Annotated in this window: 40 protein-coding genes and 2 rRNA genes; 16 read left to right on the top strand and 26 right to left on the bottom strand. The window is 62.5% G+C overall.

The window, feature by feature from the left end; all coding sequences use genetic code 11:
• Positions 1-270 precede the first annotated feature (270 nt).
• Entirely contained in the window at positions 271-828 is a 558-nt protein-coding gene (locus PVZ78_RS12695; protein WP_273828758.1) for a hypothetical protein, read from the bottom strand.
• A 243-nt stretch (positions 829-1,071) separates the two neighbouring features.
• On the opposite strand from PVZ78_RS12695, the gene gliR reads away from it, so the two are divergent.
• Positions 1,072-2,100 (top strand): AraC family transcriptional regulator GliR, encoded by a 1,029-nt coding sequence (gene gliR, locus PVZ78_RS12700; protein ID WP_273828759.1) that lies wholly within the window; start codon positions 1,072-1,074, stop codon positions 2,098-2,100.
• A gap of 137 nt (positions 2,101-2,237) precedes the next feature.
• Here the strand turns inward: gliR and PVZ78_RS12705 are convergent, their stop codons facing one another.
• The 8 genes from PVZ78_RS12705 to PVZ78_RS12740 all read right to left on the bottom strand — a co-directional run bounded on the left by PVZ78_RS12705 (position 2,238) and on the right by PVZ78_RS12740 (position 11,683).
• Positions 2,238-2,606, bottom strand: coding sequence for a glyoxalase superfamily protein (locus tag PVZ78_RS12705; RefSeq protein WP_009046877.1), 369 nt, complete (start codon positions 2,604-2,606; stop codon positions 2,238-2,240).
• 131 nt (positions 2,607-2,737) lie between these two features.
• Positions 2,738-4,198: an N-acyl-D-amino-acid deacylase family protein gene (locus tag PVZ78_RS12710; RefSeq protein WP_009046876.1), complete on the bottom strand. Its 1,461-nt coding sequence runs from the start codon at positions 4,196-4,198 to the stop codon at positions 2,738-2,740.
• A 1-nt stretch (position 4,199) separates the two neighbouring features.
• On the bottom strand, positions 4,200-5,060 hold the full coding sequence (locus PVZ78_RS12715) for a MurR/RpiR family transcriptional regulator (protein WP_009046875.1): 861 nt from the start codon (positions 5,058-5,060) through the stop codon (positions 4,200-4,202).
• 15 nt (positions 5,061-5,075) lie between these two features.
• Positions 5,076-6,425 carry a GntT/GntP/DsdX family permease gene (locus PVZ78_RS12720; protein WP_096373020.1) on the bottom strand — a complete coding sequence of 450 codons (1,350 nt, stop codon included), beginning with the start codon at positions 6,423-6,425 and terminating at the stop codon, positions 5,076-5,078.
• A 436-nt stretch (positions 6,426-6,861) separates the two neighbouring features.
• Positions 6,862-8,529 carry a gamma-glutamyltransferase gene (ggt, locus tag PVZ78_RS12725; RefSeq protein WP_009046872.1) on the bottom strand — a complete coding sequence of 556 codons (1,668 nt, stop codon included), beginning with the start codon at positions 8,527-8,529 and terminating at the stop codon, positions 6,862-6,864.
• A gap of 370 nt (positions 8,530-8,899) precedes the next feature.
• Positions 8,900-9,793, bottom strand: coding sequence for an NAD-dependent epimerase/dehydratase family protein (locus PVZ78_RS12730; protein WP_009046871.1), 894 nt, complete (start codon positions 9,791-9,793; stop codon positions 8,900-8,902).
• Between the two features lie 214 nt (positions 9,794-10,007).
• Complete coding sequence (locus PVZ78_RS12735; protein ID WP_009046870.1) at positions 10,008-10,919, bottom strand: LysR family transcriptional regulator; 912 nt, start codon at positions 10,917-10,919, stop codon at positions 10,008-10,010.
• 173 nt (positions 10,920-11,092) lie between these two features.
• Complete coding sequence (locus tag PVZ78_RS12740) at positions 11,093-11,683, bottom strand: NAD(P)H-dependent oxidoreductase (RefSeq protein WP_009046869.1); 591 nt, start codon at positions 11,681-11,683, stop codon at positions 11,093-11,095.
• Between the two features lie 203 nt (positions 11,684-11,886).
• Here PVZ78_RS12740 and PVZ78_RS12745 point away from each other — a divergent pair, with 203 nt between their 5' ends.
• A complete protein-coding gene (locus PVZ78_RS12745) occupies positions 11,887-12,201 on the top strand; it encodes a putative quinol monooxygenase (RefSeq protein ID WP_009046868.1) in 315 nt (104 codons plus the stop codon).
• On the opposite strand, the gene PVZ78_RS12750 is transcribed toward PVZ78_RS12745, so the two are convergent.
• On the bottom strand, positions 12,191-12,955 hold the full coding sequence (locus PVZ78_RS12750) for a sulfite exporter TauE/SafE family protein (protein ID WP_009046867.1): 765 nt from the start codon (positions 12,953-12,955) through the stop codon (positions 12,191-12,193). The two genes, PVZ78_RS12745 and PVZ78_RS12750, sit on opposite strands and share 11 nt — an antisense overlap.
• A gap of 204 nt (positions 12,956-13,159) precedes the next feature.
• On the opposite strand from PVZ78_RS12750, the gene PVZ78_RS12755 reads away from it, so the two are divergent.
• Positions 13,160-14,044, top strand: coding sequence for a LysR substrate-binding domain-containing protein (locus PVZ78_RS12755; RefSeq protein WP_009046866.1), 885 nt, complete (start codon positions 13,160-13,162; stop codon positions 14,042-14,044).
• A gap of 106 nt (positions 14,045-14,150) precedes the next feature.
• Here PVZ78_RS12755 and PVZ78_RS12760 read toward each other — a convergent pair whose 3' ends face one another.
• On the bottom strand, positions 14,151-15,563 hold the full coding sequence (locus PVZ78_RS12760; protein ID WP_198286578.1) for an amino acid permease: 1,413 nt from the start codon (positions 15,561-15,563) through the stop codon (positions 14,151-14,153).
• A 215-nt stretch (positions 15,564-15,778) separates the two neighbouring features.
• Entirely contained in the window at positions 15,779-17,029 is a 1,251-nt protein-coding gene (kynU, locus tag PVZ78_RS12765) for a kynureninase (RefSeq protein ID WP_009046864.1), read from the bottom strand.
• 186 nt (positions 17,030-17,215) lie between these two features.
• On the opposite strand from kynU, the gene PVZ78_RS12770 reads away from it, so the two are divergent.
• Positions 17,216-17,689 carry an Lrp/AsnC family transcriptional regulator gene (locus tag PVZ78_RS12770; protein WP_009046863.1) on the top strand — a complete coding sequence of 158 codons (474 nt, stop codon included), beginning with the start codon at positions 17,216-17,218 and terminating at the stop codon, positions 17,687-17,689.
• 27 nt (positions 17,690-17,716) lie between these two features.
• On the opposite strand, the gene PVZ78_RS12775 is transcribed toward PVZ78_RS12770, so the two are convergent.
• The gene (locus PVZ78_RS12775; RefSeq protein ID WP_273828760.1) at positions 17,717-18,730 is read right to left on the bottom strand and encodes an AraC family transcriptional regulator; all 1,014 of its coding nucleotides are present in this window, start codon (positions 18,728-18,730) and stop codon (positions 17,717-17,719) included.
• A gap of 499 nt (positions 18,731-19,229) precedes the next feature.
• Here PVZ78_RS12775 and antA point away from each other — a divergent pair, with 499 nt between their 5' ends.
• From antA to PVZ78_RS12795, 4 genes are all read left to right on the top strand, one after another.
• Entirely contained in the window at positions 19,230-20,615 is a 1,386-nt protein-coding gene (antA, locus tag PVZ78_RS12780) for an anthranilate 1,2-dioxygenase large subunit (RefSeq protein WP_009046861.1), read from the top strand.
• Between the two features lie 2 nt (positions 20,616-20,617).
• Positions 20,618-21,109 carry an anthranilate 1,2-dioxygenase small subunit gene (gene antB / locus PVZ78_RS12785; protein ID WP_028681606.1) on the top strand — a complete coding sequence of 164 codons (492 nt, stop codon included), beginning with the start codon at positions 20,618-20,620 and terminating at the stop codon, positions 21,107-21,109.
• Between the two features lie 12 nt (positions 21,110-21,121).
• The gene (antC, locus tag PVZ78_RS12790) at positions 21,122-22,141 is read left to right on the top strand and encodes an anthranilate 1,2-dioxygenase electron transfer component AntC (RefSeq protein ID WP_273828761.1); all 1,020 of its coding nucleotides are present in this window, start codon (positions 21,122-21,124) and stop codon (positions 22,139-22,141) included.
• 73 nt (positions 22,142-22,214) lie between these two features.
• A complete protein-coding gene (locus PVZ78_RS12795; protein ID WP_009046858.1) occupies positions 22,215-23,612 on the top strand; it encodes an amino acid permease in 1,398 nt (465 codons plus the stop codon).
• Between the two features lie 197 nt (positions 23,613-23,809).
• Here PVZ78_RS12795 and kynA read toward each other — a convergent pair whose 3' ends face one another.
• Positions 23,810-24,664, bottom strand: coding sequence for a tryptophan 2,3-dioxygenase (gene kynA, locus PVZ78_RS12800; RefSeq protein ID WP_273828762.1), 855 nt, complete (start codon positions 24,662-24,664; stop codon positions 23,810-23,812).
• 107 nt (positions 24,665-24,771) lie between these two features.
• Entirely contained in the window at positions 24,772-25,413 is a 642-nt protein-coding gene (gene kynB / locus PVZ78_RS12805) for an arylformamidase (RefSeq protein ID WP_009046856.1), read from the bottom strand.
• A gap of 266 nt (positions 25,414-25,679) precedes the next feature.
• Between kynB and PVZ78_RS12810 the strand changes: the two genes are divergently transcribed.
• Positions 25,680-26,030, top strand: a complete 351-nt coding sequence (locus PVZ78_RS12810) for a cupin domain-containing protein (RefSeq protein ID WP_007922165.1) — start codon at positions 25,680-25,682, stop codon at positions 26,028-26,030.
• Between the two features lie 366 nt (positions 26,031-26,396).
• Here the strand turns inward: PVZ78_RS12810 and PVZ78_RS12815 are convergent, their stop codons facing one another.
• From PVZ78_RS12815 to PVZ78_RS12825, 3 genes are all read right to left on the bottom strand, one after another.
• On the bottom strand, positions 26,397-26,963 hold the full coding sequence (locus tag PVZ78_RS12815) for a hypothetical protein (protein WP_028681603.1): 567 nt from the start codon (positions 26,961-26,963) through the stop codon (positions 26,397-26,399).
• Positions 26,964-27,330: 367 nt separating this feature from the next.
• Positions 27,331-28,218 carry a 3-hydroxyisobutyrate dehydrogenase gene (gene mmsB, locus PVZ78_RS12820; protein WP_009046854.1) on the bottom strand — a complete coding sequence of 296 codons (888 nt, stop codon included), beginning with the start codon at positions 28,216-28,218 and terminating at the stop codon, positions 27,331-27,333.
• A gap of 11 nt (positions 28,219-28,229) precedes the next feature.
• Complete coding sequence (locus tag PVZ78_RS12825) at positions 28,230-29,756, bottom strand: CoA-acylating methylmalonate-semialdehyde dehydrogenase (protein WP_009046853.1); 1,527 nt, start codon at positions 29,754-29,756, stop codon at positions 28,230-28,232.
• Positions 29,757-29,909: 153 nt separating this feature from the next.
• Between PVZ78_RS12825 and PVZ78_RS12830 the strand changes: the two genes are divergently transcribed.
• The 3 genes from PVZ78_RS12830 to PVZ78_RS12840 all read left to right on the top strand — a co-directional run bounded on the left by PVZ78_RS12830 (position 29,910) and on the right by PVZ78_RS12840 (position 32,595).
• Entirely contained in the window at positions 29,910-30,860 is a 951-nt protein-coding gene (locus PVZ78_RS12830; protein ID WP_009046852.1) for a LysR family transcriptional regulator, read from the top strand.
• A 180-nt stretch (positions 30,861-31,040) separates the two neighbouring features.
• Positions 31,041-32,204, top strand: a complete 1,164-nt coding sequence (locus tag PVZ78_RS12835) for a polymorphic toxin type 44 domain-containing protein (RefSeq protein WP_273828763.1) — start codon at positions 31,041-31,043, stop codon at positions 32,202-32,204.
• The gene (locus tag PVZ78_RS12840) at positions 32,185-32,595 is read left to right on the top strand and encodes a hypothetical protein (protein ID WP_273828764.1); all 411 of its coding nucleotides are present in this window, start codon (positions 32,185-32,187) and stop codon (positions 32,593-32,595) included. Before PVZ78_RS12835 ends, PVZ78_RS12840 begins: the two co-directional genes overlap by 20 nt.
• Positions 32,596-32,695: 100 nt before the next feature.
• Here the strand turns inward: PVZ78_RS12840 and PVZ78_RS12845 are convergent, their stop codons facing one another.
• Genes PVZ78_RS12845 through PVZ78_RS12855 form a run of 3 tightly spaced genes read right to left on the bottom strand, consistent with a single transcriptional unit; the run spans position 32,696 to position 35,047 of the window.
• The gene (locus PVZ78_RS12845) at positions 32,696-33,175 is read right to left on the bottom strand and encodes an OmpA family protein (RefSeq protein WP_151263569.1); all 480 of its coding nucleotides are present in this window, start codon (positions 33,173-33,175) and stop codon (positions 32,696-32,698) included.
• Positions 33,176-33,203: 28 nt separating this feature from the next.
• On the bottom strand, positions 33,204-34,472 hold the full coding sequence (locus tag PVZ78_RS12850) for a diguanylate cyclase domain-containing protein (protein WP_009046849.1): 1,269 nt from the start codon (positions 34,470-34,472) through the stop codon (positions 33,204-33,206).
• Positions 34,469-35,047, bottom strand: coding sequence for a YfiR family protein (locus PVZ78_RS12855; protein ID WP_028681599.1), 579 nt, complete (start codon positions 35,045-35,047; stop codon positions 34,469-34,471). The genes PVZ78_RS12850 and PVZ78_RS12855 overlap by 4 nt, the downstream gene beginning before the upstream one ends.
• 321 nt (positions 35,048-35,368) lie before the next feature.
• On the opposite strand from PVZ78_RS12855, the gene PVZ78_RS12860 reads away from it, so the two are divergent.
• The 4 genes from PVZ78_RS12860 (at position 35,369) to PVZ78_RS12875 (ending at position 39,772) form a co-directional block, all read left to right on the top strand.
• Positions 35,369-36,220, top strand: a complete 852-nt coding sequence (locus tag PVZ78_RS12860; RefSeq protein WP_016704197.1) for a sugar phosphate isomerase/epimerase family protein — start codon at positions 35,369-35,371, stop codon at positions 36,218-36,220.
• A 12-nt stretch (positions 36,221-36,232) separates the two neighbouring features.
• Positions 36,233-37,291, top strand: coding sequence for an isopenicillin N synthase family dioxygenase (locus tag PVZ78_RS12865; protein WP_273828765.1), 1,059 nt, complete (start codon positions 36,233-36,235; stop codon positions 37,289-37,291).
• 43 nt (positions 37,292-37,334) lie between these two features.
• On the top strand, positions 37,335-38,132 hold the full coding sequence (locus PVZ78_RS12870) for an ABC transporter substrate-binding protein (protein ID WP_273828766.1): 798 nt from the start codon (positions 37,335-37,337) through the stop codon (positions 38,130-38,132).
• A 98-nt stretch (positions 38,133-38,230) separates the two neighbouring features.
• Complete coding sequence (locus tag PVZ78_RS12875; protein ID WP_273828767.1) at positions 38,231-39,772, top strand: amino acid ABC transporter permease/ATP-binding protein; 1,542 nt, start codon at positions 38,231-38,233, stop codon at positions 39,770-39,772.
• Between the two features lie 29 nt (positions 39,773-39,801).
• Here the strand turns inward: PVZ78_RS12875 and recD are convergent, their stop codons facing one another.
• The 5 genes from recD to PVZ78_RS12900 form a co-directional block, all read right to left on the bottom strand.
• Positions 39,802-41,877 carry an exodeoxyribonuclease V subunit alpha gene (gene recD, locus PVZ78_RS12880; RefSeq protein WP_150085012.1) on the bottom strand — a complete coding sequence of 692 codons (2,076 nt, stop codon included), beginning with the start codon at positions 41,875-41,877 and terminating at the stop codon, positions 39,802-39,804.
• Entirely contained in the window at positions 41,874-45,566 is a 3,693-nt protein-coding gene (recB, locus tag PVZ78_RS12885; RefSeq protein WP_273828768.1) for an exodeoxyribonuclease V subunit beta, read from the bottom strand. The genes recD and recB overlap by 4 nt, the downstream gene beginning before the upstream one ends.
• A complete protein-coding gene (gene recC, locus PVZ78_RS12890; protein WP_273828769.1) occupies positions 45,563-49,015 on the bottom strand; it encodes an exodeoxyribonuclease V subunit gamma in 3,453 nt (1,150 codons plus the stop codon). Before recC ends, recB begins: the two co-directional genes overlap by 4 nt.
• Before the next feature lie 163 nt (positions 49,016-49,178).
• Positions 49,179-49,294, bottom strand: a 5S ribosomal RNA gene (gene rrf, locus PVZ78_RS12895).
• A 147-nt stretch (positions 49,295-49,441) separates the two neighbouring features.
• Positions 49,442-52,333 (bottom strand): 23S ribosomal RNA (locus tag PVZ78_RS12900).
• Positions 52,334-52,500: the final 167 nt, after the last annotated feature.

Below are 52,500 nucleotides of genomic sequence, written 5' to 3' on the forward strand. Positions count from 1 at the left end.
CGTATGGAGGTCGAAGCGAAGCCGACCGGAGTCGATGCCCCCTGATGGACGCCGGAGCGAGGGAACCTGAGCGCAGCGAAGGCCGTACGCTAGGGGCAAGCGTTTTTGCTTACTTTTTTGGCGTTTGAAAAAAGTGAGTCGCCGTAAGGGCGAAACCATAAGCCGCCGTGACCGCAGGAATGGATATGTACACCGTCCAAAATCAGCAGCGAGGCCACCACCGAAATCGCGGGCAAGCCTCGCTCCTACAGAAGCACGCTGTACCCCGAGCTACTCGATCCGCCAGATCCGCACCGTGGCGCTCTTCAACTCCAAGGACCACTCCTCTTCCGACAAACGAAGCCGCCGCAGCACCTCCCCCATCTCCGTCTCAGCCACGTAGTCCTTGGCAATCACCAGAATGAGAAACTTGTTCCGAGCCATCTCCATCCGTTGCAGCCGACGCAGATCCGCAAACACCGACCAGACCAAAGACTCACCCCGGTCAACCTGCGGAAACCAGAGCCGCCCATCCCCATCCTCTCGAAGAACGGCTCGAGTCTCGCCCATCCCCTTGCCCATCAGGCACTTGGCAAAAGACACATCCCCCAGGCATTTCACCTCGGCCGCCATGTCGAGATCTTCCGTGTACAAGTCGACTTTCGTGCGTCCACCGGCCTTACCGCTGGTCCAGATATCCGGATAACCATGCTGCCAGGCATACAGGCTGAGCTCCGCCTGAATCCAGTGCTCCCGGCAATCGCTCAGTTGCAGGACTTGCCCCAGGCGCTCGCGGATCGCATAGAAAGCCCCGAGAAAAACCTCCGGCCATACAGGTGTCGTATTCATCTTTGGATTCCGTTCCTGGGGTTGTTGGGGAGCACTTTTCAGGCCCCCGTAAATTTTCCTACCTCTCGCAGATCGGCCGGCACCCCACAGTCTTGAGTTACCGTGTACACCGCCCAATATTCCCTGCGAGGCTACCACCGTCATCGCGGGCAAGCCTCGCTCCTACAAGACCAGCGTTGCACCCGGGATCACAGGCATTTACCTTTACCCTCAAAAAGCGCGCCCACCGCCAGGAACCCCACCATGCAGCCCCTTGGTTACACCTCGGTCCCACCGCTGCTCAAATACCTGCGCCACGCTGAACACCTCGGCCTGCCCACCGCTCCCGCGCTGCACGCCGCGGGCCTTGCCGCCGAACAACTGAACGACAACAGCCTGCGCCTGCCCGTCGAGGTCCACGAACGCCTGCTGGGGTATTTCTGCCAGCACTCCGGCGACCCGCTGTTCGGCCTCAACGCCGCCCGCTATGTGTTGCCCAACTCCTGGAGCGTGCTCGGCTACATCACCATGAACTGCGCGACCCTGGGCGAAGCCATGAGCCGGATCATGCCGTTCGAAAAACTGGTGGGCGACATGGGGGTGAGTCGCATCGAGATGATCGAGGAGCAGGTCCGCCTGATCTGGAACTGCCGCCTGCCGACCTCCGACACCCGCCGCCAGCTGGTGGAAAATGTGCTCGCCTCCTGGCTGCTCTACGCCCGCTGGATTGCCGATACCCAGCTCTCACCGAGCGCCGTGTGGTTCGAGCACCCGCTGCCGGACGGCACCACGCTGGCGCAATACGAAGCGTTTTTTGCTTGCCCGGTGCTGTTCGAACAGAGCTGCTCGGCCTTGCTGGCACCGCTGAGCTACCTGCAACTGCCGTTGCGCCAGGCCGACGCCCAACTGCTGCGAACCCTGGAAGAACACGCCATGAGCCTGATGGCGTCGCTGGAAGAGGCACCGTTGGCGCTGCAGGTGAAAAACGCCCTGCGCCAGTTGCTCAAGGAAGGTTTGCCGCGCAAGGAACAGGTGGCCGATCTGCTGGCGATGTCGCCGCGCACCATGCAGCGCCAACTGCAACAGGCCGGCACCTCCTACCAGCAGATCCTCGACGACCTGCGCCAGGAACTGGCCGAGCATTACCTGCTGCACAGCGACCTGCCGATCCAGGACATTTCCTATTACCTGGGCTTTACCGAACCACGCTCGTTTCACCGCACGTTCAAGGGGCGGACCGGGATGACGCCGGGGGAGTTTCGGCAGACCCAGCGAACACGCCCATCCCTGTAGCCGCTGCCGAGCACAGCGAGGCTGCGACAGGACCGAAGGTCCTCCAGCGATTCCAGGATCCCTGCGCCCCCTGCGGGGTCGATCGCAGCCTCGCTGCGCTCGGCAGCGGCTACAAGATGCAGGATGCAGGGCGCAGGTCAGACGCAGATGGCGTTGGTGAACACCAGCCGGTTACCGAACGGATCGAGCACTGTCATGTCCTGGCTACCCCAGGGCATGGCCTGGATCTGCGGGTGGGCGAAGCGGTAATCCTTGGCCAGCAACTGCTGCTGGAAGGCTTCCAGCTCGTCGGTCTCGATGCGTAACGCGGAGCCCGGCGTGCTGTCGCCGTGGTGCTCCGACAGGTGCAGCACGCACTCCCCGCGCGACACCTGCATATACAGCGGGAAGTTGTCTTCGAAGCGGTGCTGCCAGTCGAGCGTGAAGCCCAGGAAGTCGATATAAAACTCCCGCGCCTTGGCCTCGTCGAAGATCCGCAGGATGGGGGTGGTTTTGCCAAAGCTCATTGCGCGACTCCCTGATGAAAGATGTCCACGGTATAGCAGGTGGATGTCAGCACTTCGGCTAGGCCAAGGCTTTCTTTAATATCATCAGGCCATCACTGTGACGGCGCTCACCTATTCGGCGCCGCGCGCCTTCAGCCGTTGAACCCTTCACGCAAATCCCCTTCCCGCGCCAGGAAGCGTCCGTGCCTGCGGCCATTGGCCTGGCCTTCGGCATAGCTGCGCACGCCGTTGACCCACACGCCCTCGATTCCCTCGGCGGCCTGTTGCGGGCTTTTGAAGTCGGCGACATCGCGGATCCGCGCCGGGTCGAACAGCACCAGGTCGGCCCAATGCCCTTCGCGGATTTCGCCACGCAGCTTGAGGCCGAAGCGCGCCGCCGACAGACCGGTCATCTTATGCACGGCGGTGTGCAGCGGGAACAGGCCGAGGTCGCGGCTGAAGTGCCCGAGCACCCGCGGGAAGGCGCCCCACAACCGTGGATGGGGGAACGGGTCTTCCGGCAGGCCGTCGGAACCGATCATCGACAAGGGGTGGGAAAGGATGCGCCGCACATCGGCCTCGTCCATGCCGTAGTACACCGCGCCAGCCGGTTGCAGGCGCCGTGCGGCGTCCAGCAGGGTCGTGCCCCACTCGGCGGCGATGTCCATCAGGTCGCGGCCGCCCAGTTCCGGGTGCGGGGTGGACCAGGTGATGGTGATGCGAAAAGCATCGGTGACCTGCTTGAGGTCGAGGGTCGAGGAACTGGCCGCGTAGGGATAGCAATCGCAGCCCACCGGATGGTCTTTCGCCGCTTGCTCCAGGGAGGCCAGCAACTGCGGACTGCGCCCCCAGTTACCCGCCCCCGCGCATTTGAGGTGGGAAATGATCACCGGTGCCTTGGCGTGGCGGCCAATCAGGAACGCCTCGTCCATGGCCTCCAGCACCGGCTCGAATTCACTGCGCAGGTGGGTGGTGTACACCGCGCCGAAGGCGCTCAGTTCCTCGGCCAGTTGCAGCACCTCGTCGGTCTCGGCCGAGAAGGCGCTGGCGTAGGCCAGGCCGGTGGATAAACCCAGGGCACCGTCTTCCAGGCTGGCCCGCAGTTGCTCGCGCATGGCGGCGATTTCCTCCGCCGTGGCGGTGCGATACAGGTCGTCCAGATGATTGCTGCGCAGCGCCGTGTGGCCGATCAGTGCCGCCACATTGACCGCCGGCTGCGCGGCATCCACCGCGTCGCGGTAGTCGCGAAATCGCGGGTAGACGAAGGCCGCCTGGCTGCCCAGCAGGTTCATCGGGTCGGGTGGATCGGCGCGCAAACTCACCGGCGAGGCGCTGATGCCGCAGTTGCCGACGATCACTGTGGTCACGCCCTGGCTGAGCTTGGGCAGCATCTGCGGCTGGCGGATCACCACGGTGTCGTCGTGGGTGTGCACGTCGATAAAACCGGGGGCCAGCACCTGCCCGGCGGCGTCGATTTCTTCAGTGGCGCGGACGCCTTGCAGGTCGCCGATGCGGGCGATGCGGCCATCGAGCAGGGCGACATCGGCGGGGTAAGCCGGGCGGTCGCTGCCGTCGATCACCAGGGCGTTGCGGATCAGGGTGTCGTAAAGCATGTCAGTCTCCCAGCGGCAGGCAATCGTCGCCGCCACGGTAATCGTCCAGGGCCAGTTTGATCCGGCGCAGGCGTTCCTGGTTGTCTTCGGGCAGGGCCAGCGCCAGCTCGGTGGCCAGTACATCAATGGCCAGTAGCATGCCGTAGCGCGCGGCCGTGGGTTTGTAGATAAAGGAGGTCTCGGCGCTTTGCAGCGGCAGCAGCACGTCCGCCAGCTCTGCCAGCGGCGAATCGGCCAGGGTGATGGCGAGCACGCTGGCGCCGTAGCTGCGGGCCAGTTCGACGGTCTCCAGCAATTCGGGGGTGATGCCGGTCAGGGAGCAGGCGATCAGCGCATGTTGCGGGCCCAAAGCCGCGGCGGTCACCCGCATCATCACCGGGTCGTGGCAGGCGGCGATGGGGTAGCCGAGGCGCACCAGGCGCACCTGCAATTCGTCGCTGCACAGGGTGGAACAGCCGCCCATGCCGAAGGCGTGGATCATCTGCGCCTTGCCCAGCAAGCGCACCGCGTCGCGAAAGCGCGACTCGTCGAACCCCGCCAGGTGCTGGTGCAGGGTCGACTCGATATCACCGACGATCTGCCGGTAGAAACCCGACTGCTCCGGCGCGTCCGCCGGGTCGAGAAAACGGCTGCCGACCCCGCTGGCCTGGGCCAGTTGCAGGCGCAGGTCGCGCAGGTCGCGACAGCCCACGCTGCGGGCAAAACGCGACAGGGTGGCGGCGCTGACTTCCGCCTGCTGCGCCAGCTCTTCCAGGCTGGCCGAGGCTGCGAAACCGACGTCATCCAGCATCAAGCGGGCGATGCGGCCTTCGCCGGCGCTGAAGGAGTCCTGGCGGGAACGGATCTGGTAGAGGATGTCCATGGGCGGCACCTGGGCTCAAAGCAGTTGGGCAAGACCGACGGTCAGGGCGAAGGCGACCACCGAGATCAGGGTCTCCAGCACCGTCCAGGTCTTGAAGGTCTGGGTCACGGTCATATTGAAGTATTCCTTGATCAGCCAAAAGCCGCCGTCGTTGACGTGGGAGAAGATCACCGAGCCGGCGCCGGTGGCCAGCACCAGCAGTTCCGGGTGGGGATAACCCAGGCCGATGGCCACCGGCGCCACCACCCCCGAGGCGGTGGTCATGGCCACGGTGGCCGAGCCGGTGGCGATGCGCATCAGCGCGGCGAACAGCCAGCCCATCAGCAGCGGCGACAGCTGGAATTCATGGGCCAGGCCGACGATCTGGTCGGTGACCCCGGCGTCCACCAGGATCCGGTTGAGGCCGCCACCGGCGCCTACCAGCAGGGTGATGCTGGCGGTCGGCGCCAGGCATTCGTTGGTGAACCTGAGGATCGATTCGCGGTTGAAACCCTGGGCCAGGCCGAGGGTCCAGAAGCTCAGCAGGGTCGCCAGCAACAGGGCGATCACCGAGTTGCCGATAAACAGCAGGAACTGGTTGAGGCCGCTGCCCGGGGTGGAAATCAGGTTGGCCCAGCCGCCGATCAGCATCAGCACCACCGGCAACAGGATGGTGGCCATGGTGATCGCAAAACTGGGCAGGCGGGTGCGCGGCTCACGGTCGAGGAACTGGCGCGCCAGCGGGTTCTCCGTCGGCAGCTGGATGCGCGGCACGATGAATTTGGCGTACACGGGGCCGGCGATGATCGCCGTGGGAATGCCGATCAGGATCGCGTACAGCAGGGTCTGCCCCACCGACGCCTGATAGGCCTGCACCGCCAGCATCGCTGCCGGGTGCGGCGGCACCAGGGCATGCACCACCGACAGGCCGGCGACCATCGGCAGGCCGACCATCAGGATCGACACGCCGACACGCTTCGCCACGGTGAAGGCGATTGGCACCAGCAACACGAAACCGACCTCGAAGAACAGCGGCAGGCCCACCAGGAAGGCGATGCAGACCATCGCCCAGTGCGCGTTGCGCTCGCCGAAACGGTCGATCAGGGTCCGCGCCACCTGCTCCGCGCCGCCGGACTCGGCCATCATCTTGCCGAGCATGGTGCCCAGGGCCACCACCAGGGCGATGTGCCCCAGGGTCTTGCCGACACCCGCTTCGTAGGCGCCGACCACGCCGGACGGCGGCATCCCGGCCATCAGCGCCAGGCCCACCGAGACCAGGGTGATGACAATGAACGGATTGATCCGGTAACGCGCGATCAGGACGATCAGCGCGATGATGGCGATGGCGGCATAGCCCAGCAGCCAGTAGCCCAATGCAGGTGTCATGCGGTACTCCTCGAAAAAGGGTCACGTCGAATGCTTGTGAAACTCATAAATCATTTCGTGACCGGATTTTCAAACCGCATGAAAGTAATTTTCGTATAGAGACATGCTTTGTCGCGGACAGACAAGTCGTGTCGCGAATAATGAAAATCGACGAGGGGTATTTTCATCCGCTGTAGCGGAAGAGATAGAGCTTCTGGGGGGACAGGTGAAGGTTGAGTGCGGTTCTGTAGGAGCGAGGCTTGCCCGCGATGGCGTCGTTTCTGACACAGCGCGGGGCCCCGATAATCGCGAGCAAGCTTCGCTCCTACAGAAGCTTGCTCGTCCCGGGGGTGATACGGCTGACCCATTGTAGGAGCGAGGCTTGCCCGCGATAGCGTCGTCCCTGACTCACCGCGGTGGCCCAATCGCGAGCAAGCTTCGCTCCTACAAAGGCAGGTTATTTGACGACTTTGCCCACACCGCGCCCACGTGGGTCGGAGGCCGTTTCCAGCTGGCTGCCGGTGACCCGGATCGCCTGGATATCGCCCATCTCCCAGCCCTGGTCTTCCAGGGTGTAGCCCATGGCCTTCAGCTCATCGGCAACCTTGCCGCTGAGCGGCGCATAGGCGTCGAAGTAAATGGTGTCCTTGGGCAGCAACTGGTGATGCACGCGCTGCGCGGCCACGGCTTTTTCCAGCGGCAGGTTGAAGTCGTAGAGGTTGTTCAGCACCTGGAAGATCGAGGTGAAGATCCGCGACCCGCCCGGCGTGCCCAGCACCAGGGTGACCTTGCCGTCGCGGGTCACCAGGCTCGGGCTCATGGACGACAGCATGCGCTTGCCCGGCGCGATGGCATTGGCATCACCGCCGACCACGCCAAAGGCGTTGGCCACCCCGGGCTTGGCACTGAAGTCGTCCATTTCGTCGTTGAGCAGGAACCCCGCGCCCTTCACCACCACGCCGCTGCCATAGTCCCAGTTGAGGGTGTAGGTATTGCTCACCGCGTTGCCGTCGGCATCGACGATGGAGAAGTGGGTGGTCTGGTGCCGCTCCAGGCCCGGGCGGACTTTTTCGGTGGGCGAGATGGCCGTCGGGTTGATCTCGGCGGCGCGTTTTTTCAGGTAGGCCGGGTCGGTCAGTTGCTTGACCGGCACCTCGGAGAACGCCGGGTCGCCGAGGTAATCGGCGCGGTCGGCGAACACGCGCTTTTCGATTTCCGCCAGCAGGTGGATGTACTTGGCCGAGTTCAGCTCGACGCCCTTGAAGTCCGCCGTGCGCTCTTCCTTGATGGTCATCAGCTGCGCCAAGGCCACGCCGCCGGAGCTGGGTGGCGGCGCGGTGTACAGGGTATTGCCGCGCCAGTTGACCTGCAGCGGCTCACGCCAGGCGACCTTGTAGTCCTGCAGGTCCTGCTTGGTGATCAGGCCTTTGTCGGCCTGCATCTGCGCCACCAGCAGGTCGGCGGTCTTGCCTTCGTAGAATTCCTTGACGCCCTGGTCGGCGATGCGCTCCAGGGTCGCGGCCAGCTCTGGCTGGCGGAAGGTTTCGCCGGATTTCATGCTGCCGAAATAGTCGCCGAAGTTGGTGCTGTCCTTGAACAGCTTCAGCGCGTCCTCGCGGTACTGGTACTGCTTGTCGGCGACCTTGAAGCCGTTTTTCGCATAGCCCACCGCCGGGGTGATCAGCTCGCTCCAGGGTAGCTTGCCGAACTTCTTGTGCGCTTCCCACAGGCCCATCACCGTGCCCGGCACCCCCGCGGCGCGCGCGCCGACCAGGCTGAGGTTCTCGATGACCTCGCCTTTTTCGTTCAGGTACATGTCACGGGTCGCGGCCTTGGGCGCGGTTTCGCGGTAGTCGAGGAAGTAGGGTTTGCCGTCGATGAACAGGGTCATGAAACCGCCGCCGCCAATGTTGCCAGCCTCGGGGTAGGTCACCGCCAGGGTGAAGGCGGTGGCGACCGCGGCATCCACCGCGTTGCCGCCCTTCTTGAGAATCTGCGCCGCGACGTCGGCGCCATACTGGTTCGGCGCGGCGACCGCGCCACCTTCCAGCAACGCGGCGAAGGCCGGCGAGCTGGCGGCGATGGCCGCTGTCAGAGCCAGGGTCTTAAACAGAACAATGCGCATAAGGTCCGTCCTTTTATTGTTTTTTGGCAGGTCGAACGATAGGGGCAAGATCGGGGGCGGAGCAATCGGCAAATAAAAACGGCCGCTTGAAGCGGCCGTCTGGCGAGGGGAGGAGTGACGGTGGCGACGGTGCCGCGCTTGAGGTCGTCACGACCGTACCGGTCGATCGTGGCCCGAGCCTGCAGCAGCGGCTACAGGATCACGCTGCCCGTGTAGCCGCTGCCGAGCCTGCGAGGCTGCGATCGGCAACGCCGTTGCCGCAAAACCTGAATCCGCGAACTGCCTGGAAAAAAGCGCCAGCCGGTTTACGACGGCTACGCCGCCGAGCGCAGCCTCGCTGGCGCTCGACAGCGGCTACAGGGATAGCGGCTCAGACCATCTCGTGGCGAATCCACTCCAGCACCGAGGTGCGCCGCGGTACCCAGCCCAGCCGTTCGCGGGCGTTCTTGCCGCGCACGCGGCTGTTGGAGCCCAGGCCGTAGTTGGCCATCTCGTAGCCCCATTCGGCTTCGGCGTCGGCCAGCGGCCAGTCCTGCGGCGCGCCGAGGTGCAGGGCCTGGGCCATGGCGGTGGTCATGTCGATGAACGAGGCTTCACCGCTTTCGACGAAGTAGAAGGTGCCCGGGATGTTGCGGGTCAGCGCCAGCAGGTACAGCGCCACCACGTCTTCGATATGCACGTTGGACCAGATGTTCTGCCCCGGACCGACATGCCGCACCACGCCACTGTTGCGCGCCTGCTTGAGCAGCCGCGGCAGCTGCACGCTGTCGCGTTTCACCCCGAGGCTGTGGCCGTAGATCAGGGTATTGCAGAGCACCGCCGAGTTGACCCCGTCCCTGGCCGCGGCCAGCACCAGGTTGTCGATGGCCACGCGCGCGGCCTTGTCGACGGTGGGCTCTGGCAGGTTGTTTTCCTGATAGACGACTTCGCTGACCTTGCCGCCCGAAGCGTCGCCGACAATGCTCGAACCGCTGGTGTGCAGGAAGACTTTATTGGAGCCCTTGAGGGCCGCGATCAGGACTTCCACCGCGCCACGATGGTCGCTGCTGGCGGCGTTGATCACCGCGTCGGCGGCACGCGCCTGTTCGGTCAGCACGGCGCTGTCGTCCAGGCTGCCGAGCACCGGCTTGATGCCCAGGGCAGTGAGTTCGGCGGCCTGTTCGGCGCTGCGCACCAGGCCGGTGACTTGATGGCCGGCCTGGACCAGGCCGGTGGCGATGGAGCCGCCGATAAAACCCGCGGCGCCGGTAACGAATACATTCATGGAGAAACTCCCTGGGTGGATAAGTGATGGCGCCAGTATCGGCGGGCGACTCCTGCCGAAACAGGCAGGCTGGCCCAAATCACTCTTGCGCAGGGATCACGAATCAGGGATCAGCCTTCCCACGGGAATTGATCGCTGCAGGAGCTGGCTTGCCAGCGATGGCATCTGCCCGGGCGGTGCAAGGCAAGCCGGCTCCTCCTACAGCAGAAAGGCCTCAGCCTTCGAACAGCGGGTTGGCGTAATCGGCCAGCTTGCCCTGGATAAAGTCGAGGAAGCACTGGATGCGCAGAGCCAGCTGCGAGTTACGGTAGTAGACGGCGTTGATCGGCTGGCGATAGCCGCTGTTGAACTCCGAGAGGATCGGCGTGAGGCGCCCGGTGCGGATGTCGTCGATGGTCATGAAGTGCGACAGGCAGGCAATGCCCTGCCCTTCCAGCGCCAGGTGGCGCACCGTCTCACCGCTGGAGGCGCTGATGCCCGGCTGGATCGGCCAGCGGTCGCCGTGCACATGGCGCAGCGGCCAGTGGTTGAGGGTTTCGGTCTGGGTGAAACCCAGCAGGGTATGTTCGCTCAGCTCGGCCACGGTGCCGGGTGTGCCGTGCTGCTTCAGGTAGTCGGGGCTGGCGAGGATGTGCAGCGGGCTGCAACCGAGCGAGCGCGCATGCAGGGTCGAGTCCGCCAGGGTGCCGATGCGGATCGCGATATCGGTGCTCTGTTCCAGCAGGTCGATGATCAGGTCGTTGCTGTTGAGCTCCAGCTGGATGTCCGGGTACAGGCTACGGAACTCGGCGATGTAGGGCACGATGGCGTGCAGCATGAACGGCGAGGCGGCGTTGATCCGCAGGCGCCCGGATGGGGTCTGCTGGCGCGACGACAGGCGTTCTTCGAGTTCGTCCATCTGGTCGAGGATCAGCTTGGCCTGCTCGAAGAAGTACTTGCCCTCTTCGGTCAGGTCCATGCGCCGCGTGGTGCGGTTGATCAGCGTGGTATCGAGCTTGGCTTCCAGGCGCGACAGGGTGCGGCTGACCGCCGACGGCGTCTGCCCGACCTGCTCGGCCGCCGCGGAAATCGAACCGCATTCGATGACGCAGACGAAGATCTGGAGTTCGTCGGATCTGGCTTTCACGTAAGTCCTCTATCTCGGTTGGGCGCCCTGTAGCCGCTGCCGCAGGCTGCGATAAGGCCGAAGGCCTTCAGCGATCTCACGACCTTGCGCCCCCTTCGGTGGCGATCGCAGCCTGCGGCAGCGGCTACAGGTCCCACATCGGGCTCGCGGCACGCCACCGATAGTAGCCGGATTTACGCGGGGAGGTTGAACACCGCCTTGAGGTGTTCTTCGTAGCGCTGCACATCGGCTTCGATGTTCGGCCGTTTCATCACGTCGACGCAAAGGAAGGTCGGCAGGCCGCGCATGCCGAGGAACTGGTTGGCCTTGTGGAACGGGAAGTACACCGCGTCCACGCCCTTGGCTTCGAAGAAGTCGGTCGGGTCGTCGAAGGCTTGCTGCGGCGCGTTCCAGGTCAGCGACAGCATGTACTGCTTGTCGTGGATCAGGCCGCCGCTGCCGTATTTCTGCGAGGCGTCGGAGCGGGTGCGGCCGTCGCTGGCGTAGAGGCTGCCGTGGCCCTCGGTGAAGACTTCGTCGATGTACTTTTTCACGATCCAGGGCGCGCCCATCCACCAGCCCGGCATCTGGTAGACGATCACGTCGGCCCAGAGGAACTTGGCCACTTCTTCCTTGATGTCGTAGCCCTCGTCGATGTGGGTGACTTTGACGTCCACGCCGCCACGGTCCAGCACCGACACCGCGGCTTCATGCAGGGTCGCGTTGTAGCGGCCATCGGAGTGGGCGAACTTCTTGCCACCGTTGAGCAACAGTACTTTTTTCATGATCCAGCCTCATCAGGGACAACCCTTTGGCGCTGCGCTGCAGGGCCGGGTCGAGAAGATTAAAAACGATGGGGCGGAGAATATCGTTGAAAGACGATATGAATAAGCGCGATCCAGGCAAAAAGCATTTGACCAATACGCACGAATAGACGGCGGATTCGTGTCGTAGAATTTTTAAAACTCCCTTACCCAGGAACCGCCCCATGTCCGAACAGCACGGCTTTATCCTCCACGCCAAGACCCGCCCGGAAATGTCCGAGGCCTTCGAAGCGCTGTTTCGCGCCTATGTCGAGCCAAGCCGCGCCGAGCCCGGCTGCATCGAGTACCACATGCTGCGCGACCAGCAGGACCCGAGCCTGTTCATCTTCTACGAGATCTGGGAATCCCAGGCGCACCTGGACGTGCACGCCAACCTGCCGCACATGAAGGCGTTCTTCGACAAGCGCATGGATTACCTGGAACGCGACTTCGATATCCGCCGCATCGACATGCTCAGCCCGTCGTCCGCTAGCCGCTGATCAGCAGGTGAGCACCAAGCAGGCCCAGGCCGCTGAAAAACACCCGCTTGAACAGCACGGCGCTGATGCGCTGGCGCAGCGCCTGACCCAACCACATGCCGAGCAGGGCCGGGATCAGCGCCAGCAGCGAGGCGCTGAGTTCGCCGCCGCCCAGGGCTCCGCGCCAGTACAGGCCGGCCGCCAGGGCCAGGGTCGAAACGGTGAACGACAGCCCCAGGGCCTGCACCAGTTCGTCCTTGTGCAGCCCCAGCGCCTGCAGATAAGGCACCGCCGGAATCACGAACACCCCGGTGGCCGAGGTGATGACGCCCGTCACCAGGCCACAGGCCGGGCCCAGCCAGGCTTCCATTCGCGGCCGCAGCCGCAGGGTTGGCAGCAGCAGTCCGCTCAGGGCATAGAGCAATAACGCCGCCCCCAGCGCCCGTACTACCCAGCGCCCGCCGTCGATGCCCAACCACAGGCTGCCCAGGCCGGTGCCGATAAAGATCGCCAGCAGCATCGGCCACAAGCGCTTGAGCAAGCCTCGCAAATGCCCGCCAAACGCCAGTTGCCAGACATTGGTCAGGGTCGCCGGAATGATCAGTAAGGCCGCAGCCTGCGTCGGCGCCATAGCCAGGCCGAGCAGGCCCATGGCAATGGTCGGCAGGCCGAGGCCGATCACGCCCTTGATCATGCCGGCCAGGACAAAGGTGCCGATCACCAGCAGGGACAGGAGCAAACCGAGGTTCTGGTAAAACGCGAGGGAAGTGTTCATGGCGCTATCCTGCGCCGACGGTGGTGGGCTGAAAATCTGCCATATACTGAGGCAGCCTCTTGCTTGGCGAGAGGCTGGAGATTTTCAGTGGCTGTGATGGCCCTATCGCGGGCAAGCCTCGCTCCTACAGGTATTGCACTGTCCTTGTAGGAGCGAGGCTTGCCCGCGATAGCCGCGCAGCGGCGCTTTCAAGGGACCCGCCCCATGCACTTCGACCTGACCGACCTGCGCCTGTACCTGAACATCCTCGACGCCGGCAATATCACCGCCGGCGCCAGCCGCAGCCATTTGTCCCTGGCCGCCGCCAGTGCGCGGATCCGCGCCATGGAGGCCTCCCTGGGCACCGAATTCCTCCAGCGTGGCCGCCGTGGCGTCAGCCCGACACCCGCCGGCAAGGCCCTGGCCCAGCATGCGCGCGGCCTGCTGCAACAGGCCGAACACCTGCGCCAGGACCTGGCCGAATACGCCCGGGGCGTCAAAGGCCAGGTACGCCTGTTGTGCAACACCACGGCGATCACCGAATACCTGCCGGAGCCGCTGGCGGACTTTCTCTGCGCCCACCCCAACCTCGATATCGACCTGCAGGAACTGCCCAGCCTGCGCATCACCCACGCCCTGCGCCAGGGCGCGGCGGACCTGGGAATAGTGTCCGACGCGGTGGATACCCAGGACTTGCAGACCCTGGCCTTTCGCGACGACCCGCTGGTGCTGGTCCTGCCCGCCAACCACCTGCTGGCGGACGGTCGGGCAGTGAGTTTCAGCGACAGCCTGCACCACAACTATATCGGCCTCGCCGCCCACAGCGCCCTGGCCGTGTACCTGGAAGAACAGGCCCTGCACCTGGGGCTGCGGATGCCGATCCGCATCCGCGCCGATGGCTTCGATGGAGTGATGCGCATGGTCGCCCGGGGCGCCGGGCTGGCGGTGGTGCCCCGGGCCGCCGTCGAACGCCGGGGGCCGGATGCCTCGCTCACAGTGCTGCCGCTGATGGAGGCCTGGGCGCAACGCAAGTTGCTGCTCTGTGCCCGCGACTTCAACGCCCTGCCCGCCTACGCCAAGGCTCTCCTGGAAACCCTGGGCCAACTGTAGGAGCAGCCGGTCGACGCTCGATTGCTCGCGATAGCGTTCGTCGCGACACTGCGGTGAATGGCCGCTGCGCGGATCGCGAGCAAGCTTCGCTCCTACAGGTTTGGGGTCAGACCTTGGACAGCGCCCCTGCCGGCGCCCGGGATTTCCTGAAGAACAGCCAGTAGGCCAGGGTCAGGATCGCCAGGAAGGGCACGCCGAACACCAGGGTCATCTTGAAGGCTTCGGTGAAGTAGGTGGTGATCATCACCGCGCCCATCAGCACCAGGCCCAGCAGTGTGCTCCAGGGGAACAGGCGCATGCGGAACGACAGCGGCTGCTCGCCATGGCGCTGGTGGTAACGGCGGAAGCAGTAGTGGGTGAGAAAGATCATGAACCAGGTGAAGATCGCGCCGAACATCGAGATCGCCATCATCAGGGTGAACGAGCTTTCCGGGTACAGCACGTTGATCAGGGTCGCCAGGCCGATGCCGGAACTGGACAGCAGCAAGGCGTTCAGCGGGATGCCGGACTTGCTCAGGGCGCCCATGGACTTCGGTGCATAACCGCCGCGGGACAGGCTGAACATCATGCGCGTGGTGATGTACAGCTGGCTGTTCATCGCCGACAACGCGGCGATCAGGATCACGAAGTTCATCACCCCGGTGGCGCCGGGAATGCCGATGGTCTGCATCACCGTGACGAACGGGCTCTGCGCCTTGCCGGCCTGGACCCACGGCACGATGGCCAGCATCAGCGCCAGGGTCAGCAGGTAGAACACCACCAGCCGCACCATGGTCGCGCGGAAGGCCTTTTTCACCGCGCGCTGCGGGTCCTCGGCCTCGCCGGCGGCCACCGCGATCATCTCCACGCTCAGGTAGCTGAAGATCGAGACGATCACCGCGATCCACATGCCCTGCACGCCGTTGGGGAAAAAGCCGCCGTGGACGCTGTAGTTGTGCAGGCCGTAGTCGGCATTGCCGGAGCCGAACACCACGTACACCGCAAGGATGATGAAGCCGACGATGGCGGCGATCTTGATGGTGGAGAACCAGTATTCGAAGTTGCCGAAGGTTTTCACGCTGATGGCGTTGAGCAGGATCAGCACGCTGGAGAACGAGACGATCCACACCCATTCCGGCACGTGGGCGAACCAGTACTTCATGTACATGGCGATGGCCGTGACCTCGGCGCCGACCGCCAGCACAATGGCCGCCCAGTAGGCGTAGCGCACCAGGAACCCGGCCAGCGGGCTGATGTAGAACTCGGCGTAGGCGCCGAAGGAACCGGAGGTGGAATGGGCCACGGTCATTTCCGCCAGGCAGCCCATCAGCAGCAGGGTGATCAGCGCGCCGATGGCGTAGCTGAGCAGCACGCTGGGGCCGGCATAACCGATGGCGTAGGCGCTGCCCATGAACAGCCCGGTGCCGATTGCCCCGCCGATGGCGATCATGCTCATCTGCCCGGCCGTGAGCTGGCGGCGCAAGCCCTGTTCACGGTTGGAAATCGCTGCAAAACCCTTGTTGGTCGTGGTCACGTTCATCAGCCTCTTATTATTGTGTGCACGCGTTGATCGGTGTCGCGAGCCGTCCCTGGCCGGTTCTGGTATCACCCTGTAGCCGCTGGCGCAGCCTGCGATCGAGGCCGCAGGACTCGCATTCCCAGGCGCCGCGGTCTATCCGGCAGACCATGGACTCAGGATTTGCGACGGCTGCGCCGCCGATCGCAGGCTGCGGCAGCGGCTACAGGTAGCGGGTTTCAGGTCACGCTGTGGCGGATCTGGAACTGCGGCTCGGCCCAGGTTTTTTCGTCGAGGATTTCACCGAGGATCTGCACCGCGTCCCAGACTTCGCTGAAGCGGGTATACAGCGGCGTGAAGCCGAAGCGCATGATCCGCGGTTCGCGGTAGTCGCCGATCACGCCCCGGGCAATCAGGGCCTGGATCACCGCATAACCTTCGGGGTGCTCGAAGCTGACATGGCTACCGCGCTTGTCGTGTTCACGCGGGGTCACCAGCTTCAGGCCATGGGCCGCGCAGCGCTGCTCCACCAGTTCGATGAACAGGTCGGTCAGGGCCAGGGACTTGCGGCGCAGGCTGGCCATGTCGGTCTGCTCGAAGATCTCCAGGCCGCACTCGACCATGGCCAGCGAGGTGATCGGCTGGGTGCCGCACAGGTAGCGGGCGATGCCGCTGCTCGGCCGGTATTGCGCTTCCATGTCGAACTGCCGCGCGTGGCCGAACCAGCCGGACAGCGGCTGCTTGACCAGGTCGCAGAGCGCCGGCGAAACCCAGGCGAAGGCCTGGGAGCCCGGGCCGCCGTTGAGGTATTTGTAGGTGCAGCCGATGGCGTAGTCGGCGCCGGCCTGCTTCAGGTCCACCGGCACCGCGCCGGCGGAGTGGGCCAGGTCCCACAGGCTCAGCGCGCCGCATTCGTGGGTCAGCGCAGTCACCGCCGGCATGTCGTGCATGTAGCCGGTCTTGTAGTTGACGTGGGTGAGCATGACCACCGCGGTGTCTTCGCCAATGGCCTGGGGCAGTTCCTCGGGGCTGTCCACCAGGCGCAGGGAATAACCCTGCTGGAGCATCTCGGTCAGGCCTTCGGCGATGTACAGGTCAGTGGGAAAGTTGCTGCTCTCGCTGACGATCACCCGCCGCTGCGGCGCCTTGAGCGCCTGCACGCGCAAGGCAGCGCTGAGCACCTTGAACAGGTTGATCGAGGTGGTATCGGTGATCACCACTTCGTTGGCATCGGCGCCGATCAGTTTGGCCAGGCGGTCGCCGAGGCGCTGCGACAGGTCGCGCCAGCCGGCGGTGTTCCAGCTGCGGATCAGGCCATTGCCCCACTCCTCGGCAATCACCTGCTGCGCCCGTTGCAGGGCCGCCACCGGGCGCGCGCCGAGGGAGTTGCCGTCGAGATAGATCACCCCGTCGGGCAGCGCGAACTGGTGGCGCAGCGGTGCCAGCGGGTCCTGTGCGTCGAGGGCCAGGCAGTGGTTTCTTGTTGTCATGGGAGGTCCTGTTTTCACTATGGCGTGCGACAGCGCACACAACGCCGGAGTCGGCATCGGCAGCTGCACGGTGAAGAAATAATGAACGAAGCCCTGGAGAATTTTCGTGCAAAATGCGCTATGAGAGCGGCACAGCCTCGAAGATTATTCGACTACAACTTAAAAAAACGCGGATAAATGCCAACCATGATTCTCGACTCGACAGACCTGCGAATCCTGCACTTCCTGCAACAGGACGGCCGTATCAGCAACCAGGAGCTGGCGGAGAAAGTCGCCCTCTCGCCCTCGGCCTGCCTGCGGCGCCTGCGCCTGCTGGAGGGCGAAGGCATCATCAGCGGCTATCGCGCGGTACTCAACGCCGAGCGCCTGGGGATCGAGCTGGAGGCCATCGTCCATGTGTCGCTGCGCCAGGACGTGGCGGACTGGCACGAGACCTTTATCAAGAAGGTCCAGCAGTGGCCGGAAGTGGTGACCGCCTATGTGATCACCGGCGCCAGCAACTATGTGCTGCGGGTCCAGGCGCGCAACCTCAAGCACTTCTCGGATTTCATCGTCAATCACCTGAACCGCACGTCCGGGGTCACTGACATCCGCTCGGAAATCGTCCTGCAGAAAATCAAGGAACAGGACGGCCTGCTCGACCTGGTGCTGCGCAAGTAAAACGGCTGGCCTGTGGGGCACAGGCCACTAGAAACTGCCCAGGCGCCGCGCATCGTGGCGCTGCAGGGTGACGCTGGGCGACTCGCCGAACAGCTTGCGGTATTCGGCGGAGAACCGCCCCAGATGGCTGAAGCCCCAGCCCAGGGCGATTTCGGAAATGGTCCGCGCCGAGCCGTGTTCGAGGATCTCCTGGCGCACCGCGTTGAGCCGGTACTTCTTCAGGTAGACCATCGGCGACAGGGCGAAATACTTCTTGAAGGCCTCGAACAGCTTGAAGCGCGAGACCCCGGCGGCGGCCTCCAGGTCCTCCAGGCACAGCGGCTCTCGGGCGTTGGCGTGAATGTACTGGCGGGCGCGGACCAGGTAGTGGGGCAACTTGACCTCCAGCACCTCGCGCAGCTCCGCCGAGTAGTTGTTCGGCTGGGCCAGGATCAGGCCCTTGATCAAGGAGCTTTCCAGGTCGCGGGTGAAGGCCAGCTGTTCGTACAGCTCGCTGCTGCGCTCCAGTTCGGCGATGAAATAGCGCGCCATGCGCCACCAGGACGCCGACGCCCCTTCCACCGCATCCATCACCGCCTCGAAACGCAGCGGCGCATCCGGCGGCCGTTGCAGCAAGGCCTCCAGCGCTTCGCTCATGGCCGCCCGGGTAATCACCACCTGGACTTTGCGGCAGTCGCCGGAGATCGCCAGCATCTGGCTTTCGTTGGGCGCGATGATCACCCCCTGGTCGCGGTTGGAACGCAGCAGCCGGCCATCCTTGCTCAACTCCTGATCGCCGCTCAGCGGCAGGCTCAGGCTGTAGCTGCTGAAGCGCTCGGCGTCTTCGATATCGATGGTGACGTCGGTGCCGTATTCGATGGTGCCCAGGGTCGTGGCCCGCGACTTGAACACGTTGGCGCTGTGGTGAAAGCGGATGCGCTCGGGGGTACTGGTTTCGAGCCGGTGCGGCCCGCAAATGCCAGACATCCAGCTTCTCGCCCCCTCGAGGTCGTAGCGATCGATACGAATATCGCGAAACTGCGAATCAGCCTTGCTATTCATCACGGCGCACCCACGGCAATATTTTTTTGCGCGCTCTGACGGCGCGTCTGATTTGAAGTCCTGACCTGCAAGAGCAAGTTTTGCGCCACCGTCCGGCACTGCCAACCGACTGGATAGCAATCGCCAACTAAGTGGATAGAGCCCATCCACCCGGTGCGCAAACCCCACGCAAGACTGCGCCAAACAGTAGCTCATCGCGACATCGCGGTGCAGCCGTTGATCGCCTGGGGCGCCGGCCGTGGGTATTCAGCCCCCAGGTGTTACCCCCCGCGCCCGCAGGAGCGAGGCTTGCCCGCGATGGGTACGGCGCGCTTTGGCGGATGCACCGCGTGATCGTTTATCGCGAGCAAGCTTCGCTCCTACAGAAGCCCTCAGCGCCATTCAATTTTATGGATGGCCTTGGCCGACTAAACGGATAGCCACCCCTGCCCCGCACTCCCTCTAATGCACCCACTGATTGGCCTGAATAAAACCGTATCTATAAAAAAGGTAATCACTCATGAGTGGTGCAAGAAACACAGAACAATGGAAAAGCTTCATCGACGGCTGCCTGGACTTTCGTCCGGACGACGGCGTGTTCCGCATCGCCCGGGACATGTTCACCGAGCCCGAGCTGTTCGACCTGGAGATGGAACTGATCTTCGAGAAGAACTGGATCTACGCCTGCCACGAAAGCGAGCTGGCCAACAACCACGACTTCGTGACCCTGCGCGCCGGGCGCCAGCCGATGATCATCACCCGCGACGGCGAAGGCCGGCTCAACGCGCTGATCAACGCCTGCCAGCACCGCGGCACCACCCTGACCCGGGTCGGCAAGGGCAACCAGTCCACCTTCACCTGCCCGTTCCACGCCTGGTGCTACAAGAGCGACGGGCGCCTGGTGAAGGTCAAGGCGCCGGGGGAATATCCCGAGGGCTTCGACAAGGCCACCCGCGGCCTGAAGAAGGCCCGCATCGACAGCTACAAGGGCTTTGTCTTCATCAGCCTCGACGTCCATGCCGACAACTCCCTGGAGGACTTCCTCGGCGATGCCAAGGTGTTCTTCGACATGATGGTCGCCCAGTCGCCCACCGGTGAACTGGAAGTCCTGCCCGGCAAGTCCGCCTACACCTACGACGGCAACTGGAAACTGCAGAACGAGAACGGCCTCGACGGTTATCACGTGAGCACCGTGCACTACAACTACGTGGCCACGGTGCAGCACCGCCAGCAGGTCAACAGCGAAAACGGCGGCGCCAGCGCCACCCTCGACTACAGCAAGCTCGGCGCCGGCGACGCCAACACCGACGACGGCTGGTTCGCCTTCAACAACGGCCACAGCGTGCTGTTCAGCGACATGCCCAACCCGTCGGTGCGCTCCGGCTACGCCACCATCATGCCGCGGCTGGTGGAAGAGTACGGCCAGGAAAAGGCCGAATGGATGATGCACCGCCTGCGCAACCTCAACATCTACCCGAGCCTGTTCTTCCTCGACCAGATCAGCTCGCAGCTGCGGATCATCCGCCCGTTGGCTTGGAACAAGACCGAGATCATCAGCCAGTGCATCGGGGTCAAGGGCGAGTCCGACGCCGATCGGGAAAACCGCATCCGCCAGTTCGAGGACTTCTTCAACGTCTCGGGCATGGGCACCCCCGACGACCTGGTGGAATTCCGCGAAGCCCAGCGCGGCTTCCAGGGCCGCCTGGAACGCTGGAGCGATATCTCCCGGGGCAGCCACCGCTGGGCAACCGGGCCGACCCGCAACAGCGAGGCCATCGGCATCCAGCCGGCCATGACTGGCACCGAATTCACCCACGAAGGGCTGTACGTCAATCAGCATCGCAACTGGCAGAAATTCCTCCTCGACGGGCTGGCCAGACAATCCCTGAAACTGCGTGAGGTGTGAACATGAGTGCGCAACTGCAATACCGTATCGAGCAGTTTTTCTACCGCAAGTCGGAGCTGTGCGACGCCCAGGACTGGGACGCCTACCTCGAACTCTTCGACCCGCAGAGCGAGTTCCACCTGCCGCAGTGGGATTCCGAGCATGTCTACACCACCGACCCGAAACGCGGCATGTCGCTGATCTACTACGCCAACCGCTCGGGCCTGGAAGACCGGGTGTTCCGTATCCGCACCGGCAAGGCCGCCTCGACCATTCCGATGCCGCGCACCCTGCACAACATCAGCAACGTGCGGATCGCCGAGCAGGCCGATGGCAGCCTGCAAGTGCGGCTGAACTGGCACACGCTGTTCTATCGCCTGGCCACCGCCGAGCAGTTCTTCGGCCATGCCACCTACAACCTCAAGCCCCACGGCGACAGCTGGCTGATCACCCGCAAGCATGTGCTGCTGCTCAACGACACCATCAACTCGGTGCTCGATTTCTACCACCTCTGACGGAGACCGGGCATGAACCACAAGGTCGCGTTCAGCTTTGCCGATGGCAAGACGCTGTTCTTCCCTGTACACGCCAACGAAATACTGCTCGACGCCGCCCTGCGCAACGGCATCAAGATCCCCCTCGACTGCCGCGAAGGCGTCTGCGGCACCTGCCAGGGCCGCTGCGAATCCGGCAACTACAGCCAGGACTACGTGGACGAGGAAGCCCTCTCCAGCACGGACCTGGAGCAGCGCAAGATGCTCAGTTGCCAGACCCGGGTGCAGTCCGATGCCACCTTCTACTTCGATTTCGATTCCAGCCTGTGCAGCGCCGCAGGCCCCGCACAGCTGGGCGCTACAGTCAGCGAAGTGCGCCAGGTCTCCGACAGCACGGCGATCCTGCAACTGCAGCTCGACCAGGATCAGGCGGCGCTGGACTTCCTGCCGGGGCAGTACGCCCGGCTGTCGGTCCCCGGCACGTCGAGCAAGCGCTCCTACTCGTTCGCCAACCGCTCGGGCAGCCAGCAGCTGCAATTCCTCGTGCGCCTGCTGCCCGACGGGGCCATGAGCAACTACATCCGCGAACGTTGCCAGGTCGGCGACCGTATCGAGCTGGAGGCGCCGCTGGGCGCCTTCTACCTGCGCCATATCGTCCGGCCGCTGGTGCTGGTGGCCGGCGGCACCGGGTTGTCGGCGCTGCTGGCGATGCTCGAACAACTGGTCGCCGACGGCTGTACCCAGCCGGTGCACCTGTACTACGGGGTGCGCAACGTCGCCGACCTGTGCGAAACCGCGCGTATCGAGGCTTATGCCGACCAACTGCCGGGCTTTCGCTACACTGCGGTGATCAGCGAGCCGGCGGCGGACTGGCCGGGCAAGCGTGGTTACATCGCCGAGCATTTCGATTGCAGCGAACTGCGCGATAGCCCGGTGGACATGTACGTCTGCGGACCGCCACCGATGGTCGAGTCGATCAAGAACTGGCTGCAAGATCAGCAACTTGAGAGCGTTCAGCTGTATTACGAGAAGTTCACCGAGAGTAATATCTGATCCGTCCGCCGTCAGCCGCGATCTGGCCGCGAACACGGACAGATCCGATAACAATGAGAAGAGAGCGTGATTAGTGGATGAAATCCTGAAACCCGGCGAACTCAAGCGTGGCTTGAAGAACCGCCATATCCAGCTGATTGCCCTGGGCGGGGCGATCGGCACCGGACTGTTCCTTGGCTCCGCCGGCGTGCTCAAGTCCGCCGGCCCTTCGATGATCCTCGGTTATGCGATTGCCGGGTTCATCGCCTTCCTGATCATGCGCCAGCTTGGCGAAATGATCGTCGAGGAGCCGGTGGCCGGGTCCTTCAGCCACTTCGCGCACAAGTACTGGGGCGGTTACTTCGGCTTTCTCGCCGGCTGGAACTACTGGGTGCTCTACGTGCTGGTGGGCATGGCCGAACTCACGGCCGTGGGCAAGTACGTGCAGTTCTGGTGGCCGGAAATCCCGTCCTGGGTCAGCGCGGCGGTGTTCTTCGTGCTGGTCAACCTGATCAACATGATGAACGTGAAGTTCTTCGGCGAAGCCGAGTTCTGGTTCGCCATCATCAAGGTGGTGGCCATCATCGGCATGATCGCCCTCGGCTGCTACATGCTGGCCAGCGGCAGCGGCGGCCCGCAGGCCGCGGTGAGCAACCTGTGGAGCCACGGCGGGTTCTTCCCCAATGGCGGCACCGGCCTGCTGATGGCCATGGCCTTCATCATGTTTTCCTTCGGCGGCCTGGAGCTGGTGGGCATCACCGCCGCCGAGGCCAGCGAGCCACGCAAGGTGATCCCCAAGGCGATCAACCAGGTGGTGTACCGGGTGCTGATCTTCTACGTCGGCGCCCTCACCGTGCTGCTGTCGCTGTACCCCTGGGACCAGTTGCTGCAGACCCTCAACGCTTCCGGCGACTCCTATAGCGGCAGCCCGTTCGTGCAGATCTTTGCCCTGATCGGCAGCGACACCGCGGCGCACATCCTCAACTTCGTGGTCCTGACCGCGGCGCTGTCGGTCTACAACAGCGGCGTGTACTGCAACAGCCGCATGCTCTACGGCCTGGCCGAACAGGGTGACGCGCCCAAGGCGATGATGAAGCTGAACAAACAGGGGGTGCCATTGCTGGCCCTGGGCGTCTCGGCGCTGATCACCCTGCTCTGCGTGGTGGTCAACTACCTGGCGCCGCAGGAAGCGCTGGAGCTGCTGATGGCCCTGGTTGTCGCGTCCCTGATGATCAACTGGGCACTGATCAGCCTGACCCACCTGAAGTTCCGCAAGTCCATGGGCCAGCAAGGCATAGTGCCGTCGTTCAAGACCTTCTGGTTCCCGTTCAGCAACTACCTGTGCCTGGCCTTCATGCTGATGATCGTCAGCGTGATGCTGATGATTCCCGGGATCCGGGTTTCGGTCTACGCGATCCCGGTGTGGGTCGCGCTGATCTGGGTGTTCTACCGCCTGCGGGTGGCCAGGGCTGGTACTCGGGCGGTGGCCTGACAACGGCGGCGCGCCCATCGCGGGCAAGCCTCGCTCCTACAGAAACGGAGCTTGCTCGCGATGAACATCGTTACCGTAGGAGCGAGGCTTGCCCGCGATGAACGATGACACGGTGGCCCTGATTACAACGCCACTGATTCAGCCAACAAAAAGGCCCGGCATTCGATGAATGCCGGGCCTTTTTGCTGGCCTGCCGCTTACAGCGTCGAGCGCACGCGCCACAGCTCGGGGAACAAGACGGTGTCGAGCATCTTGCGCAGGTAGCCGACGCCTTCGGTGCCGCCAGTGCCGGGCTGGAAGCCGATGATGCGTTCCACCGTGGTCACATGGCGGAAGCGCCACTGGCGGAAGGAATCCTCCAGGTCGATGAATTTCTCCGCCAGCTGGTACAGGTCCCAGTAGCGCGACGGGTCGGTGTAGACCTCGCGCCAGGCGGCTTCCACCGACGGGTCATGCTGGGTCGGCGCCTGGCTGTTCAGGGCCAGGCGCTCGGGGTCGATGGCCAGCCCGGCCTTGGCCATCAGGCCGATGGCTTCGTCGTACAGCGACGGCGTGGCGATCGCCAGCTCCAGCTCCTCGAGCAGTTCCGGACGATGGGCATGGGGGCGCAGCAAGGTCGCGCTCTTGTTGCCGAGGATGAACTCGATCTCGCGGTACTGGAACGACTGGAAGCCCGACGAGTGCCCCAGGTACGGGCGGATCGACTTGTACTCGGACGGGGTCATGGTCGCCAGCACCGCCCAGGCGTGCACCAGTTGGTCGAAGATCCGCGACACCCGCGCGAGCATCTTGAACGCCGACGGCAACTGGCCCTGATGCACGTGCTCGCGAGCCGCCTTGAGCTCGTGCAGCATCAGTTTCATCCACAGCTCCGAGGTCTGGTGCTGGATGATGAAGAGCATTTCGTTGTGGTCCGGCGACAAGGGGTGCTGGGCATTGAGGATGCGCCCCAGGTCCAGGTAGTCGCCGTAGCTCATGGAATTGGAAAAATTCAGTTCGGCGTTATGCCAGCCATCGGGCGGCGGGTTGCTCGAATAGGGACATTGACTCATCGCGTGGGCTCCTCATGTCAGGTCGCGGCTGATCGATCACCCGGCGCCAGTCTTGATCGAGGGCGCGTGGGGTCGAAGCTTTGTTGTTGTAAATACTATTGTAGGAATTATCGCGGCAAAGGCCGCAGGATGGCGCGCACCGGGCTCGCATCCAGATGGGCGAAACGCAGGGGCAGCGCGATCAGTTCGTAGTCGCCTTCGGCCACCTCGTCGAGCACTATGCCCTCGAGAATCGCCAGCCCATGGCGGGCCACGGCGTTATGGGCGTCCATGGTTTTCGATTGCTGCGGATCGAGGGACGGGGTGTCGATGCCGATCAGGCGCACGCCGTGGCTGGCCAGCAGCTCGACGGTTTCCTTGGCCACGGCGCTGAAGTCCGGATCCCAGGTGCTCAACGGCGCCTGGCGATAGGTGCGCAGCAGCACCCGCTCGGGCAGGTTGTCGAGGTGACCTTCCAGGTGTCGGGGCAATACCAGCGGGCCGCAGCCCAGGCAATGCACGACCCGGCACGGGCCGAGGTAGACATCCAGCGGCACCTCGCCGATCGGCGCGCCATCGGCGCTGTAATGCAGCGGCGCGTCGACATGGGCCCCGGTGTGCGGCGACAGGGTGATGCGCCCGACATTCACCGGGCACTCGGGTCCATACTGCCAGACCCGCTCTTCCTGGAACGGCGTGTCGCCAGGCCAGGTCGGGGTCGCGGTACTCAGGGGCGGGCTGATGTCCCACCAGCTTGGGGTTGTGTTCATAGCGCTGCTCTCGGCCACTTCGACCTGAATCATACGAGCGATGCCCGTGAAGATTCTTGCGAAATGCTCCGGCGACCGCGGAATCTTTCGCAAGAACTGCAAGGAAATCACTGATTCACGCTCGGAAATTTCAATGCAAACCGCGGCAACACTTCGCGGGCGGCTACTGCGTTTCTGGGCACCCCGATGTCGAGTACAGACAACTGATGGGGCGCCGGGCGCTATAGGGTGCGACTTCAGTTCTCAGCCAAGACCCCGGAGTCCTCATGACCGCGACTGCCCCCATCACCGTTCTGCGCGACACTCACCCGCTGCCGGTGCTCGATGCCTGCAAATGGGAAAAACTCGAAGGCGACCCGCACACCGTCAACCTCAACGCCTACACCAGCGAAGACGGCAGCAAGATCATGGGCACCTGGATCTGCACGCCCGGCAAATGGCGCGTGGACTACGTGAAATGGGAGTACTGCCATTTCCAGGAAGGTTACTGCGTGATCACCCCGGACGGCATGGACCCGATCCACTTGCGCGCCGGCGATATCTTCGTGGTCGAGCCGGGGATGAAAGGCACCTGGGAAGTGGTGGAGACCGTGCGCAAGTATTTCGTTTTCGCCTGACGCCCGAAAATGCGGGCCGCAGTTTTGCAAACTGACTGATCGGCCCGGCGAAGGACTTTCCACAAAACTTCAAGAGGCGCTCATATCATTGAAGAGTGCCTCTTTTTTTATAAAAACACAGTAATAAGGCGCACGCCCGCCATGCACTTCCCGGCTTAATGATATTGGCCAACCAGAAGTTCACTCATCTCATGCCCAGCGAATACAGACAGCCCACTTAAACTTCCAACAAGCTTGCTTAAACAAAAAAACCAAGCAGACGACCCACACTTAAAACTTTAGAAACTCTATTAATCCAACGACTAAAAAGGGGACGTCTCAACGTCCCCTTTTGCACATCCCGGTGCCTGGTGGTGTATCGGGCACTTAGTCTTTGGCTTTCGAGATTTTCCATGAGCCGGTATTGCCGTCCCGATTCAGATAGGGGGTCGTCGATACCGCATATTTGACGCCCTCGCCACTGGCATGCCCACAGGTATCCAGGAACCCGCCGCGCACGTCGTTGTAGCCATTCAGGAAGTGCACGACATCCCCCTCCCTCACCTTGAAATCCTTGGGATCTGAGGTATCGGCGAAGATTCGCCAGTGCAGGGTATCCGCCGGCCGCGACTCCTTGAGGGCTGTGACCACGTTATAGATCGACGGTTTTGTCGCGTGGCCATTGGTGTCCAGATAGCCACCCTCGTTCTTGTAGAGGTTCCACAGCAGAATCACATCGCAACTTTCAACCTCGGTTCCTACTGCCTTGCCTGTCGCGGACTCGATGACCCAGGTGCCAGTACCCGGGCCGCGATGAGGAGTGGTTGCGGTGACTACGCCGTAAAGGCTGTTCGGGGCGGTCGCATGATTACAAGTATCGAGATAACCGCCATCCCAATTACTGTAACCATTCTTGATATGAACTTTGTCTCCGTATCTCAGAACATCTGCCATGGTCTATCTCCCTGATATAACCTTATATACATGCCATATCCATGACATGTCGTCATTCGACAGAGATGCTGTCGACACAAATCACCTTAGCTATCAATCCCGATACTGCCAGGGCATGTCTTATACATTGTCGCGATAAAGCCACTTGCGAATACTTCATCGCCTACTGTGCAGATATTACGGGCGATATTCGGCTGTAAGACTGTCATGAACCGATGAATTGATTTTTCTGAACAAGCGCAATTGCCGAGGACGGCGCACTCGATCCCGGCCTGTGCCAGCGGGCTACAGGGGAGCGAGGTCCATTGAAGTAAGAGAGATGGTAAAAAACCGGGAGCCCGCCCGACGCGGGCTCCCGGAAAAACCCCTATTGGGGCTTGCGATAGCTGTTGACGATAGCCGAGAAGTCCATGCCCCCTTCCCCGCGCTGGCTCATGGCCTGGTACAGCTGCTGCGCCACGGCGCCCAGCACTACCGGCTGATGCGCCTGGCGGGCGGCCTCGGTGGCCAGGCCCAGGTCCTTGAGCATCAGTTCGGCGCCGAAGCCGCCGGTGTAGCCGCGGGCGGCCGGTGCGGTTTCGATCACCCCGGGCCAGGGGTTGTAGGTGTCGGAACTCCAGCAGCGCCCGGTGGAGCTGTTGATGATGCCCGCCAGCACCTTGGTGTCGATGCCCAGGGCATCGCCCAGGGCCATGGCTTCGCTGACGCCGATCATCGAAATGCCCAGCAGCAGGTTGTTGCAGATCTTGGCGATCTGCCCGGTCCCCACCTCACCGCAGTGCACGATATTGCGGCCCATCTGCGCCAGCACCGGCTGCAGGGTGGCGAACAGTTCGGCACTGGCGCCGACCATGAAGGTCAGGGTGCCCGCCGCCGCGCCACCGGTGCCTCCGGACACCGGCGCGTCGGCCATGGCCACGCCTTGCTTGGCGGCGGCCGCGGCCACGTCGCGGGCGGTCTGCGGATCGATGGTGCTGCAATCCACCGCCGGTGTGCCATGGGCGATACCCGCCAGCACCCCGTCGTCGCCCAGCCAGACGCTGCGCACATGGGCCGCGGCCGGCAGCATGGTGATCACCAGCTCGCTGTCTTCGGCGGCAGCGCGCGGCGAGGTGCTGATACTGCCACCCAGTTCGGCCAGTTCGTTGAGCACGGCCTGGTTCAGGTCGAACAGGTTCAACTGATGCCCGGCCTTGAGCAGGTTGCGCGCCATGGGTGCGCCCATGTTGCCCAGACCGATGAATGCGATTTTCATGAGCCGACTCCTCAACGCAAATGGATGGTGGTGTTCACGCCATCGTTGACGCTGTCATCGTCGAACCAGCGACTGGTGACGGTCTTGGTCTGGGTATAGAACTGCACCACTTGTTTGCCATAGGGCCCCAGATCGCCCAGTTTGGAACCACGGGAACCGGTGAAGCTGAAGAACGGTACCGGCACCGGGATCGGGATGTTGATCCCGACCTGGCCGACATCGATTTCGCTCTGGAACTTGCGGGCCGCTGCGCCACTCTGGGTGAACAGGCCGGTGCCGTTGCCGAAGGGGTTGCTGTTGACCAGGGCGATGGCCTGGTCGAGGGTGTCCACTTCCAGCACCACCAGCACCGGGCCGAAGATTTCCTGAGTGTAGATCTGCATGTCGGTGGTCACCCCGGAGAACAGGGTCGGGCCGACGAAGTTGCCCTGCTCGAAACCCGGCACCTTGACGTCGCGACCGTCCAGCTCCAGCTTGGCGCCTTCCTTGATGCCACTTTCGATCAGGCTCAGCACACGCTCCTTGGCCCGCTTGGAAATCAGCGGCCCGACATCGGTGCCCGGCTCGCTGCCGGCATTCACCTTGAGCTTCTGCGCCAGCGCCTTGAGGTCCGGCAGCCATTGTTTCGCCGCGCCCACCAGGACCACCACCGAGGTGGCCATGCAACGCTGGCCGGCCGCGCCGAACCCGGCACCGACCAGGGCATTGAGCGCCTGTTCGCGATTGGCGTCGGGCAGCACCACGGCGTGGTTCTTCGCGCCCATCATCGACTGCACGCGCTTGCCGTGCTTGCCCGCCAGGTCGTAGACGTGAGTGCCCACCGCAGTGGAGCCGACGAACGACACCGCCTTGATGTGCGGGTGGGTGCACAGCTTGTCCACCACGTCCTTGCCGCCATGCACCACATTGAGCACGCCCGGCGGAATCCCGGCTTCCAGCGCCAGCTCCACCAGCAGCATGGTCGACAGCGGGTCCTGCTCCGAAGGCTTGAGGACGAAGGTGTTACCGCAGGCGATGGCCATCGGGAACATCCACAGCGGAATCATCGCCGGGAAGTTGAACGGGGTGATCCCGGCGCAGACGCCGATCGGCTGGCGCAGGGTGTAGGTATCGACGCCGCCGGCGACGTTCTCGGCGAACTCGCCCATCTGCAGGCTGCCGATCGAGCAGGCATGCTCGACCACTTCCAGGCCGCGGAAGATGTCGCCTTCGGCATCGGCGATGGTTTTGCCCTGTTCGGCGCTGAGCACCTGGGCAATGCGCTTGGAGTGTTCGCGGATCAGCGCCTGCAGCTTGAGCATGATGCGCATCCGCGCGCCGATCGGGGTCAGTTTCCAGGTCTGGAAGGCGCGCTGCGCGGCTTCGATGGCGGCGTCGACTTCATCCGCCGTGGCGAAAGGCACCTTGGCCAGCACCTGCTGGGTGGCCGGGTTGGTGATGTCGTGCCATTCGCTGGTCCGGGACTCGACCCACTGGCCGTCGATCAGCAGCTTGACCTGCTGCAAGGTGGTGCCGTCGGACTTGAGGGATGCGTTCATACGGGTCTCCTGACTTCTTGAGGTTCTTATGCAGGGAGCCAAGGCGTGGGACCGCCTTGAAATGAGGCGTGCGTCGCGAGTTGGTTGTCGGACTGTTTTTGGAGTATAGATGTGCAAACTTCTAATAAGAACGCACATAAAAGCCGGTCCATCATGCAAAAAAACATCACATCCCTCGGCTCGCTGAACTGGGACGACCTGAAGTTTTTCCTCGAAGTGGCCCGCACCCGCAAGGCCAGCAGCGCGGCCAAGCGCCTGGCGGTGGACTACACCACGGTGTCGCGGCGCATCGGCTCGCTGGAAGTCGCGCTGGGCACCCTGCTGTTCGAAAAGTCCCGGACCAACGGCTTTGTCCTGACCGCCGAGGGCCAGCGCCTGCTGGGTTATGCCGAGTCGATCGAAAGCACCCTGCACATGGCCTGCGAGCAGGTCTCGGGCTCGGGCGTGGCCCTGTCCGGCCATGTGCGCATGGGCTGCACCGAGGGTTTCGGCAGCTTTTTCATCACCCCGCAGCTGAGCCATTTCGTCGACGCCTACCCGGCGATCTCGGTGGACATCCTGCCGCTGCCGCACTTCATCAGCCTGTCCAAGCGCGAAGCCGATATCGTCATCGCCCTGGAGCGCCCGGAGCACGGCCCCTATGTCTGCTGCAAGCTCTGCGACTACCGCCTGCAGCTCTATGCGACCCAGGAATACCTCGACCAGCACCCACCGATCCGCCGCCCGGCGGACTTGAGCGAGCATCAATTCATCAGCTACGTGGACGACCTGGCGTTCAGCTCGGAGCTCTTGTACCTGGCCAATGTGCTGCCCGGCGCCAGCGCCAACCTGCGCAGCACCAGCGTGATCGCCCAGTACGTAGCGGCGCAGCAAGGGCGCTCGCTGGCGATCCTGCCGTGCTTCCTGGCCGCCCAGGACCCACGCCTGCTGCCAGTGCTGCCGGAGGAAATAGACATCACCCGACAGTTCTGGATGTACTGCCGCGAAGACCTGCGCAAGCTCAAACGGATCACCCTGCTGTGGGACTACATCCGCAATGTGACCGAACAGAATCAGGACCTGCTGATGGGGCAGAGCCGGGCGATGGTGTTTGCCGACTCATAGTCCTGCAGGAAGATCCGCTGGCCTTGCCAATGTTTTGCGACAGGGATTGATCGTAATTAGCAGCCCCGACAGACTCTCCAACCAAGTTCAGAATCGTCCTAAAGCCTTAGCCATCGCCACTTGCTAGGTTCGCGAAGCTCGACAAAGAGCCTCGCGGATCAGCTAATGCAAGGACGATAAATGCTTTCTTCTGCTCGCCTGGGCGACAAACACCTCTGCACTCTTCCCGGTCACGGCACGACACCTATTGCTTCTGCTTCTGGTGACATAGATATCAACTTCATGGGAGCAGCCCGAGTCGGTGACACTTGCGGTTGTGGCGCGGTCATCACCACGGGGTTTCCCTCGATCATCCTGAATGGCCGCCCTATGGCCCACTTAGGGAGCCCCACCAGTCACGGTGGGACGATCATCACCGGGTCAGGCGATGTCTTCGGTGGCTTTGTCATGGGACCCGCTCCGGGGGCTGCCATCATCAACTTCGCAGCACTCGGCGTGTTTCGCCCGGATGGCTCGGTGGACGATGAAAAGATGGCGACCTTGCTGGCCGACCCGAGGCTGATGGAGAAGGCTACCGCTGCAAATGCTTTGGTCGATCCCAATGCGGCCTCTAAGGCGCCCGAAGAGAAGCCAGAGCCGAACGATGGGCCAGAAGGCTGTACCCACCCGAACATGATGGAGAAGCTGGCGAGCTACATCGCAGATGAGATGAATAGCAACATCCACCACTCCTCCGTCTTGAAGATGAAAGAGCTGCTCAGCTATGACGTTGCGGAAGAGACCCGCAAGCAAATGGCCCTGCCGTGGTATGCCCAAGTCGGAAATACCAGCCCTCAAACTATCGACGCTTCAAACGTCGCGGCAGCTATGGCCCTTTGGACTGAACGAGTGGGCCAGGGTCGTGATTGGGACCACAAACCGAAGATTCATGCAAAATTTGGCAGGTATCGCCACAGGCAAGGCAAGTACGACTACTTCTACGATATTTGGTCGAACATTCACTACGGCTATGTTGGTATGGCTGGAGGACTCACTGAAGGCGTCCTTCTGGATGGTGCTGGGGTCGAGCAGATTGTTTCAGATCAATTACGACGGTGGGGAGAGCAGATAACCGTCGCCAAAGAAGAACAAAGGCTCAAAGGACCTAATGCCACAGAAGGCGTAGAAGGGATGCGCGCCTGGGACGACGTCCCGGATCGGATTTCAATTAGTATCGGCATGAAACTCTACAACGAGTATCCAAACGGGGGCATCACGGCAAAAATGATCATGGACGAAGTGCTTGCAGTTACACCGGAAGAATGGGGAGATGGCGCCAGTGTCCATGTCTGCGAAAAATATTAAAGCCCGATATGTTATTGGGGCGCTCGTTGTTTTCCCATTGTTGTTCTGGTACGTGGCGACCCCCGTCGTCCGTGTCCATTACTCTAAAGAAGGTACAGACGAACTTCGGCTAATCTGGAACACGCAGCACAGCATTCATAAAGAAGGAATGCTTCCAGGGCAAGCCACATATGACACCGGGCATATTTTCCCCAATGAGAAGTTCTTCATGAACTTCGACTGGTGGAATGAGAAGAGTCTGCGGAGATGCATAAACATCACGCCAAAATGGGGGAGTGCGATAGACATTTACCTTGATGGCGCAGGTCGCATCGACACTGTTAAAACCGCCCCGGATGTTATTGCTCGTTTGAAACGATGTGAAGGTGATTCTGATCCTTTCCGGTCCTAAAGTGCCCTACCAAGACCACCATGTGGGATTACATCCGCAGCGTGACTGAACAGAATCAGGGCCTGCTGATAGGGCAGACCCAGGCAATGGTGTTCGCCTATTAGTCGGCGATGACCACGATCGAGACGCGACGGTTTTCGGTACGCCCGGCCACCGTGCTATTGGAGGCTACCGGTTCGCTGCTGCCGAGGCCGCGCAGCTGGATGTTTTCTTCACGCATGCCCGTGGCCACCAGCACCTTGCTCACGCTTTTCGCCCGACGCAGGGACAGTTGCTGGTTATAGGTTTCCCTGCCGGAGGCATCGGTGTGGCCATCGACCCGGACCTTGTCGATGTGCACGCTGACCAGGGCCTTGCCGATGCGCTCGACGATCTCGGTACTGGCGGCATTCAGAGTCTCGATATCGCTGCCGAACAGCACCTTGCCTGACAGGCCGAAGGCCCAACCTTCATCCGTCAGCTCAAAGCCCTCCTGCTTGAGCACCGCCACTTGTTGCGGGGTCAGCCCCTTGGGCGGCACGCTCTGGCAGCCGGTCAATGAAAGCAGCGCCAGCAACAGGCCGGCGGTGAAAAGTCGCATGAAAGGTCGAGTCAATGAAAACAAAGAATTAGCTCCTGGATTGAACGTGAACGACGGGGGGCTCCGACCCCGCGGTGTGTTGCCCGCCTCGAGAGACACGCTTGGCCTGATACATCGCCGCATCGGCGGCGTTGAGCAGAGCACCCGGGGTGGTGCCATGATCAGGGTAGACGGCAATCCCGATACTGAGCGACGTCAGCACCGAAGTACTGCCTGGCAAGGCGATCGGCAGCTCCATGCTGGCGATGATTTTTTCGGCGATACGCTCGGCGTCCTCGATGCGGTGCAGCGGGGTCAGCAGAATGGCGAACTCGTCGCCCCCCAGGCGCGCCACCAGGTCTTCCTCGCGCAACTGCGCCCGCACCCGCGATGCCACCGCCATCAGCACCGCGTCGCCGGCGGCGTGACCGAAGTTGTCGTTGATGCCCTTGAAGCGGTCGCTGTCGAGAAACAGCACCGCAACCCGTTCATTGAGCTTGCTGGCGCTGCGCAGCGCGCGGATCAGCCGGCCCTCGAAAAACGCCCGGTTCGGCAACCCGGTCAGGCTGTCGTGGCTGGCCTGGTGGGCCAGGGTTTCGTTTTCACTCTGCAAATGGGTTTGCCAGGCCTCCAGCTCATCGAGCAAGGCATTGAAGTCGTTGCCCAGGTTGTCCAGCTCGGCAATCTTCGCCGGCGGTACCCGCACGTCGAATGCCCGCTCGCGGCGCGCGGCATGCGCCACATCGGCCAGGCTGCGCAGCGGCCCGGTAATGCCGCGCAACTGGCGGCGCGCCAGGTACAGCGCCACCCAGGCGCTCACCGCGATACACAGGACAATCCCCACCAACCCACTGAGCAGGAAGCGCAACAGGCTGCCGCCGTGCCCGGTCAAGGCAACACTGCCGATCTCCTGGCCCTGATACATGATCGGCACCGTGATGGGCTTCTCGAGAAAGGCGCGGGCGATCTGCATTTGCAGGTCGCTCAGCAAACCGGTTTCCGGACGCTCCCAGTGGGCCAGCACCCGGCCCCGGGCATCGAGCACCTGGGCCTCGGCCACTTCTTCGGTGGAGGCGATCAGGGCCAGGGCTTCGGTCGCCGCGGCGCTGTCGTTGAACACCACCGCCGCTTCGACCGTGTAGTTGATCGAACGCGCGATCAGGTGCAGGTTGTGATCGGCATACACCCGCAATGCCAACACCCCGAGCAGGGTCAGGGACAGGCTGGCCATGGAAATGGCCAGCAGGGCGACAATCAGATGCCCGCGGCCAATGACCGAACGCAAGGTAGGGCGAACAGGCGATTTGAAGAGACTCATGGCGCCGCCGGTCGACGACGGGAGAGTTGCAGCACGCTCGGATGAATCCGCACACCACTGCGGGCCACTGAATCCAGGTTGACCTCGAATGACACCTGGTTGTCTCTGACACGCAGGCAGAACAGACTGCCCACCGTGCACTGGTCGCCGCCTTCGCTGATGCTCAGCACCGGATGACCGGCCAGGGAAGTGAACAGGCGGGCACGCTGGTCATCGGTCAGCTTACCGATGTACACCGAGTCGCACTCGCTGACGATGGCTGGGTTGTCGGCCAGCAAGCGCCGCACCAGGACCGGGCGACCGGTGGCCTGGGTCGTGCCCTTGACCAGGTCGTCGGTGTATTCGGTCGGCCCCACCACGCACAGGCGCAGCTGTGCCGGCTCCACCGGCCAGCGCGCATAGCTGAGAATGCCCAGCACCACCTGAGTTACTGCCTTGGCGCGCTGGTCTGCCAGGCTGACAGCCGCAGGCTCGGGTTGCGCGACGGCAAAAGTGCTCAGCAGACAGACCAGGGTGGACAGCAATACCTGCCTCCAGCCCAAAAAGCGCTCTGTCGCCGAGACAGCCACGTTCATGCAGGGATTCTCTTTGATCGTCATACAATGATGCCGCAACGATAGCACAGCAGGGGAACCCCCCGCGAGGCTCCCAGGCATGGGTAGCAGGCTATTGGTTTAGAAAAAAATGAAGTAACGATTTGAGCCTTCCTATTCTTCATGCCTGCATCGCCTGCTTAAGATCGGCGCCAGAGAGTGAGCCATCCAGGCCCCCTCGGTGAGATCGGATCCGCAGAGATCCGGCTCAAGGAATGTCTTTTGCTACTGCCCAGTATCGCCGCCTCGGCCACACGCCGCTGCGGTGCCATGAGTAGCCCAAGACATCTTTGAGGTTAGCCGATGCAACTGGAAATATTCCGCACACTCTGGGGCTATACCGCCAGCAAGGCCCAGGCACTCGACGAACTGCTGGCCGCCGGCTTCGACGGTATGGAAGCCCGCCTGCCTTTGCAAGCTCGTGAACGCGGCGAATTCGGCACTTTCCTGCGGGACAATCGCCTCGGCTATATCTGCACCGTTTTCACCGCCTACGACGTCCTGCCCAAACAGTCGGCCACGTTCCAGGAACACCTGCTGGACCTGGACCGCAAACTCGCCTGGGCCGCCGAGCTGGCACCGCGCTTCGTCAATGTCCTGGCCGGCAACGATCGCTGGCCCCTGGCGCAACAAGTCGAGTTCTTCGGCCAGGCCATGGAACTGGCGCGCAAGCATGGCCAGTTCTGCAGCTTCGAGACTCACCGGGCCCGCTCGCTGTTCAACCCCTGGGTCACCCTGGAGCTGATCCGGCAATTGCCCGATCTGCGCTTCACCAGCGATATCAGCCACTGGGTCGTCACCTGCGAACGTCTGCTGGACGATCCTTTCGATGACCTGGCCCCCTTCGTCGAGCGCGTTCACCACATCCAGGCCCGGGTCGGTTATGACCAGGGGCCGCAAGTCCCGCACCCCGCCGCCCCGGAATATGCCCGTGAACTGGCGTTCCACCAGCAACACTGGGAGGCCGTCTGGCATTCGCAAAAGGCCCGTGGCTACCAGGTCAGCACCCTGACCCCGGAGTTCGGCGCCGACGGCTACCTGCATCACCTGCCCTTCACCAACGTGCCGGTGGCCGACCTCTGGTCGCTGAACCAGTGGATGGCCAGGACCGAGCGCGAACACTTCGACCGCTTCACCCACTCAACCCGTCCGTGAGGTTCTTGCGTCATGCCCGAGAAGATCGACAACACCCCGGCCAAGGCCAACTTCAAGCACATCCCGGTGGTGGACATCGCCGGCCTGTTCAGCATCGAGCTGGAACACCGGCTGGCCGTCGCCGAGCAGTTGGGAGCAGCCGCCAGCGAAGTGGGCTTTCTCTATATCACCAGCCATGGCATCGACCCACAGTTGATCGCCGATTTGCGTCAGGCCGCCAGGGACTATTTCGCCCAGCCCCTGGACACCAAGATGCAGCACTACATCGGCACCTCGAAAAGCCACAAGGGTTTCGTCCCCGAAGGCGAGGAGGTGTATTCCAAGGGCAAGCCGGATCACAAGGAGGCCTTCGACATCGGCTTCGAAGTACCGGCCGACGATCCCCTGGTCCTGGCCAACACGCCGCTGCTGGGGCCGAACGAATGGCCGGCGCTGCCCGGTTTCAAGGAGGCGGTACAGGCCTATTACGCGGCCATCTTCGCCCTCGGCAGGCGCCTGTTCAGCGGGTTTGCCCTGGCCCTGGGCCTGGAGGAAAACTACTTCGACGCCCTGGTCACCCGCCCGCCTTCCAAGCTGCGCCTGATCCACTACCCCTTCGATGACGCGGCCCTGGATGCCCCCGGCATCGGCGCCCACACCGACTACGAGTGCTTCACCATCCTGCTGGCCGACAAGCCGGGCCTGGAGGTGATGAACAACCTGGGCCAGTGGATCGACGCCCCGCCCATTGCCGACGCTTTCGTGGTGAACATCGGCGACATGCTGGAAGTGATGACCGCCGGCGCCTTTGTCGCCACCGCCCACCGGGTGCGCACGGTCAGCGAGGAGCGCTACTCGTTCCCGCTGTTCTACGCCTGCGACTTCCATACCCAGATCAAGCCTTTGCCACAGTTCGCCAAGGCCTCGGACGACTACGAGCAGATCGCCATCGGCGAACACATGTATGGCCAGGCCCTGCAGACCTATCAGTACCTGCGCAAACGCGTGGAGAACGGCGAGATCCGCTTGCCGGAAAAAGCCCGCAAGCCTTCGAGCTTCGGCCACCTGAAACATCAGTCGCAAGCGTCCTGACACCCCTTTCGCCCTTTGCTTCCATCCCCTGGAGAGACCCACGATGCTTAACAAAAACAACGTTGCTCGCCTGCCCCTGCTCACCGCCGGCCTGTTGTGCGCCACTGCCGGCCTGGCCTCGACCGCGACACCCGGCCAGTTGAAGATCGGCATGGAAATCACCTACCCGCCGTTCGAGTCCTATGACAGCGAGAAGAACGTGGTCGGCTCCGACCCGGAACTGGCCCACGCCCTGGCCAGGCATCTGAACGCCAAGGCCGAGTTCGTCGACACCAAGTTCCCCAGCCTGATCCTCGGCCTCAACGCCGGTCGCTACGACGCGATCATTTCCGGCATGTACATCACCCCGGAGCGGCAGACCCAGGCCATGACCATCGCCTATGCGAAAACCGGCGCGGCGATCATGGCGTCCAAGGACAGCGGCCTGAATCCGCAAACCCCTGAAGACCTGTGCGGCCTGAAAGTCGGCCTGGAACAGGGCACCACCTGGGTCGGCCAGTTGCAGAAGCTCTCCAGCGACTACTGCGTGCCGAACAACAAGGGTGCGATCAGCGTCAGCGAATACCCCTCGGCACCTGAAGTGACCCAGGCCCTGCTGTCGAAGAACATCCAGGCCCAGGTGGAAATCGCCGGCGCGGCGAAGATGATCGCCGAACGCACCAAGGGCCGGGTGGTCGTCACCAGCCAGCACCTGATCTATCAGCAGACCCTCGGCATCTTCGTCAAGAAAGGCAACGACGCCACCTACAAGGCGCTGCAGGAAGCCTTCGCCGAGAGCCGCAGGAACGGCGAATATGCCGCGATCCTCGGCAAATACAACCTCGAGCCCGTGACTGACTGACAAACCACTGCGGCGCACGGATGCGCCCGTGACCGGCCCCTGATCGAGCGCACGACGCCCGTCCTGATGCCGGCGATCCGAAGCCGCCTGAGGTATTTATGCAATTCGACTGGTCCTACTTCTTCTCCCTGTTTTCCCTGCCCAGCTTCTGGCACGCCAGCGTCACCGTGGTCCAGCTCAGCGCCCTGGCCTGGTTCATCGGCATGCTGCTGGGCTTTCTCCTGGCGTCGGCCAAACTCTCCAGCGCCGCCTGGCTCAGAACCCCGGCAGCGCTGTACATCTGGTTCTTTCGCAGCATCCCGCTGCTGGTGCTGGTGGTCTTCGTCTACAACCTGCCCCAGCTGTTTCCGGCCACCGGCTCGGTGCTGTCCAACCCCTTCTACTCGGGGCTGTTCGCCCTGGTGGTGACCGAAGCGGCGTACATGGCGGAAATCCACCGCGGCGGGCTGATCTCGGTGGCCAAGGGGCAGAAGGAAGCCGGTCGTGCGTTGGGGATCGGCCTGGTCGGCCTGCAACGGCTGATCGTCATCCCCCAGGCCTTCCGCATTTCCTTGCCGACCCTGATCAACGAGTACATCACCGTGGTCAAGCTGACCTCGCTGATCTCGGTGATCTCCCTGACCGAACTGCTCACCGTCGGCCAGCGCCTGTATGCGCAGAACTTCCTGGTGATGGAGACCCTGGCCGCGGTGGCGGTGTACTACGTGCTGATCGTCACCCTGTTCGCCTGGCTGCTGCAGCGCCTGGAACGCCATCTGGACCTGAACCTGCGCACGCCACAAACCCTGGACGACGCCGGCACCGAGCGGCTCCGGCAGCAGGCGCAACCGCTGCACGCCCGCCCGCGTCCAACAGCGGTGGCCGGCAGCGCCCCGGCCCTGCAGCTGCAAAACATCCACAAGCGCTACGGCGATCATCAGGTGCTCAAGGGCGTCGACCTGAACGTCGCCAGCGGCCAGGTGATTTCCATCATCGGTCCGTCCGGCTCGGGCAAGACCTCGCTGATCCGTACCATCAACGGCCTGGAGCGCATCGACCAGGGCGAGATCGTGCTGTTCGGCAACAGCTTCATCAGCGCCGGCGACAACCTCAACAGCCCACAGGTGCGCGAGGGCGTGCGACACATTGGCATGGTCTTCCAGAACTTCAATCTGTTCCCCCATCGCTGCATCCTCGACAACATCTGCCTGGCGCCGCGTTACCACGGCAGCAGCAAGGCCTTGAGCGAACAGCAGGCCTACGCCTTGCTGGACAAGGTCGGCCTGCTGGCCCACGCCCACAAGTACCCGCACCAGCTGTCCGGCGGCCAGCAGCAGCGCGTGGCGATTGCCCGGGCCCTGGCGATGGAGCCGCAGATCATGCTCTTCGACGAGCCGACCTCGGCCCTCGACCCGGAGCTGGTGGGCGATGTGTTGAATGTGATTCGCGACCTGGCCAGAGAAGGCATGACCCTGTTGATCGTCACCCACGAGATGGACTTCGCCCTGTCGATTTCCGATCGAGTGATCTTTATGGAGGGCGGCAATATCCAGCTGGACGCCAGCCCGCGGGCGATCCGCGAAGAAGAAGCCGGAGAGCGGGTCAGGCGCTTCATGGGGCTCGAGCAGCCCAGCGCAACGGCGCTGGCCGCGGCGCTCTGATCGTGTGCTGAGCGCCAGCGACTCGGCGCTCAACCCAGGTCGAGCATCAACCCGCTCAGGCGCTTGACCTTGCGCCGCACCGCCTCCTCGAACACCCCGGCCCGCGGCTCGATCAGGCTGAACCAGTCCTTGGCCCGGGTGATGCCGGTGTAGATCAGCTCCTTGGTCAGCACCGGGTTCAGCGCCTCGGGCAGGATCAGCGCGGTGTGGGCGAATTCCGAGCCCTGGGATTTGTGCACGGTCATGGCGTACACGGTTTCCACATCATTGAGCCGGCTCGGCAGCACGAAACGCACGCCACCCTGGCCGTCGTTGCGCGGGAAGGCCACCCGCAGCACCCGCCGCCCGTCCTGCGCGCCTTCGTGCTCGGGCAGCTTCAAGGCAATGCCGATATCGCCGTTCATCAGGCCCAGGCCGTAATCGTTGCGGGTCATCAGCACCGGACGACCTTCGTACCACTGCTGATCGCTCTCGATCAGCCGCGCCTTGAACAGGGCCGCGGTGATCCGCTGGTTCAAGCCCTCGACACCCCAAGGCCCCTTGCGCACCGCGCAGAGCAACTGGAACTGGTCGAAAGCCTGCAGCACATCGCGGGCCCAGGCGGTCCAGCGCGGATCTTCCAGCGCGGTATCGGCAGGCGGGCGCTGGCCGCGCAGCAGGCTCAGGTAATGCCGGTAACCCTGCGGCCCGTCACCGTGGCCCTCCAGCAGCAAGCGCTCCAGGGCGCGATCCTGCTCGCCCTTGAGGCTCAAGCCATACAGGTCGGCGTGGCTGCGGGCGGCCAACAGGCGGCGCGCTTCCTCGGCCTGCTGCTGGTTGACCCAGCGTGCCAGCTGGCCGATACCGCTGCCTTCGCCGAACCGCCGGGAGTGGCGCAGCATCACCACCTGCTGGGCCAGCGGGTGAGTACCGACGTTGTCTTCCTGCAGACCGCTGTCCGCCAATTGTTCGCCGCTGACGGCCTCTAGCCAGTTGCGGGTCTGCGGGCTGTACCAGCCGGCCTCGGCATCGCGGCACAGATCGCCAAGCACCGCACCGGCTTCCACCGAGGCCAATTGATCCTTGTCGCCGAGCAACACCAGGCGCGCGTGCACCGGCAACGCATCGAGCAGATTGGCCATCATCTCCAGGTCGATCATCGAGGCTTCGTCGACCACCAGCACATCCAGCGGCAAGCGGTTGCCGGCGTGATGGCGGAAGTGCCGGGTGCCCGGACGATTGCCCAGCAGCCGGTGCACCGTGGTCACGTCGCTGGGGATCTTCTCGCGCACGCTGTCATCGACCGACAGGGAACGCACTTGCAGGCTGATGGATTCGGTCAGGCGCGCCGCCGCCTTGCCGGTAGGCGCCGCGAGGCGGATACGCAAAGGCTTGCCGGCTTCGACAGCCGGCGCCTGGAGCAAGGCCAGCAGGCGCACCACGGTCGTGGTTTTACCGGTTCCCGGCCCGCCGGTAATGATGCTGAAGGCGCCACGGGTGGCCAGCGCACAGGCGAGTTTCTGCCAGTCGACCGGCCCCGTCGCCCTGGCCGCCCCGAACAGGCCGCCCAGGCGCTCGGCCAGGTCCTCGGGGGTTTCCTCCTGCACCGCCAGGCGCTGGCGCAAGGCATTGTCGATGCGCCGCTCATAGGCCCAGTAGCGACGCAGATACAGGCGTTTGCCCGACAACACCAAAGGCCGCTGGCGGGCCTGCTCGCTCTGGTCGGCCGCCAGCGCCACCAGGCGACTGGCCGCCAGGGCCTTGCACCAATGCGCCCCGTCCAGCGTCGCCAGCACCTGCGACGGCAGTACCGCCGCGGTGCTTTGCAGATCGCCTTCCGGCGGCAGGGACAGGGCGAAATCCGGCTCCTTGAGGGTTTCGAACAGATCCAGGCAGACATGACCGTGGCCCAGTTGATGGCTGGTCAAGGCAGCGGCCATCAGCACCAGCGGATCGCCTTGCGGCTCCAGTTCATGCAGGAAGCCTACAAAAGCCTTGTCCAGGGCGCGCAGCCAGCCGCGCTCGACCCAACGGTCGAGCAACAGCAGCAGATCGGCAGACCGAACCAGGGGCGCCAGGTCGGACTGGGGCTGGGGTTCCAGCGGCGTCAGCAGATCCTCGATCACAGCAATACTCCCTGTTCCCACGCCGGCTCGGCCCTGGGCTGCTCAGGTTTGCCCTGGAACAAGCGGTCCAGGCGCTCGATCAGCTCACGGGGTGGCCGGGTGAAAAACACGCCGCGGCTGGCCGAGCCCGTGCCGCGCAAGAACAGATACAGGGCGCCGCCCATGTGCCGGTCGTAATCGTAGTCCGCCAGACGTGCGCGCAACTGGCGATGCAGGGCCAGCAGGTACAGCACGTATTGCAGGTCGTAACGGTTGTCGAGAATCGATTGTTCCATGGCCTGCTCGGTATAGGCGGCGTCATCCACGCCCAGCCAGTTGGATTTGTAGTCGGCCACGTAATAGCGCCCTTCATGCTCGAAGGTCAGGTCGATAAAGCCCTTGAACATGCCGTTGAGCAGGACCGGTTCGGCGGTCACCCGCGGCACGCCTTGATGGGTGTACTGGCGCACCAGTTCGTCGAGCTTGAGCACGTCGACCTTGTGGCTGGCGAACCAGAATTCCATCTCGACCCGGTATTGGCTCAACTGCGCGAGCACCACCGGTGGCCGCCCCGCCCCGGCAGGCAAAGGCAGTTGCAACAGGTGCCGCAACCAATCGCTCAGGGTCCGAATCCAGCCTTCCCAACCGCGGCGATTACAGCGCCGGCCGATGGCATCCTCGATAGCAACGGGGTCGGCGACAAACCCCTCGTCACCGGCCCACTCCAGCAGGCCATGGAGGAAGGTCCCCGGGTTCGGTCCACGGGGGAAGCGATGGATATCCGCGCCGCTGGCCACGACTTCACGTGGGGCATCGGGGTCGAGGCGCTCGTCGTCGAAGAGTTTCTGCGCCTGCGGGCTTTCCGGCGCCTCGGTATTGCCGGCGCCCAAGCTGTCACTGATACGCAGGGCACTATAGGAAGCGATCCACCAGTTTTCCGCGGCGCGCCGCTTGGGAGCCAGGGGCGCCAACAGGGTGGCGTCGTTGCGTGGCGGATGGAAACGGCTGTCGGTGGCGCTGGGCATTTCCCCGACACTCATGGCCTCGCAGCCTTGCTGCAGGTCTTGCAGCCAGCGCGCCAGGCCACTGGACTCGTTCAACAGCGCACCGCCGCCCAACAGGTAACCCAAGGCAGAAAGGTGCAATACCGAGCTGTTGTGGTTGCCGCGCTTGAGGTCGGCGACACCCAGCCAGCAGGCATGCTGGGCACGGGTCAGAGCCACGTAGAGCAGGCGCAGGTCCTCGGCCAGACGCTCGTCGTCGGCCTGGGCGATCAGCTCCGGGGTCGGTCGCAGCGTCACCTGGGCCTTGCCCGATTCGTCGTGGTAATGCAGCGGCAGGCGACTGCCATCCACCGGCTTGGCCGAACAGATAAATGGCAGGAACACCAGCGGGTACTCCAGGCCCTTGGACTTGTGGATGGTCACCACCTTGACCAGCTGTTCGTCGCTTTCCAGACGCAGGATCTGTTCTTCGCCAGCCTGCCCGGACAGGGCCAGGTGCTCGGCCAGATGGCGGATCAGCGCTTGTTCGCCATCCAGTTCGGCAGCCGCCTGCTGCAACAGTTCGGACAAGTGCAGCAGGTTGGTCAGCACCCGTTCGCCATCGCTACGGGCGATCAACGCCTGGGGCAACTGGAAGTCATGCAGCAGGCGTCGCAGCATCGGCAGCACGCCCTGGGTGCGCCAGATCAGGCGATAACCGCGGAACTGCATGACCCGGCTTTCCCAGGCCAATTCGTCCTGGTTCAGGCGCTCCAGCTCCACCAGCGGCAGGTTCAGGGTGATGGAGGCCAGTGCGGCGCGCAGCGGGCGCTCGATATCCGGCTCGGCACAGGCCTTGAGCCAGGCCAGCAGGTCGTGGGCTTCCTGGGCGGCGAATACCGAGTCCTTGTCCGACAGGTACACGCTGCGCACTCCGCGCGCAGCCAGCTCACCACGCACGGCCTGAGCCTCCTTGCCATCGCGGACCAGAATGGCAATGTCCGCCGGTAGCAAGCCCTTGAAGGGCTGGCCGTCACGGGCGAAGCCCACGCTGGCCTGCTGCCCGCCGTTGAGCAAGGTGACGATTTCGCTGGCGCAGGCCGCCGCCAGTTGCTGCCGGTACAGCGCACCGGAAATGGCTTGCTCCGTGGGCAGGTGCCAGATATTCAGCGCCGGCACCACCTGCCCTTCTCTCTGTAACTGCTCTTTGCGCCCCTGGGATGCCACCGACAGGAACGGCACCGGGTTCTCTCCGTTTTTCTCCCGGAACAGGAACGCGCCGCGCCCTTGCTCACGGGATTCGGCACGCTCGAATACGTGGTTCACCGCCTTGACCATGGCATGGCTGGAACGGAAGTTGGTGCCCAGGGTATGCAAGCGGCCGCTGGTGGCCTGGCGAGCGCGCAGGTAGGTGTAAATGTCCGCGCCACGGAAGGCGTAGATCGCCTGCTTGGGGTCGCCGATCAGGAACAGGCCGGTCTCGGGATTGTTGTCCTCGATGCGGTAGATGCTTTCGAAGATCCGGTACTGCACCGGATCGGTGTCCTGGAATTCGTCGATCAGGGCTACCGGGAACTGCTCGCGAATCAGCGTCGCCAGCCGCTCGCCACCCTCGGCCTGCAACGCGGCGTCGAGGCGCAGCAGCATGTCGTCGAAGCCCATCTCGGCCCGCCGGCGCTTTTCCTCTTCGAAGCGTGCGCCGACCCAACGCGCGGCGTGTTGCAACACCGCGGCGTCGGGGCTCGGCAAGGCATCGAGCGCGGCCTTGAGCCCGACCATGGCCTCCAGTGCGGGATGATCCGGCGCATCGCCCTTCCAGGCCTCGGCCATGCCTTCGGGGGTCAGGCGGCTGAAGCCGGTGCCGATATCCAGTTGCTCTATGGCCTCGTCTTCGGCCCAGGCGGTGATCTTTTCGAACCAGGGCTCGAAGTAACGCGCCTGCATCTTGCGGCCATCGACCGCCTTGCTGGCGACGCCCTGCAAGCAGATCTCCCGCAGCTGCGCGGCCCATTGCAGCCAGGGTGCCTTGAGCTGCACCAGGGCGGCGCGTCGTTCCAAAAGACAAGCTTCGATCAGTTGAGCCGGAGTCTGCTCCTGATCCACTTCACGCTCGCTGCCAAACAGCGCACGCACCCTTGGCAGCAAGGCCGCGGGTCCACCCCAGTTGGCCCGTACCCAGTTCAGTGCATCGCCCTGCATCGGGTAGCAAAACAGGCGCCAGTAATCGCGCAGCACTTCACCCAGAAGATCGCTGTGGTCGGTTTCCAGGGTCTGGGTAAACAGGCTGCCGCTGTCGAACGCGTGCTCGCGCAACATGCGCTGGCACCAACTGTGGATGGTCGAGACCGCGGCCTCATCCATCCATTGCGCGGCGATATCCAGGCGGCTGGCGCAACCCGGCCATTGCTCGGCGGCGAACTGATCGCGCAACTCGGCAATCAGCGCGTCGGGCGCGGTGGTTTCCTCGCGGAAGAAGCGCGCAGCTTCAGCCAGGCGGGTGCGAATCCGTTCACGCAGCTCCTTGGTCGCCGCGTCGGTGAAGGTCACCACCAGAATCTGCGGTGGCAGCAACTCGCGACCGAACCCGGCCAGTTCGCCGCCGTGTCCCAGCACCAGGCGCAGGTAGAGCGCCGAGATGGTAAAAGTCTTGCCAGTACCGGCGCTGGCTTCGATCAGTTGGCTGCCCCGTAGCGGGAACGCCAGGGCCAAAGGTGCTTGCCGGGTCATGCGTCTGCCTCCCCATTGGCCGCGGAGCGCCAGGGCGCCTGCAACAGTGGGCGGTACAGCGCCTCAACCCAGCCGCTGAAGGTTTCATCGGCGATCAACGCGTTGTAGTCCGGGTACTGGCGCGCCAGGGCCGGGCTTTCCCGACGCTCGCCATCGCTGGTCTGGCCGTCGCCTTCATAAGCTTTGCGCGCCGCGGCTTCGGCCTTGCCCGGGTCGCTCTGGCCCAGCCAGGCAAAAGCGGTTTTCACGGCTACCGGCAGCGGCTGGCACATGCCCGCCTGCCAGGCCAGCAACAGATCGCCCAGGCTTTGCAGTGCCGATTCGCGATCCAGAGGTGGCAGCAATAAGGTGTCGTCGCTGGCCACCAGCGCGGTGGTCAAGACATAACCACTGGCACAGGCCACCAGGTGATTGACCCAAGGCCGGGTCAAGCGGTGCCACTTGCGGGTCTTGGCTGAGCCAATGCTGTTGGGGATGGTGGTGACCGACAGCAACCCACCATCGCTGCGTTGGTGCAGGCCGCTCAACCAGCCTTCGAGTTTCACCTCATTGAGTTCAAGGGTAATCGGCAGGGCGCTGGTGACGGGGATTGGCCATAACTCCAGCAATTGCCGATAGCGCATCAGCAGATCCGGCAAGGGCTCGATCAGTTCTCTTTGCAGGCTCTCGCCAAAACCGGCCATGGGCAGCAAGCCACTGGCCTGTAGCCGCTGCGCCTGGGCCTGCAAGGCCTGGTCCGGATCATCGGCACTGTTCAACGCCGCCTCCAGCAGGCTGTCGCTCAGGCTGTAGCGTTGCAACGCGTCGAGCACAAAAGGCTCTTCGTCGGCCAAGGGCGCGTCGGCCGCCTCGAAGAACACCTTGAGGCGCTGGCTGAAGAAGTGCCGCACCGGGTTGCGCAGGAAGTCCTGCAATTGCCCCAGACTTAAAGGCTCTTCCTGGACATAGGGCGCCAGAGGCTCGAGCGCTTGAGGAGACGCTTGGGTCTGGTGCAACAGCTGCCACTCACGGGCATAACTGAACAGTCCATCGCCCTCATGGAAATAGCGGGCACTGAAAGGTTGCAACGGATGCTCCTGGGTCATGGCGTGGAGCAGGTCGTCCTGGTCATTCGCCAGCTTCCAGCCACTGGCCAGGTGATCGCGCAACTGGCCGATCAGCACCGAAGCCGGGCGTTCGCTGTTGTCGCGAATGCTGCGACCGACCCAACTGACATACAACTGATCCCGCGCCGAAAGCAGCGCCTCCAGCAACAGGTAACGGTCGTCTTCACGCCGCGAACGGTCGCCGGGGCGGTAGTCGCTGCCCATCAGGTCGAAGTCCAGCGGCGGTTGTGCCCGCGGGTAGTCGCCGTCGTTCATCCCCAGCAGGCATACCAGCTTGAATGGAATCGCGCGCATCGGCATCAGCGTGCAGAAGTTCACCGCACCGGCCAGGAAGCGCTGGGACAAACGCCCCTGGTCCAGGCCGGCCAGCCAGGCCTCGCGGACCACAGTCAGCGGCAGCTCATCGCACAGGCCGACCGACTCGCAGGTTTCCAGCCAGGTTTCGCGCAAGTCTTCGAGTTGGCTCAGCAGGTAGTCGTCATGCTCGGTACTGGCCAGGAAGAACTGCTGTGTGAGGGCTTGCAGGCGCTCGCCCCACTGCGGCGGCGAAGCCGGCAAGGTGAGGTTCTGATACGCCGTCTCCAGTGCATCGAGCAAGGCCACCAGCGGCCCGATCAGTGCCGCGTCCAGGCCGCCGATTTCATCGTAAGGCTCGATTCCCTCACAGGCATCGGAGCGTCCCACGGCGTAGCCCAGCAACATGCGGCGCAGGCCGAAACGCCAGCTGTTCTGCTCCAGTTCTTCCGGCAGTCCCAGGTCGACCCGTTGTTCGGCGTTCATGCCCCAGCGGATGCCGGCACCTTCGATCCAGCGATGCAAGGTCGGCAGATCGGCTTCGTCTACACCAAAGCGGGCGCGTAATGCCGGGACATCCAGCAGGTCGAGGATTTCGCTGACGGGGAAACGGCTGTCCGGCAGCTTGAGCAGATGCTCCACGGCAATCAGCAATGGGTCGCGGCCACGCTGGCCCTGGTCTGTCAGGGTGAATGGAATGAAACGCCGATCGTCACGCTCCAGCTGACCGAAGACCGCGCGAATATGCGGCGCGTAACTGTCGATGTCCGGGACCATCACGATCACATCTCGCGGACGTAATTCGGGGTCCTCACTGAAGCGCGCGAGCAGTTGGTCGTGGAGAATTTCCACTTCGCGCTGGGCACTGTGGGCAATGTGAAAACGGATCGACTTGTCCTGTTGCAGATCGATCGCCGGCCATAATTGGCGAGTCTCCTCCAACGGGCGTAATTCGAGAATATCGTCCTGCAGCTGGTTCAGCAGGGTCTGCGGCTGGCTCTCGCTGAACAGGTCGATACGACCGTCGCGAAAGGCTGAGCGATAGCTGTTGGGATCGTCGTAGCTGTCGAGCAGGTTGATGTAGTCACGACCCTGTTTACCCCAGGCGGCGAGCAGCGGATGGGCATGCTGATGCAGGGTCTGTGGGTCTAGCACCGCGGGCATTCCCGCCTTGCGCGCCTGACGTTTGTATTGATGGCGCAACAGGTCCTTGTCGGCGACGATATCTGCCCAATGGTGACGACAGGGGTTGTGCACACACAGCAAAACCTGACTGAAGCGGGCCAATCCAGCCAGGGCTTCAAGGGCTTGTGCCGGCAGGGAGGAAATCCCGAAAACGATCACTCGCGAGGGCAACCCTTGTGGCGCCTTTTCCAGGTTGAGAATACGTTCGATGAAACGTTGGTGAACGCCGGCGCGACTCTGCGCCATACCCTCTTCCCCCACATCCAGCAACAACGCACGCCACAGTTCGGCCTGCCAGCAGTTGGCGGGGGTCAGGGCCTTGGGCTCGCCTCGAGCACTGCGCAGTTGGTGACGTCCTGCTGCCCAGTCTTCCAGCCAGTCGGCGCGATAAACCTGATATTGGTCGAACAGGTCAGCCAGGCGCTCGGCCAATTGATAGCGCTTGCGCAGATCCGTGTCGTGAGTAAGGAAACGTCGTAGCGGTTCGAAGTGCGGCTGATCGATCAGCTCGGGCAAGAGTCGCATCAGGCGCCATGTCAGCGGTGCTTTATCCAGCAGGGATTTGGGCGGGATTTCATCGCGTCCCAGCACCATGCGATAGAGCTGCCACATGAAACTGCCGGGAAGTTGCACGTCGATGGCGGCGGCGATGCCGCAGCCGCCCATGTCGTCTTCCTCGGGATCCTCAGCCAGTGCCAGCTTCAGCCATTGGGCAATGCCGTTGCTCTGGACCAGGGCGATCTCATTCTCCAGAGGCGCCAAGGGGTAACGCCGCATCCAGCTGACCACCAGGCTGCGCAACTCGTCCAGGCGGTTACCGTGAACCACCATAAAACCAGCGCTGAGGGACGTGGCGTCCGGCATAAGGGCTTCCTTGGAAAATGCAAAAGCTAGGGCCGAACCTTAGCACTGTCACGCAGCGGTGACAGCTGAGAGGACCAACATGAGTGTTGCGGGGGATGAGGCATTTTTTGTCGCACAAAAACAAAACCCCAATTGCTTTCGCAATTGGGGTTTCGGAATTTAATCTTGACGATGACCTACTCTCACATGGGGAAACCCCACACTACCATCGGCGATGCATCGTTTCACTTCTGAGTTCGGGATGGGATCAGGTGGTTCCAATGCTCTATGGTCGTCAAGAAATTCGGTGTGCCGACTCGTCTTTCGACGCTTCAGCAAATTGGGTATGTAATAGCTTTGTGGTGCTTTTGTGAGTAGTGCAAACTTTCGGTTCGTTTCGTCTTCACACACCGCAACTCGCTCTTAAGCAAATTGCTTGGGTGTTATATGGTCAAGCCTCACGGGCAATTAGTATTGGTTAGCTCAACGCCTCACAGCGCTTACACACCCAACCTATCAACGTCGTAGTCTTCGACGGCCCTTCAGGGAACTCAAGGTTCCAGTGAGATCTCATCTTGAGGCAAGTTTCCCGCTTAGATGCTTTCAGCGGTTATCTTTTCCGAACATAGCTACCCGGCAATGCCACTGGCGTGACAACCGGAACACCAGAGGTTCGTCCACTCCGGTCCTCTCGTACTAGGAGCAGCCCCTCTCAAATCTCAAACGTCCACGGCAGATAGGGACCGAACTGTCTCACGACGTTCTAAACCCAGCTCGCGTACCACTTTAAATGGCGAACAGCCATACCCTTGGGACCGGCTTCAGCCCCAGGATGTGATGAGCCGACATCGAGGTGCCAAACACCGCCGTCGATATGAACTCTTGGGCGGTATCAGCCTGTTATCCCCGGAGTACCTTTTATCCGTTGAGCGATGGCCCTTCCATACAGAACCACCGGATCACTAAGACCTACTTTCGTACCTGCTCGACGTGTCTGTCTCGCAGTCAAGCGCGCTTTTGCCTTTATACTCTACGACCGATTTCCGACCGGTCTGAGCGCACCTTCGTACTCCTCCGTTACTCTTTAGGAGGAGACCGCCCCAGTCAAACTACCCACCATACACTGTCCTCGATCCGGATAACGGACCTGAGTTAGAACCTCAAAGTTGCCAGGGTGGTATTTCAAGGATGGCTCCACGCGAACTGGCGTCCACGCTTCAAAGCCTCCCACCTATCCTACACAAGCAAATTCAAAGTCCAGTGCAAAGCTATAGTAAAGGTTCACGGGGTCTTTCCGTCTAGCCGCGGATACACTGCATCTTCACAGCGATTTCAATTTCACTGAGTCTCGGGTGGAGACAGCGCCGCCATCGTTACGCCATTCGTGCAGGTCGGAACTTACCCGACAAGGAATTTCGCTACCTTAGGACCGTTATAGTTACGGCCGCCGTTTACCGGGGCTTCGATCAAGAGCTTCGCGTTAGCTAACCCCATCAATTAACCTTCCGGCACCGGGCAGGCGTCACACCCTATACGTCCACTTTCGTGTTTGCAGAGTGCTGTGTTTTTAATAAACAGTCGCAGCGGCCTGGTATCTTCGACCGGCATGGGCTTACGGAGCAAGTCCTTCACCCTCACCGGCGCACCTTCTCCCGAAGTTACGGTGCCATTTTGCCTAGTTCCTTCACCCGAGTTCTCTCAAGCGCCTTGGTATTCTCTACCCAACCACCTGTGTCGGTTTGGGGTACGGTTCCTAGTTATCTGAAGCTTAGAAGCTTTTCTTGGAAGCATGGCATCAACCACTTCGTCACCTGAAAGGTAACTCGTCATCAGCTCTCGGCCTTAGAACCCCGGATTTACCTAAGATTCCAGCCTACCACCTTAAACTTGGACAACCAACGCCAAGCTGGCCTAGCCTTCTCCGTCCCTCCATCGCAATAACTAGAAGTACAGGAATATTAACCTGTTTTCCATCGACTACGCTTTTCAGCCTCGCCTTAGGGACCGACTAACCCTGCGTCGATTAACGTTGCGCAGGAAACCTTGGTCTTTCGGCGTGGGTGTTTTTCACACCCATTGTCGTTACTCATGTCAGCATTCGCACTTCTGATACCTCCAGCAAGCTTCTCAACTCACCTTCACAGGCTTACAGAACGCTCCTCTACCGCATCACTTACGTGATACCCGTAGCTTCGGTGTATGGTTTGAGCCCCGTTACATCTTCCGCGCAGGCCGACTCGACTAGTGAGCTATTACGCTTTCTTTAAAGGGTGGCTGCTTCTAAGCCAACCTCCTAGCTGTCTAAGCCTTCCCACATCGTTTCCCACTTAACCATAACTTTGGGACCTTAGCTGACGGTCTGGGTTGTTTCCCTTTTCACGACGGACGTTAGCACCCGCCGTGTGTCTCCCATGCTCGGCACTTGTAGGTATTCGGAGTTTGCATCGGTTTGGTAAGTCGGGATGACCCCCTAGCCGAAACAGTGCTCTACCCCCTACAGTGATACATGAGGCGCTACCTAAATAGCTTTCGAGGAGAACCAGCTATCTCCGAGCTTGATTAGCCTTTCACTCCGATCCACAGGTCATCCGCTAACTTTTCAACGGTAGTCGGTTCGGTCCTCCAGTCAGTGTTACCTAACCTTCAACCTGCCCATGGATAGATCGCCCGGTTTCGGGTCTATACCCAGCGACTAAACGCCCTATTAAGACTCGCTTTCGCTACGCCTCCCCTATTCGGTTAAGCTCGCCACTGAATATAAGTCGCTGACCCATTATACAAAAGGTACGCAGTCACAGAACAAAGTCTGCTCCCACTGCTTGTACGCATACGGTTTCAGGATCTATTTCACTCCCCTCTCCGGGGTTCTTTTCGCCTTTCCCTCACGGTACTAGTTCACTATCGGTCAGTCAGTAGTATTTAGCCTTGGAGGATGGTCCCCCCATATTCAGACAAAGTTTCTCGTGCTCCGTCCTACTCGATTTCATGACTAAGAGACTTTCGCGTACAGGGCTATCACCCACTATGGCCGCACTTTCCAGAGCGTTCCGCTAATCTCAAAGCCACTTAAGGGCTAGTCCCCGTTCGCTCGCCACTACTAAGGGAATCTCGGTTGATTTCTTTTCCTCAGGGTACTTAGATGTTTCAGTTCCCCTGGTTCGCCTCTTGCACCTATGTATTCAGTACAAGATAACCATCTTATGATGGCTGGGTTCCCCCATTCAGACATCTCCGGATCAAAGTCTGTTTGCCGACTCCCCGAAGCTTTTCGCAGGCTACCACGTCTTTCATCGCCTCTGACTGCCAAGGCATCCACCGTATGCGCTTCTTCACTTGACCATATAACCCCAAGCAATCTGGTTATACTGTGAAGACGACATTCGCCGAAAATTCGCGATTAAACTCACAAATTTTACCTTAGCCTGAATAAACACCAGTGAAAGTGCTATCCAGTCTATCTTTCTATCACATACCCAAATTTTTAAAGAACGATTCTGATAAAGATC

The organism is Pseudomonas sp. SBT1-2 (assembly GCF_028640875.1).
GTDB lineage: Bacteria > Pseudomonadota > Gammaproteobacteria > Pseudomonadales > Pseudomonadaceae > Aquipseudomonas > Aquipseudomonas chlororaphis_I.

Excerpts from the sequence above, each read along its gene's own strand:
- PVZ78_RS12695 (WP_273828758.1), bottom strand. The coding sequence starts at position 828 with ATGAATACGACACCTGTATGGCCGGAGGTTTTTCTCGGGGCTTTCTAT.
- gliR (WP_273828759.1), top strand. The coding sequence starts at position 1,072 with ATGCAGCCCCTTGGTTACACCTCGGTCCCACCGCTGCTCAAATACCTG.
- PVZ78_RS12705 (WP_009046877.1), bottom strand. The coding sequence starts at position 2,606 with ATGAGCTTTGGCAAAACCACCCCCATCCTGCGGATCTTCGACGAGGCC.
- PVZ78_RS12710 (WP_009046876.1), bottom strand. The coding sequence starts at position 4,198 with ATGCTTTACGACACCCTGATCCGCAACGCCCTGGTGATCGACGGCAGC.
- PVZ78_RS12715 (WP_009046875.1), bottom strand. The coding sequence starts at position 5,060 with ATGGACATCCTCTACCAGATCCGTTCCCGCCAGGACTCCTTCAGCGCC.
- PVZ78_RS12720 (WP_096373020.1), bottom strand. The coding sequence starts at position 6,425 with ATGACACCTGCATTGGGCTACTGGCTGCTGGGCTATGCCGCCATCGCC.
- ggt (WP_009046872.1), bottom strand. The coding sequence starts at position 8,529 with ATGCGCATTGTTCTGTTTAAGACCCTGGCTCTGACAGCGGCCATCGCC.
- PVZ78_RS12730 (WP_009046871.1), bottom strand. The coding sequence starts at position 9,793 with ATGAATGTATTCGTTACCGGCGCCGCGGGTTTTATCGGCGGCTCCATC.
- PVZ78_RS12740 (WP_009046869.1), bottom strand. The coding sequence starts at position 11,683 with ATGAAAAAAGTACTGTTGCTCAACGGTGGCAAGAAGTTCGCCCACTCC.
- PVZ78_RS12745 (WP_009046868.1), top strand. The coding sequence starts at position 11,887 with ATGTCCGAACAGCACGGCTTTATCCTCCACGCCAAGACCCGCCCGGAA.
- PVZ78_RS12750 (WP_009046867.1), bottom strand. The coding sequence starts at position 12,955 with ATGAACACTTCCCTCGCGTTTTACCAGAACCTCGGTTTGCTCCTGTCC.
- PVZ78_RS12755 (WP_009046866.1), top strand. The coding sequence starts at position 13,160 with ATGCACTTCGACCTGACCGACCTGCGCCTGTACCTGAACATCCTCGAC.
- PVZ78_RS12760 (WP_198286578.1), bottom strand. The coding sequence starts at position 15,563 with ATGAACGTGACCACGACCAACAAGGGTTTTGCAGCGATTTCCAACCGT.
- kynU (WP_009046864.1), bottom strand. The coding sequence starts at position 17,029 with ATGACAACAAGAAACCACTGCCTGGCCCTCGACGCACAGGACCCGCTG.
- PVZ78_RS12770 (WP_009046863.1), top strand. The coding sequence starts at position 17,216 with ATGATTCTCGACTCGACAGACCTGCGAATCCTGCACTTCCTGCAACAG.
- PVZ78_RS12775 (WP_273828760.1), bottom strand. The coding sequence starts at position 18,730 with ATGAATAGCAAGGCTGATTCGCAGTTTCGCGATATTCGTATCGATCGC.
- antA (WP_009046861.1), top strand. The coding sequence starts at position 19,230 with ATGAGTGGTGCAAGAAACACAGAACAATGGAAAAGCTTCATCGACGGC.
- antB (WP_028681606.1), top strand. The coding sequence starts at position 20,618 with ATGAGTGCGCAACTGCAATACCGTATCGAGCAGTTTTTCTACCGCAAG.
- antC (WP_273828761.1), top strand. The coding sequence starts at position 21,122 with ATGAACCACAAGGTCGCGTTCAGCTTTGCCGATGGCAAGACGCTGTTC.
- kynA (WP_273828762.1), bottom strand. The coding sequence starts at position 24,664 with ATGAGTCAATGTCCCTATTCGAGCAACCCGCCGCCCGATGGCTGGCAT.
- kynB (WP_009046856.1), bottom strand. The coding sequence starts at position 25,413 with ATGAACACAACCCCAAGCTGGTGGGACATCAGCCCGCCCCTGAGTACC.
- PVZ78_RS12810 (WP_007922165.1), top strand. The coding sequence starts at position 25,680 with ATGACCGCGACTGCCCCCATCACCGTTCTGCGCGACACTCACCCGCTG.
- PVZ78_RS12815 (WP_028681603.1), bottom strand. The coding sequence starts at position 26,963 with ATGGCAGATGTTCTGAGATACGGAGACAAAGTTCATATCAAGAATGGT.
- mmsB (WP_009046854.1), bottom strand. The coding sequence starts at position 28,218 with ATGAAAATCGCATTCATCGGTCTGGGCAACATGGGCGCACCCATGGCG.
- PVZ78_RS12825 (WP_009046853.1), bottom strand. The coding sequence starts at position 29,756 with ATGAACGCATCCCTCAAGTCCGACGGCACCACCTTGCAGCAGGTCAAG.
- PVZ78_RS12830 (WP_009046852.1), top strand. The coding sequence starts at position 29,910 with ATGCAAAAAAACATCACATCCCTCGGCTCGCTGAACTGGGACGACCTG.
- PVZ78_RS12835 (WP_273828763.1), top strand. The coding sequence starts at position 31,041 with ATGCTTTCTTCTGCTCGCCTGGGCGACAAACACCTCTGCACTCTTCCC.
- PVZ78_RS12840 (WP_273828764.1), top strand. The coding sequence starts at position 32,185 with ATGTCTGCGAAAAATATTAAAGCCCGATATGTTATTGGGGCGCTCGTT.
- PVZ78_RS12845 (WP_151263569.1), bottom strand. The coding sequence starts at position 33,175 with ATGCGACTTTTCACCGCCGGCCTGTTGCTGGCGCTGCTTTCATTGACC.
- PVZ78_RS12850 (WP_009046849.1), bottom strand. The coding sequence starts at position 34,472 with ATGAGTCTCTTCAAATCGCCTGTTCGCCCTACCTTGCGTTCGGTCATT.
- PVZ78_RS12855 (WP_028681599.1), bottom strand. The coding sequence starts at position 35,047 with ATGAACGTGGCTGTCTCGGCGACAGAGCGCTTTTTGGGCTGGAGGCAG.
- PVZ78_RS12860 (WP_016704197.1), top strand. The coding sequence starts at position 35,369 with ATGCAACTGGAAATATTCCGCACACTCTGGGGCTATACCGCCAGCAAG.
- PVZ78_RS12865 (WP_273828765.1), top strand. The coding sequence starts at position 36,233 with ATGCCCGAGAAGATCGACAACACCCCGGCCAAGGCCAACTTCAAGCAC.
- PVZ78_RS12870 (WP_273828766.1), top strand. The coding sequence starts at position 37,335 with ATGCTTAACAAAAACAACGTTGCTCGCCTGCCCCTGCTCACCGCCGGC.
- PVZ78_RS12875 (WP_273828767.1), top strand. The coding sequence starts at position 38,231 with ATGCAATTCGACTGGTCCTACTTCTTCTCCCTGTTTTCCCTGCCCAGC.
- recB (WP_273828768.1), bottom strand. The coding sequence starts at position 45,566 with ATGACCCGGCAAGCACCTTTGGCCCTGGCGTTCCCGCTACGGGGCAGC.
- recC (WP_273828769.1), bottom strand. The coding sequence starts at position 49,015 with ATGCCGGACGCCACGTCCCTCAGCGCTGGTTTTATGGTGGTTCACGGT.